This is a genomic window from Pontibacter ummariensis (assembly GCF_900188175.1).
GTDB classification, from domain to species: Bacteria; Bacteroidota; Bacteroidia; order Cytophagales; family Hymenobacteraceae; genus Pontibacter; species Pontibacter ummariensis.
Map to the genome: position 1 here is coordinate 114030 of NZ_FZOQ01000001.1, position 56596 is coordinate 170625.

Here is a 56596-nt window from a genome sequence, read left to right on the forward strand (position 1 = left end):
GGCAGGTGAGTTCAGATAACGGTACTTCGTGGAGCAGTTTGCCTGCTTCGGCTACTTATACCGTTTCAACTACAAGCCTTCCGGTAAGTTCAGGGGCTACAACCCTGAACATCAACAACGTCACGGGTTTGAATGGGTATAAGTACCGTGTTCAGGTAGTCAGTACCTCTACAAGTGACTTGCAGTGTAGCATCATTAGCAGTGCTGCTACCTTAACTGTAAATCCAACTAAGCCGGCAAGCGTCAGCATTTCTTCCAATGCAACGAACAACACCATTTGTGCTGGCACCAGTGTTACTTTTACTGCTACGCCAACTAACGGGGGAAGTGCGCCGTCCTACCAGTGGAAACTGAATGGAAGCAACGTTGGATCTAACAGTGCTGCTTATACTAGTTCGACTCTGACAAGCGGGGATAAAGTGTCTGTCGTGATGACTTCCAACGCCTCACCTTGTCTTACTGGTTCGCCGGCTACATCTAACGAGGTCACCATGGTAGTCAATGCTAAGCCTGCCGGATCGAACAGTACAGCCGTAATTTGCAGCGGGCAAGAAACAGATATTCCCTTAAGTTCTTCTGTGGCGGGAGCCGCCTATACCTGGACGGCAACTTTGCTGGCTTCGCCGTCTGGAGGAGAAGTGACAGGGTTTAGTAGCTGTAACTCATCTTGCGGAGCCTCCATTAAGCAAAGGCTTATTAACAGCGGAACCACAGAAAGAGTAGTGCGTTATACGATAACACCTTTGGCGAACGACTGTGAGGGCAATCCTTTTACTGTAGACGTCACTGTAAAACCGCTAGCGGCAGCTCCTATCCTGCATGTCGAAAACGACTGCAACGGCACATCAACGGTAACAGCCAGGGATGCATCGGGTAACCTGATTGCTTCGGGTGAGTTGGCCTGGAGCGACAATGGAAACGGTAACCCACGAACAGTTAATTCTGCTGTGACCCTAACAGCAACGCGAACAATTAGCGGAGGGTGTACCAGTGCCGTTAGCAGTTCGGTAGTCACTGCACCAAAGGCAGCACCAGCGGCACCAACAGTATGTATCGTGCAACCTTCGCTTTGTGGCCCAGCAAAAGGTTCAGTTACCATCGTCAGTCCAACAGGCGAAGGTTTCCTGTACACCGTAAATAATGGCGCTACCTGGCAGAGCAGCCCTGTCTTTGCAGAGTTGGAAGCCGGTTCTGTAACTGGCATAAAAGTGAAGAACCCTGAAGGGTGTATTTCGGCAGCTGCAGACTGTAGTGTTAGCAGTTGTGAGAGCCCTGAGGTTCTGCCAACTACATCTGTTATAAGTTCCCTTCAAGTCAAAGAGCACCCGAAGGCCCAGGACCAGTTAACCGCCTACCCGGTTCCGTTCTCTGAAAGCACTACGCTTGAGTTTAAAGCAGAGCAGGATGGCAAGTACGAGATCAACCTTTATGACATGAAGGGGGCTTTGGTTCGACAACTGAAGGCCGGTACTGCTAAAGCAGGCGAAGTAACACGTATAGAGGTAAATGGCAGTAGTATGAGGGAGGGGATGTACCTGGCCCGGATGATGAGTGCCACCGGGGTAAAAACAGTTAAATTACTAAAGAAGGAGAGATAAGTTGCTGGGATAATTCGCATGACAATGATAAGGGGCATTTCTTCTGGTGCCCCTTATTATTAGCCTTCTGTTAAGTTATTGCTACCTTCACTTGTGTTTCTGGTTCATTCACGGGAGTTAATGGTATTTATACTATTCTGTGTTAGTTTAATTATAAAAATAAGAAAAAACGTTATATATTTACTCAGGCTTCAGACCAGCAGTTGCCCAACAGACAGACATAGAACAAGGCTAAATACCTTTCTATACGCTTGTGCACCCTCCGGAACTGGTTCGGTTTGAGGCTTCCCGTCAAAAGCACTCCTGAAGGAGTATCAAATCGTTGGATTCAGGTACATGAGGATACCTGAACCCAACGATTTTTGCTTTTAGGCCGTCTTTGCTCTTTTCTGACGCTTTTTCGCGACCTTTGCCGCATGCTGAAAGTCGCGATTACCGGGCCGGAATCTACGGGCAAATCTACGCTGTCGGTGCAGTTGGCCCGGCACTACCAGACTGTCTGGGTGCCGGAATATGCCCGCTCGTATGTCGGCAATTTAGATAAGCCCTATACATTAGCGGACATTAAGGCCATTGCGCGAGGGCAATTAGCCCTGGAGCAGGAGGCACAGCAAGGGGCAAAGAAACTTCTTTTCGCGGATACCGACATGTTGGTGCTCAAGATATGGAGCGAACACGCCTTTGGCCAGTGCCCAGCCTGGATACAGGAAAAACTAGCGCAGCAGGAGTACAACCTTTACCTGCTGATGGGCGTTGATTTGCCCTGGGAGCCGGACCCGCAGCGCGAGCACCCGCACCTGCGGCAATTCTTCTACGACTGGTATAAACGGGAGCTGGAGGCGCTGGGCGTACCCTTTGTGGAAGTGCAAGGCCAGCAACAAGACCGCTTTAACGTGGCCCGGCAGCATGTAGATGCGTTGCTCCAGCAACATGACCCCTTATCATAAAACTATGCTATATTTTTTAGAGAACGACCGGTATAAGGTTGGCATCGACAGCCAGGGTGCCGAACTGCAGCACTTTGTAAAAAAAGACGAGAACCTGGAGTTGATCTGGGTGGCAGACCCGAAGGTGTGGAGCGGCCATGCGCCAAACCTTTTCCCGATTGTAGGAGAGTTGCCCAATCAGCAGTATACCTATCACGGGAAAGCCTATCATCTTCCCCGGCATGGCTTTGCCCGGCGAAAGGAGTTTGAATTGGTAGAGGAACACCACGATAAGCTGGTGTTTGAGTTGGAGCATGACGAGAGCACCCTGGCGGTGTACCCTTTCCGCTTCAGGCTCCTGATTGCCTATAAACTTGTGGATAACCAATTAGCCGTTACCTACCTGGTACGCAATGAGGAAGAGGAGGCCATGTGGTTCTCCATTGGAGCCCATCCGGGCTTTAACGTGCCTTTGTATCAGAACGAGGACTATACCGACTATTACCTGGAGTTCGAGAAGGAAGAGACGCTCAGCCGCTATTTGCTGAATGAACAAGGCTTGCTAAACGGGGACACTGAGAGAGTTTTGCAGCAGGAACGGGTATTGCCGCTAAGCCACCAGTATTTCGAGAAAGACGCTATTGTGTTAAAGGAGTTAAACTCAAAGAAGGTTACGCTGGCCAGTAAGACCAACCCACGCCGTATTGAAGTAGCTTTTGAAGGCTTTCCTTACCTGGGCATCTGGGCCAAGCCGGGGCCTTCGCCGTATGTGTGCATCGAACCCTGGTGCGGCATTGCCAGTAAGGCAGGGGCGTCCGGCGAACTGCAGGAGAAGGAGGGGATCAATCAGCTCGGGCCCAAGCAGTCTTTTGAGCGTACCTTCATAATCACTGTTTTGTAATTTAAAGTGATAGCTGTTAAAAGCAGGAGCCCCGGCTGATTTAGTTCAGCCGGGGCTCCTGCTTTTAACAGCTATCACTATCAGTGTAGCGAGGGTTCCGGAAACTTAGGAACCTTTATCTTTCTAAAATCATACTTCGGCTCAAAGTCGTTTATAGGGCGGGAGATCCCTGGTGGGAGGTCTATATCTGGCAGGTCATCGCCAAGCGGTTCGCCTCCATCATCATCGTTATCCGTGGACGGAGGCCTATTAAATTTCTTCCTAGGGGCGAAGGCGTAGTATGCCAGTATGGTCAATAATGCTAACGTGTAAAGTATGCTGATCATCATCACAATTTCTTCTTTTACTATTAAACTTCAGTAGGCATATCTCCAGGATTTTATAAAAAAAGCAGGTGCAGGGAAATGTGCCTGTTTATGTTTTACAACGTACTTTTTGGGCATCTGGTTATTGCATTTTATGAAAAACAAAATGCTGTTAACTAGTATATAATATACGTTAACCAGTCACTTTCCGGCTATCATTTGATTTAACTAAAAACCCACGTACCTTTGCGGTAGTTTAGGGGTGCCTTACAACAACGGGCTGAGATCATACCCATTGAACCTGATCCGGGTAATGCCGGCGAAGGGAAAACGGAGGAAACTATAATTATCGGGATGCTAACCCCTGGCATGCCTGTATGTTTCACTTATTTCTTTTACAACTTACCATGCGTAAATTTTTATGGACAATGGCGGCCTTGCTGCTGCCGTTTCAACTGCTGGCGCAGTACACGCTAAGCGGGCGGGTCAGCAATGCTGTTACAGAAGACGGGCTGGCTGGCGCTACCGTAGCCCTGGAGCGGGTAGGCATCGGGGCAGCCTCAGGTCCTGCAGGGGCTTTTACCTTCCACAACCTGCCAACCGGTACTTACAAGCTAAAAGTAAGCTTTCTGGGTTTTGAGGAGCAAACAGTACCCGTAAATCTGAAAGAGGACCTGTTTCTGAACATCGCCCTGCGCCCCACGGCCATGCAGGCCAGCGAGGTAGTCGTGCAGGCGACCCGGGCAGACGAGAAAACGGGTACTACCTTCACTAACGTATCGCGCGAGGAAATTGAGGAGCGCAATTTCGGGCAGGACCTGCCGTACTTGCTGGAGCAGACACCCTCAGTGGTGGTGAACTCAGACGCCGGTGCCGGGGTAGGCTACACGGGCATCCGCATCCGCGGCTCCGATATTACCCGCATCAACGTAACCGTAAACGGTATTCCGGTAAACGACTCGGAGAGCCATGGCGTCTTTTTTGTGAATATGCCGGACTTTGCCTCCTCTGTGCAGGACATACAGGTGCAGCGTGGGGTAGGTACGTCTACCAACGGTGCCGGTGCCTTTGGGGCCAGTATCAACGTGCAGACAGAGCGTCTGCGCCGGGAGCCCTATGCTGAGACGGACAACAGCTACGGCTCTTTTAATACCTGGAAGAATAACGTGCGCTTTGGGACGGGGCTGATCAACGGCAAGTTTGCTTTTGATGGCCGCCTGTCCCGCATTAAGTCCGATGGCTACGTAGACCGGGGTTGGTCTGATCTGAAGTCGCTTTACTTCTCAGGCGGTTACTATGGCGATAAAACTACGCTCAAGTTCATTACTTTCTCCGGAAAAGAGCAAACCTACCAGGCCTGGTACGGCACGCCGGAAGCGCTGGTATATGGGAGTGCCGCAGACCTGCAGGCCTACATCGCCCGCAATTACATCGAGGGGCCGGACCGGGAGAACCTGCTTACTGCCGGCCGACGGTATAACTACTATACCTATGACAATGAAACGGACAACTACCAGCAGGACCACTACCAGTTGCATTTGTCGCATGACTTTTTGCCGGGGCTTAGCTTCTCTGGTGCCCTGCACTATACCTATGGGCGAGGTTACTATGAGCAGTTTAAGCCAGAGGATGACTTGGCGGATTACGGGTTGCCGAACGTGGAGATTGGCGGGGAGGTCATCGCTACTTCTGATATCATCCGCCGCCGATGGCTGGACAATGACTTTTATGGCGCCACCTATGCCTTGCAATACAATCAGAGCAGAAAACTTAATGCCACACTGGGCGGAGCCTGGAACAGGTACGAAGGACGCCATTTCGGGGAGCTTATTTGGGCCCGCTATGCTTTAACCTCTAACATTCGGGATACTTACTACGACAACGACGCCGAGAAGACGGACTTTAACGTCTTTGCCAAGGCCAGTTATAACCTGACGGACGCGCTAAGCGTGTTTGGAGACCTGCAGTTGCGTACAGTCACGTACGAGTTCCTGGGCTTCGACAATGATGGAGAGAACATCACACAAGACGCAGCTTACACTTTCTGGAATCCGAAGGCGGGTATAACGTATAGCCTGCAGCCAGAGCATCAGCTTTACGCTTCCTTTGCTGTTGGTAACCGCGAGCCAGTGCGCGACGATTTTACAGAGTCTACCCCAAGCAGCCGTCCAAAGCACGAGACGTTGCGCAACGTGGAGGCCGGCTACCGTGGTGTGTTTGGGCTGACAGAGCTGTTTGGCCAGAAGTTAACCGCGGATGTGGAGGCGAACTACTTCTACATGAACTATAAGAACCAGCTGGTCCTCACGGGGCAGATCAACGATGTGGGAGCTTATACGCGCACAAACATTGATAAGAGCTATCGGCAGGGAGTGGAGTTTGCCGGCGCCTTAACTTTAGGAAACAGCGCCAGCCTGCGCAGCAACGTTACCTACAGCCAGAACATGATCGAGAACTTCAGTGAGTTTGTGGATGATTACGGTACAGGAGACCAGGTGCGCCATGATTTTAATGAGACAGCCATCGCCTTCTCTCCGGAGTGGATATCGACCAGCCAGTTAGAGGTGAGGGTACTGCGTGGCTTAAAAGCTGCTTTTATTTATAAAACAGTCAGCAAGCAGTACCTCGACAATACCCAGAATGAGAACCGGATTATACCGGCTTATCAGGTAGGCGACCTGCGCCTACGCTACAACATTGCCGTTAATAAAGCTTTGAAAGAGCTGGAATTCGGACTGTTGGTGAACAACGTGTTCAATGAGAAGTACGCCGCGAATGGCTACACTTTCAGTTACATTTATGGAGAGCCCGTGACAGAGAACTTCTACTACCCGCAGGCAACCCGCAACTACTTACTGTCTGTCGGCCTGAAGTTCTAGAGAAGATCAATAGTAGTTTTACTCAGTGGATGCACGAAAAGCCCTGCCAACCGGTAGGGCTTTTCGTTTTGTCCCCGTACAGGTTTTGCTGAAAATTCTATATTTGCGTATTACCCTATCACACACCTAAAGATAAAACTATGGCTTACGAACCTGCCGGAGCACCTGATTACTTTGATATAGATGAGCTGCTAACCGAAGAGCACAAGCTTATCCGCCAGACCATGCGTGATTTTGTGAAGCGCGAGATCTCTCCCTACATAGAACAGTGGGCACAGGAGGCGCGCTTCCCAACCGAAATCGTGAAGAAGTTTGGGGAGGTCGGAGCTTTTGGTCCCACCATTCCCGCAGAGTACGGTGGGGGAGGCCTCGACTACATCAGCTATGGGATTATCATGCAGGAGATTGAGCGGGGTGATTCTGGGATGCGTTCCACAGCTTCTGTGCAGGGATCCTTGGTTATGTATCCTATCTATAAGTATGGGTCAGAGGAGCAGCGCAGGAAGTACCTCCCCAAGTTGGCAAGTGGGGAATGGCTAGGCTGTTTCGGGCTGACGGAGCCTGATTTTGGCTCTAATCCGGGCGGCATGATGACCAACATCAAAGACATGGGAGACCATTACCTGCTGAATGGCGCCAAAATGTGGATTTCGAACTCGCCGGAGTGCCAGGTGGCGGTAGTGTGGGCAAAAAACGAGGAAGGGCGCATCAAAGGGCTGATCGTGGAGCGTGGTATGGAAGGCTTCACCACGCCGGAGATCCACAACAAGTGGAGCCTGCGTGCCAGTACCACCGGTGAGCTGGTGTTTGATAACGTGAAGGTGCCCAAAGAAAACCTCTTGCCAAACGCAGACGGCCTGAAGGGACCGCTTGGCTGCCTCGACTCTGCCCGCTACGGTATTTCCTGGGGAGCAATTGGGGCGGCTATCGACTGCTACGAGTCTGCCAGAAAGTACAGCCTGGAGCGTGTTCAGTTCGATAAGCCTATCGGTGCCTTCCAGCTTACTCAGAAGAAACTGGCGGAAATGCTGACTGAGATTACAAAAGCACAGTTGCTGGCCTGGCGCCTGGGTACCCTGATGAACGAAGGCAAAGCCTCTACGCAGCAGATCTCCATGGCCAAGCGTAACAACGTGGACATGGCCCTGCACATCGCCCGGGAGGCGCGCCAGATCCATGGCGGTATGGGCATCACCGGGGAATACCCCATCATGCGCCACATGATGAACCTGGAGTCGGTGATCACCTACGAAGGCACGCACGATATTCACCTGCTAATTACAGGTGCTGATATCACGGGTATACCGGCTTTCAAATAAGCGCTGTAGTTTATTTAACTATAAGAGAAGCAGTTCCTGTTAGCAGGGCTGCTTCTTTTTTTTCGGCTAGTCCTGGCCGGGCTCGCTAAGGGGAGTCTTATGCTTGCGGCGGAAAGCGTATCTGGTCATCTGTTTCCAGAGGCGGTCAAATTCCCGGCTGTAATCCTGCACAATCTGCCGGTTGTCGGTAATGAGCACGTTTTCGTGGTTGTACAAAGCTGCGCTGCGGGTCCAGTTATAACTGCCTGTCAGTACACGGGCCTCATCAAAAATCGCAAACTTATGGTGCATATGGCTGCGGGTTTTGTCTACCCGTATTTCCAGGCCTTTTGCAGCCAACTCTCTTATGTCTGAGCCTGTGTCGTGGAGCTTGTCGTTGTCTGTAATGATTTTGACGCTGATCCCGTTTCGGTGTGCCCGGACAATGGCATCGGAGATCCGATCGTCGCTGATGGTGAACACGCAAATCTTCATAGATTGTACTGCTTCCTCTATGCTGCTGACGATCGCATGCAGGCAATCGTCGCCCGGGCTAAAGAAGGCGCGGCTGGTAATTATAGGTTGGCTGGCTTGCATCGTATCAAGGGTGTGGCGAAAGGTACTATGGGAAAGCGTGTTTAGGGAGTAAATTTAGTTATTGCTAATAATATTAGATTTGTGATCGTTATCTATAAAATAATTAGCAATTTTAAGTAAATTCGTATGCTCAAATGGAGCAAAAGAAAGGCTAAAACTGTTACCTTTAAGAGCAGCGAAAGCTCATCTGTGAAGAAGAACTATACTTATGAGAGAAGATTATCTCACTGGCGAAAAAGAGTACATGACGCCAGCCGAGCGCGATATAGATAAGGCGCTCCGCCCACTAAGCTTTAGTGACTTTACCGGTCAGGCGAAGGTGGTGGAGAACCTGAAAGTGTTTGTGCTGGCAGCGAAGCGAAGAGGCGAGGCGCTGGACCACGTGCTGCTGCACGGCCCTCCGGGCTTGGGTAAGACCACGCTGTCGCACATTATTGCCTCAGAGCTGGGTGCCGGTATCAAGATGACCTCTGGTCCCGTACTGGACAAGCCAAGCGATCTGGCGGGCTTGCTGACGAACCTGGAGGCGAACGATGTGCTGTTTATTGATGAGATACACCGCCTGAACCCGATTGTGGAGGAGTACCTGTACTCGGCTATGGAGGATTACAAGATCGACATCATGCTGGACTCAGGTCCGAATGCACGCTCTGTGCAAATCAGCCTGAACCCCTTTACTTTAATTGGTGCGACTACCCGCTCCGGCTTGCTGACGGCCCCACTGCGCGCGCGCTTCAGCATCAACAGCCGCCTGGAGTACTATGACTCGGAGTTACTGACCTCCATCGTGAAGCGTTCCTCTATGTTGCTTGGTGCTCCTATACATGAGGATGCTGCCTTTGAGATCGCCCGTCGTAGCCGTGGTACACCCCGCATTGCCAATAACCTCTTGCGCCGTACCCGTGACTTTGCCCAGGTAAAAGGAGACGGTACGATTACAGTGGATATAGCGAAGTTTGCCCTGAACGCGCTGGATGTGGACCATAACGGCCTGGACGACATGGATAAGCGCATTCTGCTAACCATCGTTGACAAATACAAAGGCGGCCCGGTAGGTATATCTACTATTGCCACCGCTTGTGGCGAGGAGGCCGAGACCATTGAAGAAGTGTATGAGCCGTTCCTGATTCAGGAGGGCTACATTAAGCGTACTGCCCGCGGCCGTGAGGCTACCGAAGCTGCTTACCGCCACCTGGGCAAGATACCGCCACAGCAGGTAACAGCGGGCGGCCTGTTTGATCAGGCAGAAGAATAAGTTGTTTGTGATTACGTTTTTCAGAAAAGCAGGCCCTGTGCCTGCTTTTTTGTTGTGGAAGCGTCGCTATAGCCATAGGAAAGCCTCTTACGGATTTATTTTGACTTAATTTTGTTCATCAGAGTAGCGTTAGCTGATTTTATCCTGTTCGTTTTGAGTAAAGAGAAATACACACACCTGGTTAAACAGAAGGCAAAGGAGTTGGGCTTCATGTACTGCGGCGTTTCACAGGCGGAGTTTCTGGAGGAGGAGGCCCCCCGGCTGGAACGCTGGCTAAACCAGCACATGCATGGGCAGATGCATTACATGGAGAACCACTTCGACAAACGTCTGGACCCGCGCCTGCTGGTGGATGGGGCGAAGTCAGTGGTGTCTTTGCTCTTGAACTACTACCCGGAGGAGAAGCAGGAAGAGGACGATACCTATCGGATCTCGAAGTATGCCTACGGTACCGACTACCACTTTGTGATAAAGGACAAACTGAAAACATTGCTGGCCTATATCAACGAGGTAATAGGAGAGGTAGGAGGCCGTTGTTTTGTGGACTCTGCCCCGGTGCTGGACAAGGCCTGGGCCAAAAAGAGCGGCTTGGGTTGGGTTGGCAAGAACTCAAACCTCATCACCCCGCAGGTAGGCAGCTTTTACTTTATAGCCGAACTGATCATCGACCTGGAGCTAGAGCCGGACGGACCATTAAAGGATTACTGTGGTTCCTGTACACGCTGCCTCGATGCCTGCCCGACGGGGGCTATTGTGGAGCCTTATGTGGTGGACGGTAGCAAATGCATCTCCTACTTTACAATAGAGCTGAAGGACCAGCTCCCGCAGGAGATGCAGGGCAAGTTCGGCAATTGGGTATTCGGTTGCGATGTCTGCCAGGATGTGTGCCCCTGGAACCGGTTCAGTAAGCCTCATAAAGAGCCCGCCTTTGCGCCGCACCCGCAGCTAAAGGAGATGAAAACCGCCGATTGGCAGGAGCTGACGCATGAGGTGTTCTCACAGCTGTTTAAAAAGTCAGCTGTAAAACGGACAGGCTATAACGGCCTGATGCGTAACATCCGCTTTGTGCAGGAAAACCCGGAAAAGGATTAGCTTGCGTTGAGACTTTGATTTTTTGCGAACACCTTGTTTAAGATGAGGAGGTACATGCCTGAGAACTGCTCGTAGCACCACTGCTTTAAGTGGTCTAACTCTTCGGTTACTAAAACCTTTAAAGCTTTTCGAAGCTCCTTTTCAAACAGCATTTTATCGAAGCTTACTTTCAACAAAATGGTTTTAACGTATTCTAACATGTAAGTAAATAGTGAGTGGTAACTTGCTAACTAGTACGATTGAAGATAAAAAAAGGTGATAACTACCTTGATTTAATTCAATTTAAATGCATAAATAATCTAAATAATATTGTAAAAGTTAAAAGCCTGGTTGGCTACCTCTCTTTAAGTTTGTTTTAGCAAAAATAGTAAGTGCTTACTCAATAGTCAACTGTTTGATTATATATATTAATTTATTTTTATAAGCTACTGCTGGCCAAGCCTATAAGGGGAAGCCTCTCTGCTCCTCCTGCATGCTCTTACTTAAGTGCACAGAATACTTAAGTGGCAGAAATTGTTAAATTTGTGTGTTGTACTTTGTAATCCATAGCCGTCTTTTACCGGTGCTGAATATGCGCGCGTTTGTTCTTTTTCTTCTACTCTGCTTTGCCCTCGCATTGCCTTCCTGGGCACAGCCGGTAAGCGTTGAGCTAGGGAAGAGTCCTTTGCCCATTAATCAGTACTTTACTGTTTCTATAAAGCTGCAGGACCAACAGCTGAAAGACTACACCCCTTTCCCGGAAATTGAGGGCTTTAAGAAGAGCAATAAGTACTCTTCCACGAAGACCATTATCACCGGGGGCAACACTACAACGATCCTAACCATCACGCAGAACTATGCCGCCCTGGATGAGGGTACCTATGAACTGGAGCCTTTTTCGATGAAGGTGAACGGGCAGACAGTACAGTCGTCGGGGATGGAGATAACAGTGCTGCCGATGCAAGCTGATGCCCCACTCCATTCAGCTGTGCCGGACTTAATTGGGGCGGAAACCGAGCCAGCCACTCCGGAAGAGGAGCCGGAGTTTATTGATAAGGACGATAATGCCTTCCTGACCGTGTATACGAACAAGAAAGAGGTGTTTGTGGGAGAGGGGGTTAAGGTAGCGCTGTATTTTTATTTGGCCGAAGAGGACCAACGGTTGCTGGATTTTTACGATTTTGCAAATCAGATAACAGGAATCCTGCGCCAGCTGAAACAACCGAATGCTTGGGAGGAGGCCTTTGACTTTACAGAGATCGTCCCGGAGAACGTAGTTGTGCAGGGGGAACCGTACCTGCGCTTTAAATTGTACGAGGCCGTACTGTACCCGATCAACCAGGAGCCGCTCCATTTTCCGGCGCTGCAACTAAAGATGATCAAGTACAAGGTGGCAAAGAACCCGAGCCTGTTGGCGGAGGACAGGCAGGAGGGCTACAAAACGTTTTTCTCGAGAGAACGGACAGTGGAGGTGAAGCCGCTACCACCGCACCCGCTGCGCGACGTGGTGGCTGTGGGCAACTACAGGCTGCACGAAAGCCTCTCCAAAAAGAGGGTGCCGGTAAATAAAAGCTTCTCTTACCTTTTCCAGGTAGAAGGAGAGGGCAACTTGGCAGCAATTATGACGCCAAGCCCTAACGTTTCACCAGGCTTGGAGTTCTATCCGCCAGACGTGCGGCAGGATGTAACCAGGCGGGCAGGGCGCGTGGTGGGCTCCAAAAGCTTTTCTTACACGGTGTTGCCACGGGAGCCAGGCAAGTACGACTTGGGAGAGTCGCTGCAGTGGATTTACTTTAACCCGGCAACAGCGGCCTATGATACCCTTCGCCCCAAATTGCAGGTGCAGGTCACTGGTGTCCGCGACAGCGATGCACTGGTGTTGTCAAGAGACTTAGGATCATTTTATAATATCATCGAGAACGAGAGCAATAATTTGGTAGAGCTGGATTTATTTGACGAGATCAAGCGCTATGCAAACATTATTCTGCTGGTGCTGCTGTTGGTTTCCGGCTTCGTTTTCTTAAAGAAATAGAACATGAGTAATTCTTACGGAAAGCTTTTCCGCATAACCACTTTTGGCGAGTCGCATGGCGCGGCAGTGGGCGTAATTGTTGATGGCTGCCCTGCCGGGCTGGAGATCACGACAGAAGAAATTCAAGAGGCACTGGACCGCCGCCGCCCCGGGCAGAGTAAGATTACCACGCCCCGAAAAGAGGAAGACAGGGTAACGATACTGTCAGGGGTGTTTGAAGGTAAAACCCTGGGCACGCCTATTGCCATGGTTGTTAACAATAAGGACCAAGCCAGCAAGGATTACAGCCATATCGAGCATGCTTTCCGTCCGTCTCACGCCGATTATACTTATACCGCAAAGTACGGCCTGCGCGATTACCGGGGTGGGGGGCGTAGCTCTGCCCGCGAAACCGTAGCCCGTGTGGCCGCAGGTGCCCTGGCGGCTAAAATGCTGCAGCAGCAGGGAATTAGCATACAAGCCTATGTGTCGCAGGTAGGAAAGATAAAGCTGCAGAAGCCTTATACCGAGCTGGACCTGAGCCAGATTGACTCGAACATCGTGCGCTGCCCGGATGGGGCGACAGCCTCCCGGATGATCGGCCTGATCGAAGAGGTGCGCGACAGCCTGGATACCATAGGAGGTGTGGTGAGCTGCGTGATTAAAGGTGTACCGGTAGGCTTGGGAGAGCCGGTTTTCGACAAGCTGCATGCCGAAATGGGAAAGGCGATGCTAAGTATTAACGCTGTGAAGGGCTTTGAGTGCGGCAGTGGCTTTGAGGGTGTGAAGATGAGAGGATCGGAGCACAACGACCAGTTTTATACCGATGAGGAAGGTAATGTCCATACCCGTACAAACAACTCAGGCGGTGTACAGGGTGGCATCAGCAACGGGCAGGACATTTACTTTAACGTTGCCTTTAAGCCGGTCGCCACTATCCTGCAACCGCAGCAGACGATAAATGATGCCGGCGAGGATATTGAATTGAAAGGTAAAGGCCGCCACGACCCTTGCGTGTTGCCACGTGCCGTCCCAATCGTGGACGCGATGGCTGCCCTGGTACTGGCTGATCTGATGCTACGGCAGAAAGCAAACAAACTGTAGTACTAAAGCGAAAGTTGAAATGGAAAGGCACCAGCAGGTATCTAATGCCTGCTGGTGCCTTTTTATTTTTATTGCTGCCCTACTACTGGACAGAAGTGCCCAAAAGTTAATGTCTGTCGGTGCCACATGTCTGCTTCGCTGCTGCCGTAATTGCTGTTGCGAACCATGTCTGACCTTAGCGCCCGCACCCATAGAGAGGCCATCCAGGACAGATTTATGAGCCAGAGGGCCAAGGCTTACCTTTAGCCCAGGCTCCTTTGGTAGCCTCACCTTAGTCACGGCCGCAAGTCCCGCTTGGTAGTCCAAGGCCTCAAAAGAGGCAATTGCGGTAAGAGAGGGAAGCCCAGCCGTTGTCTCTTTTAGCTACACTTACAGTTTGCCGTAGGGTACATAGCCCCAATCTGCTAGTTCTTCTGCATGACTAATGGGTTTGCAACTACCCTCATGTAACAGTATGAGGCGGTCACTTATTTTTAATACAGTATGATAGTCATGGTCTGTGATGATGAAACCCTTCGTTGCCGCGTATTGCATCAGCAATTCCTGTATCACTTCCACGTGCAGCGGCGCGACACCGGAGAAAGGTTCGTCGAGCAGAAGGAATTTAGCATCTGACAGTAGTAACAGGAGTAGCTCGAAGTAACGCCTTTCCCCTTTCGAGAGCTCCTCCGCGTACTTCCGTAAGTGCGGTTGTATCCGCTCGTCCTCTTTCAGCGTTTTCCGCTTTTGCGCTTCGCGGTAATACAGGTCAATAACAGAGTTCAGCGGGATATCTTTAGGTAAAAAGCCTTGCTGCGGAAGGTAGGTTAGCAGGTCTGGTTGCTGATAGGGAGCCTGGTACACCTGGTCATTAATCTTAATGTGCTTGCTAACAGTAGGCCTGGTGCCGAAGATAATCTGCAGCAGGGTGGTTTTACCAGAACCGTTTCTGCCTAACAAGCCAACAGTCTCACCTGTTTCGCAAGAAAGGTAAACATCTGTGAGCAATTGCCTCTCACCAATGCGATATCGCACGCTGTCCACTTGCAGCCTGTGCTTAGACATAACGGTACAGGAATAACTTTAACAGGAAGAGTAAAATAACGAGCACCACGTTGAGCCCATAGGACGCTACCATCAGCGATACTTTACTCAGGCCCCTGTTGTAGTAGAAGTAGTACTGCCCGGCGTGGCGCTGCTCGTACAGGTAGAGCGCCAGCAGAAAGCCTCCGGTTAGTAAGCACAGGCTAAAGGCATCGATAGCCCCGACAACAAAATGGGGGTTGAATATAATGCCCGTAAGACCGGCTATCAGTGAGATGGGCAGGTTGAAGCGCTGTGTACTTTTATAATAGTGCCAGGTGAGCCTTAACTTAACCATCTGTAGGTGTCTCTTTCTCTGAATATAAGCATAAAAAGTACAACCTCCTAAAACAGAACAGCAGCCCTAGTTACCCAAGGCTGCTGTTATAATGGTTAATACTGTTACTTAAAACAATTGCAGGTATACCGACAGGTACCACACTAACAGCAGGGCTGGCAGCAGGAACGGGATAGAGAAGCGTACGATGTAGGCGAAGAAAGTCGGCATTTTGATACCGGCACTTTCCGCGATCGCTTTCACCATAAAGTTAGGGCCATTGCCAATGTAGGTAAAGGCTCCGAAAAGTACGGCCGCCAGTGAAATAGCCTCTAATAAGACCATCGTAGCCGGCTCTACGCCTGTCCCCGTTGCAAACTGTCGTACCTCTACTACACTGTTCTGGGCCATATCGTACTTAGCCATAGCCAGTGATAGGAAGTTGGCATACGTAGGGGCGTTATCCAGGAAACCAGATAGAGAACCAGTTGCCCAGTACAGGAAGTTCGGTGTAATATACTGCGCATATTGTGGCGCCGAAGCAATGGCGGCTGACAGTTGCAGGGCTGGCATCATCGTAAAGAAGATACCGAAGAACAGGAACACTACCTCCAAAATCGGGTGGAAGTTAAACTGGTTACCGGCCAATGCCGTCTTACTGGAGAAGCGGTAGCAGGCAAAAGCAGCACTCAATTGAATGATCTCACGAATAAAAGAGAACTTGTTCCCGTCGTAAGGGATATATGGCAGGCCTTCTACCACGTTCGGGTCCAGGAAAATAGCACCGATGATGATGGCCAACCAGAACAAGTTGCGTTTTCCGGTAACGTAAAACTCAGTTTTCTCCTCGTTTTTGGCCACTACCTCCGGCTTTGCATGAAAGCCTTCCTTGTTGCGGCTATCCAGCAGGAAGAAGATAAGGCAAAGTACGGCTATGGCTATCACCCATGATACAAACAGGTGCTGCAGTGTCCAGAAGAAAGGAACACCTTTCAGGAAACCGATAAACAGGGGAGGGTCGCCCAGTGGTGTAAGCAAGCCCCCGGCATTACTCACAATAAAGATAAAGAAGACGATCTGGTAAGGCTTGATGCGGTGCACGTTCAGGCGGATAAACGGCCGAATCAGCAGCAGCGAAGCTCCTGTGGTACCCACAAAGTTTGCCAGTACGGCTCCGATAGCCACCAAAGCCACATTCATAGCCGGGGTAGCATTAGCGTTGATGTTTATGTAAATACCCCCTGCCGCTATGTACAGTGAACTGAGCAGGATGGCAAAAGAGGCATATTCGGCCAGCGTGTGTGCAGGCATGTGGTAATCCTGAAGCACGAACAGGTAGTACGCCAGCACAGTAAGCCCCAGTGTAACAGCCACCGTTTTGTAGTTTTGTTCCCAAAAGTGGCCAAAGAAGATGGGGCCAGCGGCAATCATTCCGATCAAAACAAGAAAGGGGATGATCAGGAAAATGGGTAGCGCGTGGTGGGGTTGCGCCAGTAGAATAAAGTTGTTTAGCATGTTTAGAAAGATGCGGTGAAAATCAGGTCAAAAAATGCTTGCGGCACAAAGATACAGCTTCTGTGCTAAATAGCTATTCTCTACACCGGATTGGGCCGTGTGGGGTGGCTTTAAGGGCAGGCAGAAAGGGGGAGGGGCTTAATCTCAGAAATATTACCTAATTTTGGAAACTTTCAGATATAGGCTAAGGTTTTAATCTAAAACAGAGAATTCTTATGATCAATAATACAGCAAAAACAGTTTCTGTGTACGCAGAGGCTAACCCGAACCCGGAGTCAATGAAGTTTGTGATGAACGTGCAGCTGCTGCCGGAAGGCCAAAGCGTGGACTATCCAAACCTGGAGAGCGCGCTGGAGTCACCATTGGCGCAGGAGCTTTTTAACTTTGACTACGTGTCGCGTGTGTTTATTGCAAGCAACTTTGTAACCGTTACCAAAACAGCTGACCTGGAGTGGGTAAAGCTGATTCCGGAGCTGCGTACTTTCCTGAAGTCTTATGTAGAGGCAGGAGGCCCTATCTTCAACGAAGGCTTTGAGGTGAAAAAAGCAGAAGCTCCAGTAGCAGGTGCTGAAACATCTGGCGAGGACGCCGATATCTCTAAGAAGATCATCGACCTGCTGGATAACTATGTGCGCCCGGCTGTAGAGCAGGATGGTGGTAACATTACGTTCAAGTCTTATAATGATGGTGTCGTAACTGTGTTCCTGCAGGGCTCTTGCAGCGGCTGCCCATCCGCTACTGTTACACTGAAGGCTGGTATCGAGAACCTGTTAAAGCGTATGGTGCCGGAAGTAAAAGAGGTAGTAGCAGACGGAGTTACCGTTTAAGCAGGCAGAAAACTATCATTTTCGATAAAACAAGAGCGGCAGCCCATTTCGGGCTGCCGCTCTTGTTTTATCGAAAAGAGTAACTGACGTTGCGCAAGTTAAAAGCGCTGCCTTTTGAGACTTTCTGTCCTCTTTAGCCCTAACAGAAAGAACTGTCTGTAAAGAACTCCTCATGCCGTTTTTTATCCTGCTATTAGTTACACCCTGTTGAGCATGCTCACAAGCTGCAAGCTCTTGTTCGTGCTTGTCCTTAGGAGAGCAGCTTGCTTTTAACTGTGCGAAAAATGGTAATTCCCCGGCAATGCTTTAGTTCAACGACTAGAGTGTACTTTTAGGAAGGGCAAAAAGACCCTCTGCTGATAGGCATTCTGTGAACAAGACCTTTACCGGATGACGAAATGGAAGAATGATACGGCCCTTAGTGGAGGAAGGGACAGCAGGGAAGGGGACACGTTTCAATCAGTATTTGGTGGTATGAGCGACTGGCTTTAAGCCCTCAATGCTGAAGCAATCGGGTTAAAAAGTGGAGCCTTGTTGGGGCTTGATTAGCAGAAGGCTTTTGTGCCCTTATTCGCACAAGCAGGACAGCTTGAAAGGGCAGGGAGCTATAAACAAAAAAGCCCGGAACCTGAGCTCCGGGCTTTTCTTATGTCAAGCTTTATCTGCTGCTTAGTGCGTCTGCTGTACTTTTGCAGTTGAGGCTATCGGCTCTTTCTTGTCCTTTACCGTATCCACCACAATTGGTGTAGCGATGAACAATGAAGAGTAAGTACCGGCGATCACACCAATGATCATGGCTAATGAGAAGCCTCGCAGTACCTCTCCACCGAAGAAGAACAGAATCACCACCACCAGGAACAGGGTCAGGGACGTAATAACCGTACGGCTGAACGTGCTGATCAGGGCTGGGTTTACAATATCTCTGATGTGTGAACGAGGGTTATCGTTCATGTACTCACGCACCCGGTCAAAGATTACCACGGTATCGTTAATAGAGAAACCGATGATGGTAAGTACCGCGGCAATGAACACCTGATCCATCTCGTAAGAGATACCGAACAGGTTCAGGATAGAGAACACGGCGATGATCATCAGGGCATCGTGCAGCAAGGCCACTACGCCACCCAGTGAGAACTGCCACTTACGGAAGCGCAGCATCACGTACAGGAAGATACCCACCAGCGACAGCAGGATCGCGATCAAGGCTGTGTTCTGGATATCATCTGCCACGGTAGCGCCTACTTTAGAAGAGCTTAGTATTTCTGGGTTCAGATCACCGTACTCTTCCAATCCGCTTAGCAAAGCAGCTTTTACCTGCTCATCTGCCTCAATGGCCTCGTTGTCGGCTAACCAGCTGGTTGTGATCTTCAGGCGGTTAGAGGCACCAAACGTTTTTACTTCGGTACCAGCCTCCTGGAAATCATCTGTCAGGGCAGCACGCACCTCAGATGCCGGCACAGCCTGATCGAACTCTACTACGTATGAGCGACCACCTTTAAAGTCAACACCCAGGTTAGGGCCTTTGATGAACATAGCGGCAAAACCGAATGCCAGTATGGCCAGAGACAGCGCATAAGCTGGCTTTCTGTACTTCATCACGTCAAACTTCACGTTTCTGAACATCTTGCCAGACAGCAAGGTCGAGAACGACAGCTTTCCACCTCTCTTAAAGGCATTCTCTACAAACAGTCTTGAAATAAACACCGATGTAAAGAAAGACGTCACAATACCGATCATCAGCGTGATCGCGAAACCTTTTACAGGACCTGATCCAAAGAAGTACAGGATAAAGCCTACCAGGAAGGTTGTTACGTTCGCGTCCAAGATCGTGCTGAAAGCCTTGTCATAACCTGCGTTGATTACTTCACGCATGCTCAGTCCTTTCAGGGATTCCTCGCGCATACGCTCGAAGATGAGTACGTTCGCATCCACGGCCATACCGAGTGTGAGTACAATACCCGCGATACCAGGTAGGGTAAGCGCTGCGCCAAACTGTGCCAGCACGCCCAGGATAAAGAACACGTTGAAAAGCAGGGCAAGGTCAGCAATGAAACCACCACGGCTGTAGTACGCGATCATGAAGATAACCACAATCGCGAAGCCTGCCAGTGTAGAGATCAGACCCTGGTTAATAGCCTCCTGGCCAAGAGAAGGACCCACAATAGCTTCTTCCACGATGCGTGTCGGCGCTGGCATTTTACCGGCCTTCAGGATGTTTGCCAGGTCTTGTGCCTCTTCGATGGTGAAGTTACCAGAGATAGAGGAATTACCACCTGTGATTTCTCCCTGTACAACAGGGGCAGAGTATACATAGTCATCCAGTACGATGGCTACCTGACGGCCTACGTTGTTGCCTGTCAGACGGGCCCACTGCTTGGCACCCGTTGGGTTCATGGTCATGGTGATCTCCGGACGGCCTGTCTGGTCGAAGTCCTGACGGGCATCATTGATTACATCACCGGTTAAAGGAGCTCTTCCGTCGCGGCCTTTCTTGATCGCGTAGAACTCTACGTATTCCTGTCCTGCATCGCCCTGAATTGGCTTTACAGCCCACAGGAACTTCATGTTAGAAGGGAACATGGCACGTACTTCCGGACGGCTGAAGATATCGTTGATTTTAGCCGTGTCGCGTACGTTTGCACCGATACCACCAGGCATTTGTGTAAACAGGCTTGCCAGTACACCGCCTTGGGTGTTGTTAGCCAGCGAGTCAAGTGCGGTAGCTGCTGTGTCTACAGTTGCGGCTGCGATGGCCGCAGAGTCAGAAACAATGGTGTCATTAGCGGCTGCCTGTGCCAGCACGTCCTGCTCAGCTTCTTCTACGATAGACACATCACCTGTCGCGTCTGTTGTGGTAGGTGCGCCAGTAGCGATGTTCAGCTTGCCGGCTTTCTGCTGCTCGTCCAGGTACTGGCCTAACTGCACAAAGTAAGGGCCGAATTCCTGTGGAGACCACACTTCCCAGAACTCCAGGTTCGCCATGCCCTGCAAGAGGTTGCGCACGCGGTCCGGGTTATCAACACCAGGTAACTCGATCTGGATACGGCCAGCCCCTTGGCGCTGGATGTTTGGCTGTGTTACACCGAAACGGTCGATACGGGTACGCAGGATGTTGAAAGAGCGGTCAACGGCGTCATCCACTTCCTGGTTGATCACCTCAATCACCTCCTCGTTTGTAGACTCGTAGCTGATTCTGCCACGGTTGGCTGTGTTAGAGAAGATGCGGCTCAGGCGGCCATCTGGCTCAACCTCGTTGTAAGCCTCCAGGAAAAGCGTTGTAAAGCGCTCCTGGCTGTTCGCCTGCATTTCCTGCGCGCGCTCCAGGGCTCTGAGGAAGTTAGGGTCTTTGCTGTTGCCAGACAGGGCTTTGATGATCTCCACAGGAGACACCTCGAGCACCACGTGCATACCGCCCTTTAGGTCAAGGCCAAGGCCTAACTCGTTTTCCTTTACTTCCTGGTAGGTAAGGCCTAAAAACACGGGCTCTTTCCATACAGAGTCCAGGTAAGCTTGCTTTCTAATTAGATCTACATTGCCTTGTGCATCCGTAGCATATAGCTCGGCTCTGTTTTGCACACTGCGGGCAATAAAAGAGAACGACAAGTAGTACAGGCAGAGCGCCGATACTATAATTGTCATAACGATTATTAACGTTTTGTTCCGCATTGTTTAGTTAATAAATAGAATAGGAGTTGGTATTGATAAATTTAGTTTACTCTGATAAAGCTCCCGTCGCTTGCCTAGGCAACTATAATACCAAGTGCATGCGTTCCATCAGGCGTAAGATATTAGCCTGTTCAAGAACAAAATAAGCGAAAGGAGAGAAAAAAGGAGGTAATGTGCTGCCTAGGGGGCGTTGGGTTGGATGGTAACCGGAAAAATTTGTGCAACAAAGCCTGCCCCCGGAGGAACAGCGGTATAAGCCGGCAGCAGCTCATCGGTTGGGTTGGCAAAGCTTGGTTGCTGTGGCAGTGGCTCCACGGCCTGTTCCAGGCTCAGGACCACAAAAGAAGTGGTCGCTTCTAAGGAAATCTTCTGCTTTACAACTGTTTTGCTTTCCGCCTCTGGGGCTAGCTGAGAGCTGTTTTGCTGTGTAGCACCTGGTACCGAAGAATAGGCTACCACCTCCTGGCCGTTGAGCATCAGCGCCCACAGCAGGGTAACAGACATCAAAAGATGCTTTAGGTGGCAGGATATGGTTTTAGTCTTCGGCATTTACAAGGTGTAATTGCAAATGTAATGCCTTTTATTTAAAAAGAAGGAAATCTTAGCGGTTTATATCCAGAAATCGCTTCACGTCCTGCTTTTTGCCGATAAGGATCAGGATATCTGAGGGATAGATAATGGTGTCTGCCTTCGGAACACCGATAATGTGCTCCACATTGGTAGGTTTGCCGTCCTGCATCTCCTCAAAAAAGCGCTTAATCGTGATCAGGTTGAGGTTGTATTTCTCACGGAGCGAAATCTTGGCCAGGCTGCGGTTGGCAATGTTGGGCGGTGTGCTGATCTCCACGATCTCGTAGTTATCCGGCAGGGGGAGGAAAGTACGGATGCTAGGTTGCAGCAAGCGTTCGGCTACAGTTTTGCCTACCTCACCCTCCGGCGAAAGAATCTCCTGCACACCCATCTTCTCTAAAATACGACGCTGCTGCTTGTTCGAAGCCCGGGTGATCACGCGCTTGATATTTAACTCCTGCAGGTTTGCTGTCGTGATCAGCAGAGCCTCAAAGTCCTCGCCAATAGCCACGATCACAGCATCCATGTCCTGTATGTTCTGTGCTTCCAGGGCACGGATATCGGTCGCATCCAGGGCTACAGCGTAGGCAACATCGTCTTTGATAGCTTCCACATGGTCCTCATCGTTGTCGATGGCGACCACTTCTGCGCCACGCTCTGCCAGCGTACGGGCAATGGAGTTCCCGAAGATGCCCAGGCCGATAACAGCAAACTTGTGTTTCATCCTTTTATTTTAGCGTTTAGGAATGTTATGATTACCTCCAGCCCCTTCTCGAAGTGATTGTTGTTGGGGATAATGATGTCTGCGTCGTTTTTGTACGGTTTGATGTACTTTTCGTACGTAGGGGCCACGTGGTTGGTGTAGCGGTACAGCACATCGTCCAGGTCGTATCCTCGCTCAATCCGGTCTCGCACGATGCGGCGCTGCAGCTTGATGTACTCTTTGGCGTCGATGTATACTTTCAGGTCCAGCAGCTTGGCGATCTCCTCAAAGTAGAAGACAAAGATACCCTCCACCACCACAATAGGAGCCGGCCGGAACTCCAGCTGCTTGGGTACTACGTTGGGATTATTGAAGGTGTACTCGGTGCGGTAAACCGTCTCGCCCTGGCTTACCTTCAAAATGTCGTGTGCGTACGCTTCGTCGTCGATACAGGAAGGGAGATCGAAGTTAACGATGCCGTTCCTGTCGCGGGTCTGTAGCTCGCGCGGCTTGTAATAGTTGTCCTGAGAGATGAGACAAACGTTTTCAGGTGCAAACGATGTCAGTAGCTTGTTCAAAAAAGTCGTTTTTCCTGAAGCACTACCTCCTGTAATCCCGACGATAAATGGCTTTTGCATAGGAAGCTATGGTTTCAGACCACAAAATTAAGACTTTAGCTACAAGAAGGCCAAGGTAGCCCGCAATTAATTTGTGTTTTATGGCTGTGCCTTCAGGAAGTCTACCAGCTTGCGGATAGCGCGTCCGCGGTGGCTGATGGCGTTCTTTTCCTCGGCGCTCATCTCCGCAAAGGTCCTGTCGTAACCCTCTGGCACAAACACAGGGTCGTAGCCAAAGCCTTTATTCCCTTTCCACTCCTTCGTGATATGGCCCTCCACAATGCCTTCGAACTGGTGCTCCTTACCATCCAAAATCAGGGTAACAGAAGTACGGAAGCGGGCTTTGCGGTTCTCGTGTGCTGCCAGGTTCTGTAGCAGGAGCTGGATATTATCGTTATCAGAGCGCTGCGGACCGGCATAGCGGGCCGAGTAAACGCCGGGAGCGCCGTTTAGTGCTTCCACTTCCAGACCAGTGTCATCGGCGAAGCAGCTCACCCGGTAATTTTCCCACACATAGGCTGCCTTCTGGCGCGAGTTACCCTCCAATGTGTCCTGGTCCTCTGCCAGTTCTTCGTGGCAACCGATGTCCTGGAGGCTAAGTAAATTGTACTTGCCCGCCAGCATCTGGCTTACTTCGGCTAACTTGTGTCTGTTATTAGTGGCAAAGCAAAGCTGCTTCATGTTTAATGCTTTAAGGATTTAGTGACTGTGCAGTTTTAACGGCTGTCTTCATAACAGTATTGGAATTCAGGACCATCCCTTCAGTAACCTAGCTATGTAACAGAATTAATGCAGGTAAGCTCCGTATAGATCCTCGTTTAGGCGCACCAGTACGTGCTCGTTTAGAGTAGTGGCCAAAGAATAGCCGGTATAGGTAGCAGCTACCGGAAACAGCGGGTGATGGCGATCTACCAGGGTAGCAATCTCCACCTTCCTAGGGTTTCGTGGCAGAAATGTATGCAGGGTATAGGCCAGTGTTTTGCCGGTGTTCAGCACGTCATCCACAATCACAACAGCTTTATCCTGGAGGGACACCTCTTTCGGGGAGAGCTCTACGGGCTGCTCCAGGGGAGCGGTTTTATCGAGGGTAACACGTAGGAGCTGTACCTTGAGCGTGGACACCTGCTGTAGGCGCTTCATAAGCATTTCGGCCAGCGTGTACCCGTTTGGGTGAATGCCGGCCAGTACAAGCTCTTCAGCCTCAAAGTTCTGCTCGTATATCTCGTAAGCAATGCGCGTAATCTTTTGCTCTATCTGCTGCCTGTCTAGTATCAGGTTCTGTTGCTGTTCTTGTGGTGCCATGCTTCTGTAGGGGGTGTAAACTGTTTAAGGCAAATTTAACAAGATTTCGGAACGGCGTAATAAGTAAAAAGATCTCCAAAATAATTTGGCCCTTAGGATTTTACTTTCAAAAAAACTTGCTAAATTTGCAGTCCGATTGCGAATTAAGGTTAATTAACGTTTATAATAATGAAAAAAGGCATTCATCCAGAATACAGGGAGGTGGTTTTCCAGGACATGACGAGCGATTTCAAATTCATCACTCGTTCTACTATGACCTCTGATGAGACCATCACAATGGAAGATGGCAAAGAGTATCCTGTGATCAAGGTGGAAGTTTCTTCTGCTTCTCACCCTTTCTACACAGGTAAAAACATCTTCGTGGATACCGCTGGTCGCGTGGAGAAATTCAACAAGCGTTACAAAAAATAAGCGGTTTATTCCGGTTAAAACGTTTCAAAGAGAGGTCTTCCTGATAATTCGGGAAGACTTTTTTATTTTGCGCTTCCTTAAGAGGAAGGTAGTTGGCCCGGTTTGTGTTTTCAGCTAATCTATATATAGTATTATACACTTACAGTAAGAAGCTATGCAATCGAAACTTACCCGGGCATGCACGGCGGCAGTGTTAGCTGTTCTAATCTCCTGCGATAAAGACAAGGACAACGTCGCGCCTGCACCTGTGGGTGTAGATAAAGTTGTGAGGTTTGAGATCTTCGCGACTAAGGATTACACAACGCACTATTACGCCGATTATGATGCTAAGGTCAGCCTTTGGATAGTGCGGACGGATAAGGCCACCATGAAAGAAATTGTCGTGCTGGATACAACCTTTACCAGGCCCCTGAAAGCGTTTCCGCTTGAGGCAGACAAGTTGGTTATAAGCAAAAAGATAACAGGCGTGGCAGACCAAAATGAATGGATAGGAGTAGGTAGCGGGACTAGAATGGGGGCAGAAGCCTATAGCAGCTACGAGTCGTTCCCTGCAGATGTAAGAGAGAAAAGAGTAGAAGTAAAACTGTAAAATTGATGCTTTCGTTAATAAAGCGGGTCTTCTCACATTAATCGGGAAGACTTTTTTATTTTTGTGTCTATGAATATTATTCTTTTTGATGATCCAACTATCCGGCAGGATTTATTGCCGCTGACCTTTACCCGGCCTGTGGCTGAGATCCGCGTCGGCATTCTGACGATAGCGGATAAGTGGCGCCAATACATGGGCGAGGCTGTTTCTTACCTCACACAGCCTTACCTGAATCAGAAGTTTACGCTGTGCCATGGTACCCATAACCTTTACATTAACGGTGCCGTGTGCCCCGACGAGCACATTGTAGCGTCGATTCGATCTCTGAAGATGGGGGAGGCGCTGTACCACAAGGGACTTTTGGTGGCCATTAACGGAGACAACGTGGAGTTGCAAGATGTGGAGGAAGTAGCGAATTATGCCTCGTCGAAGAGCCAGGAGTGTAGCAACTGTACCATTATACGGGACGTGTGGGATATTTTCCTGTACAACGGTGAGCAGATACGGAGCGACTTTAAGTTGCTGACGGCGGGGCGGCAGAGCCAGCCGGTAAATGATAAGTACACGGCAGTGTACAACGAGGAAAACATCTTTATAGAGGAAGGCGCTAAGATAAGGGCTGCCATCCTGAATGCAGAGAACGGGCCGATTTACATTGGCAAGAATGCGCAGGTGCATGAGGGAGCCGTGATCAAAGGGCCGTTTGCACTTGGCGAGGAAAGCAATGTGAACGTGGGCGGCAAGATGCGCGGCGATGTGAGCATCGGACCTTTCTGCAAGGTAGGTGGCGAAGTGGCTGCCTCTGTTATCTTTGGCTATACCAACAAAGGGCATGAGGGCTACCTGGGCAACTCGGTGCTAGGCGAGTGGTGCAATTTAGGGGCCGATACCAACACCTCGAACCTGAAGAACAACTATGCCGAGGTAAAGATTTGGAACTATGCCAAAGGGGGGTTCAAAAAAACCGGGCAGCAGTTCTGCGGACTTATCATGGGCGACCACAGTAAGTGTGGCATCAACACGATGTTTAACACGGGTACAGTCGTGGGCGTGAGCGCGAATATCTTTGGGGCCGGTTTTCCGCGCAATTTTATCCCGTCTTTTAGCTGGGGCGGGGCGGCTGGTTTTGAGACTTTCCAGTTGCGCAAGGTATACGAAGTAGCTGAAAAGGTGATGGAGCGCCGCCAAGTGGCATTCGACGAGGTGGAGAAGGCCATCATAGATGACGTTTTTGAGCAAACAAAGCAGTACAGAGTGTGGGATAAGAAGGACTAGTTGTCGAGTATCTGCTTTGTAACAGTTTATTTAAATATTACTTCCCAGTTTTAGATAGAGCTGGGAAGCGTTCAGGTATTCAAAAATTCTTTACTTATAATTAGAGAGGTGCAGTTTTCGCAGATTATAGGCCATCAGGAGGCAAAGCAACTACTGCTTAAATCAGTGCAGCAAAACCATGTGGCACACGCGCAGTTGTTTCTGGGGCAGGAGGGAAGCGCTAACCTGGCGTTGGCACTAGCCTATGCCACTTACATTAACTGCGAGAACAAGCAGCCCGATGATTCATGTGGAACATGTGGCAGCTGTGTGAAGATGAACAAGCTGGTACACCCGGACTTTAACTTCGTGATGCCCGTTACCACCACGAAGTCTGTGGGCAAGGATGCCCTGAGCCACAAGTTCATGAATGAGTGGCGCGAGTTTGTGCTGGCCAGCCCTTACCAGGGCCTGAACGAGTGGATGCAGCACATTGGCGCTGAAAACAAGCAGGGGAATATCTCGAAAGAGGAAAGTAGGCACCTGGTTAAGCTGGTGTCGCTGAAAGCTTTTGAGGGATCCTATAAAATAGTGGTGATCTGGTTACCCGAGCTGATGCACCCTTCCGCTGCCAATGCCCTGCTGAAGTTACTGGAAGAACCCCCTGCTCAGACCCTGTTCCTGCTGGTATCGCAGTCTGCCGAAAAGTTGCTGGCTACCATCACCTCTCGGACACAGATCATGCAGGTGCGCAATTTCACGGAGCAGGAAGTGGTGGCTTACCTGCAGCAGCAGTATAATGCGGATGCGACCACAGCCAACCAGGTGGCGCAACTGGCGGAAGGTAGTCTGAATGCAGCCGCAAAGCTGACAAAGGAAATTAGTAGCGACTATTTCGTGTTCTTTACTGAGTGGATGCGCCACTGTTACAGTTATAAGTTCGGGGAGCTGGTGGACATGGGAGATAAGTTCCAGACCCTGGGGCGGGAGAACCAGAAGAATTTCCTGCTTTATGCGCTTAATCTTTTCCGAAAAGTGATGCTGTACGGGGTGGACCAGGGCCTGATCTCGTTTTTGCCGCCCGCCGAGCTGAACTTTGTACAGAAATTTTCTAAAGTAATCACAGGTAATAACGCAGGCCAGTTAGCGGAAGAGCTAAACCAGGCGCATTACCATATCGAGCGGAATGCCAACCCCAAAATGGTGTTTGTAGACAGCTCCCTCCAAATAGCAGGTTACCTGCGCAACAGTTAAAAAAACATGCAGACAGACATAACAAACAGAGTAATACGCATCGGAACCCGCGGTAGCAGACTGGCACTATGGCAGGCAGAGGCTGCTGCTGAAAAGCTACAGGCGGCAGGGCTAAAAACGGAGCTGGTGATCATCAGCACCAAGGGAGACCAGGTACTGGACAAGTCGCTTGCGAAGATCGGTTCTAAAGGCGTATTCACCGAGGAGCTGGAAGTAGCCCTGCGCGAAGGCGATGTAGACATTGCCGTACACAGCGCCAAAGACATCCAATCTTCTATTCCGGACGATCTGGAGTTGGTGGCCTTTATGGAGCGGGAGGAAGTAAACGACGTGTTGCTAAGCTTTGACCCGAACTTTAAGTTAGAGCGTGAGAGCAATGCGGTAATCGGCACCTCTTCTACCCGGCGTAAAGCGCTGCTGAAGCGCTTTTACCCAAACGTAACCACTGCTGAGTCGAGGGGAAACTTACAGACCCGCCTGCGCAAGCTGGAAGAAAAGCAGTTTGACGCCCTGTTGCTGGCCTACGCCGGCGTGTACCGCATGGGTTACGATAACCTGATCGTGCACACCTTTCCGGCAGATGAGTTTATACCAGCCGCCGGACAGGGAAGCGTGGGGATTGAGTGCGCGAAGAACCTGGACCCGGACGTGAAGAAGGCTATCAAGCAGGCATTGAACCATACCAATACGCACATTTGCCTGTTAGCGGAGCGTGGCTTCCTGAGAACCATGGAGGGTGGTTGCAGTATTCCATCTTTTGCCCTGGCGACCCTTACAGGAGAGGGTATTAGCATCACAGGAGGCCTGATCAGCCTAAATGGTGAGCAGTTGCTGAAAGAAACACTCACAGGACCAACAGTGGCAGCAGAAGAGTTGGGCGAGAAACTGGCCACAACTATTCTGGATAAGGGAGGCGAGGAGATCCTGAAAAGCATAAAAGCCGAGCGCGACAAAGAGAATGCTTAAAGAATAAGTCTTTAAAACAAAAAGGAGCTGAGGGCAAACCTCAGCTCCTTTTTGTTTTAGGACAGCAATAAGCTGTCCTGGTTTCCGGTTCCTGCAATTAAGCTTGTGCCGCTTCCACCGCATCCTCTGATAAAGGCTGCTTTCTAGAAGATCGGGCATAGGTCAGGAAAGCCTGCATTTCCTGCTTTACCACTGGCGACAGGATGTAAAGCCCAACCATGTTGGGGATACTCATGGCAAACAGCATCGCATCCGAGAAGGCTACCACGCTGTTCAGCTTCATGGGCGCGCCCAGTACGATAAAGGCACAGAAAATAACTTTAAAGCTAATATCAGCAGCTTTCGTGTTACCGAACAGGTAAGTCCAGGACTTCAGGCCATAGTAAGACCAGGTGATCATGGTAGAGAAGGCAAACAGGATTACTGCTACTGCTAGCACAACAGGAAACCAACTGATCACGGTGGCGAAGGAGGCAGAGGTAAGGGCGATGCCATCCACTGACTCTACATTATAAGCACCTGTTACAACGATTACCAGGGCCGTCATGGTGCAGACAACTACGGTATCAATAAAAGGCTCCAGCGAAGCGACAAATCCCTCTGTAACCGGAACGTTTGTTTTAACGGCGGAGTGCGCGATAGAGGCTGAACCAATGCCTGCCTCGTTGGAGAAAAGGCCACGACGCAGACCCTGTATCATGGTGCCCACAATACCACCAGCGATAGCACTGCCCGAGAAGGCCCCGTCTAGGATCAGCATAAAGGCCTCCGGGATTTGCGTGAAGTTAACGGCCAGTACAATGATTGCCGCCAGGATATAAACGCCGCACATCAGGGGCACCACTTTTTCCGTAACCTGTGCAATGCTTTTCATGCCGCCAAGGATCACCAGGCCGACAAGCACGGAAATGATCAGGCCGAACATCCAGGAGTTACCGCCTCCAAAGAAGGACTCTTCCCCGCCTGTTACCGCAATAAACTGGTGGGTTGCCTGGTTGATCTGGAACATGTTGCCTGCCCCCAGCGAACCACCGATACACATGATCGCAAAGAAGGCAGCCAGAAACTTGCCCGCCTTGCCCATGCCGCGCTCGCGAAGTCCCTTGTTCAGGTAGTGCATGGGCCCACCGGATACGGTGCCATCAGGATGCACGTCGCGGTACTTAACACCTAAGGTACAGGACACGAACTTGGAGGACATCCCCAGTAAACCGGCGACAATCATCCAAAAGGTAGCGCCCGGGCCGCCTAGCGAGATGGCAATGGCCACACCGGCAATATTACCAAGGCCAACCGTACCGGAAACGGCAGCTGTTAGGGCCTGGAAGTGCGATACTTCACCGGGTGCATCTTCCTGGTCGTACTTACCGCGTACCAGGTCCAGGGCATGCTTAAAGCCTCTGAAGTTGATGAACCCCAGATAGAAGGTAAAGAAGATAGCCCCAGCCAAAAGCCAGATCAGGATAAGGGGAATCGCATAACCGCCGAATCCGATCTCAAAAAAGATGATGTCGGAGATGTACTGCGCAGTAGGGGCCACTGCTGCGTCTATTTTTTCGTCGATAGAGGGCTCGGGAGCCTGGGCAAGTAGGTTAGTTAAGGGTGCAATAAAAAGGAATGTAGAAACTAAAATTCTTTTCATTATGGTGGGTTAGATTGATTTGTCAGTATCTTAAATTTAGCCCTTTTTGGCGCTAAAGTAAAATTTACGGGTATATTGCCTCTGTGGGTGCAACTTTTAATAAGTATAGCGCAATAAAAAGGTAAGCAGCGAGTGTAAAGTGGCAAGGTATTTATAGCCTGGTGGCATGCCAGACCCAGCGGCTTATGACAATGAGTGGGAAAAGTATAACGATGGCTTAAAAAGAGTTAAGTTTGAGGAGCTGCCACCTATATTCGGGGGTGGGAAGTATGATTTAAAAGAAGAAAACTGAAGAAATGAAACTGCTAAAAAGTATAGGCTTGTTCATCGCCATGATGGCTATGGTGCCTGCCGTAGTGCTGGCACAAAAACCGAAAGGAAAAGACCAGCTGGTAACGATCGAAACACCACAGGGAGAGATCAAATTGGTCTTGTTCGACGACACCCCAAAACATAAGGAAAATTTCTTGAAGCTTGCCAGGGAGGGCTTTTATGATGGCACTACCTTTCACCGGGTAATCGACGGCTTTATGATTCAGGGAGGGGACCCAAACACCAAGGATGAGGACCCGTACAACGACGGACAGGGAAGCCTGGGGTATACCGTTCCTGCAGAGATAAAGCCAACGCACAAGCACGTGCGCGGTGCCGTGGCCGCCGCCCGCCAGGACGACCGCATCAACCCGGAAAGAGCCAGCAGTGCCTCGCAGTTCTATATTGTGGAGAACCACAACGGCACTCCTATGCTGGATAATGTGTATACTGTTTTCGGACAGGTGGTAGACGGGCTCGATGTGATTGATAAGATAGCAGAGCAACCAACGGGGGGGCGGGACAGGCCGCTTTCCGATATCGAAATGAAAGTGACAGTGGAGGATGTGAAGAAGAAAAAGATCGCCAAGAAGTACGACTACAACTACAACACCCAAACACTGGAGAAAGAATAAGCATGAAGAAAATCCTGATCACAGGCTCAAACGGACTGTTGGGACAAAAGCTGGCTGAACTGTTGCTGCCAAAGCAAGATGTGGAGCTATTGGCCACCAGCCGTGGTGAAAATAAACTGGCGGAGGTGCTGCCTACGCTGCCCTTCAGAAGCATGGATGTGACAGACCCGGCGCAGGTAGACCGGGTAGTCCGTGCGTTCAGGCCTACGCACATCATCCACACAGCGGCCATGACCAACGTGGACCAGTGCGAAACAGACAGGGAAGGGGCCCTGTTGTTGAACCGCGATGCCGTGCAGTACCTGGTAGATGCCTGTGAGAAGTATGAGGTGCATCTGATTCATTTATCCACAGACTTTATTTTTGACGGGGAGAACGGGCCTTATGACGAAGAGGCGGTGGCGAACCCGGTTAACTTCTATGGAGAGACCAAGCTGCAGGCAGAGGAAGTCGTTCTGAAGGCCAAATGCAAATGGGCTATTCTGCGTACTGTGTTGGTTTATGGCATTGCCCATGCGTATGGCCGTTCCAATATCGTGCTGTGGGTGCGCGACAGCCTGCGTGCAGGCAAAGTGATCAAAGTGGTGACAGACCAGTTTCGGACGCCAACCCTGGCCGAGGACCTGGCAAGGGGCTGTTGGCTGGCTGCCGAACATGATGCCGAAGGCATCTACAACATTTCTGGCAGCGAGTTGCTCACTCCGTATGAAATGGCCATGGAGGTAGCGGACTTCTTTGCCCTGGACAAGTCCTTGATCGATAAAGCGGACGCAAGCACCTTCTCACAACCCGCCAAGCGCCCACCTCGCACAGGCTTCAGCATCCGCAAAGCGGAAACACAGCTTGGCTACCGCCCTCACTCCTTTCGGGAGGGGATCCGGATGGTAGCAGAGCAGGCTGAAAAGTAATTCCTGCTTCTTTTCTCTAAACATTTAGGATATAAGCCTTGCATCTGGCTGAACATTAAAAATATTAGATTTTTAATGGTGCAGTCAGATGCATTGTCTATATTGTATGCTTTAATTTCCGTTTTTACGATCTAAACCTAAACTAAACCAACCAATCTTATTACTTCTACCCTTTTATGAGTACTAACAAAGAATCCTGGGGTTCTCGCGTCGGCCTGATCCTGGCCATGGCAGGTAACGCGGTGGGTCTCGGAAACTTCCTGCGCTTCCCGGTGCAGGCTGTACAAAACGGCGGAGGCGCCTTCATCATTCCCTATCTGGTGTGCTTCCTGGTGATGGGCATCCCGCTGCTGTGGATCGAATGGTCTATGGGGCGCTTCGGGGGCAGGTTTGGCCACCATTCCACACCGTTTATTGTAGATACCATGGGCAAGAATCGCCTGTGGAAGTACATTGGCGTGTTTGGTATCTGGACAAACATTGCGGTTGCCGCTTACTACTGCTACATCGAGTCCTGGACATTGTCCTATACTTTTCACTCTATTATCGGTACCTTCAGTGGCCTGGATCAGGAAGGGGTGGCCAATTTTTTCGGCCAATACGTTAGCCTGGGCACCTCTACGTTAGGGATACCCTATGAGCCCATCGTTTTTTATATCCTTTGCCTATTGCTGAACACCTGGATCCTGTCGCAGGGACTGGCGTCAGGTGTAGAGCGTGTAGCCAAAGTCGGCATGCCGATGCTGATCCTGTTTGGCCTTTTCCTGGCTTTTAGAGGCGTTACGCTCACAGCTGGTGAGAATGGTGCCATTAACGACAGCTCAGTTGGTCTTAACTTCCTCTGGACACCAAATTTTGATCAACTGTGGTCTCCAACCGTATGGTTGGCTGCTGCCGGACAGATCTTCTTTACCCTCTCTGTAGGTATGGGTACTGTGCATTGCTATGCTTCTTATGTGCGTCCGAAAGATGACATTGCCCTGAACGCGATGTCTGCCGGATGGATGAACGAATTTGTAGAGGTGGTGTTAGGTGCGGCTATCTTGATCCCGATCTCCATCGGTTACCTGGGTGTAGAACGAGTGTCCGAAATGGTGCAGTCTGGTGGCTTGGGGCTTGCCTTCCAAACACTTCCGTATCTGTTTTACCAGTGGGGTGACCTGCTCGGCGCTTTATCGGGTATGATGTGGTTCGGTCTGTTGTTCTTTGCAGGGATCACCTCGTCGCTGGCCATGGGTACGCCCTGGATCGGTTTCATGCAGGATGAGTTTAACTGGGGACGCAAATCGGCAGCCTGGTCATTCGGTCTGTTCGTTTTCCTGCTCGGTATGCCAACCGTGCTGTTCTTTAAGTATGGTGTGTTTGACGAATATGATTATTGGGCCGGTACCGTATCGCTGGTAGTTTTTGCCTTGTTGGAGACCATCCTGTTTTCCTGGGTGTTCGGGATTAACAGAGGCTGGAGAGAAATTATCTCCGGTGCCGACATACAGGTGCCAGCCTTCTATAAGTTTATCATCAAGTTTGTCACGCCGCTGCTGTTGTTATGGGTGTTCCTTGGTTCCCTGTTCACACCGAAAGGGGGCGACTGGGGGGCGGCCATCGCCGGAAACTGGGTGCTAGACAACAGCTCCATCATCAATAAGCTAAAGAACGTGGACCTGGAGCAGAAACTGGCTGCCGCCACAGACCCTGAAGCCATACAGGTACTGGAGAACCAGATATTTTTTGTGAATGCTACGCGTATCCTGTTGCTGGCAGTTTGGGTTGCCCTGGCCCTGTTGGTGTACACGGCGTATAAAAAAAGAGTTAGAGAAGGAAGAGTCTAAGACATTATTATGAATACATCCGCACTTATTGTCATGCTTACCACCATCCTGTTGGTAACATCACTGATGCTGTACTTCTTTTTAAAGGTAATCACGACGCCACCCAAGCCAGAACCAGACTCTTATACAGAGAATGACGATGAGCCGGACCGTCAGTCCCCTAGCCGTTAAAAACTTAAATGAGAAAAATAAAGCACTGGATCCGTCGGTATTTTGGCTTCTCACAAAGAGAGGTAAACGGCTTTCTGCTGCTTATAAGCTTAATGGTGCTGCTCACGGCAGCACCATTTCTTTTTGATGCTTTTTATAGCCCTTCGCTTACAGACAGCACTGCCCGGGACAGGCAATTGCTGGATAGCCTGGTGGCCCAGTTGGAGGCAAAGCAACCGGAACGTGCCAGGGCTGGACGTGTAGCAGCAACTATAGCGCTCAAGCCTTTCGATCCAAACCAGCTTTCTTTAGAGGAGTGGCAGGCCTATGGCTTGCCCAAGTACCTGGCCCAGCGCATCCTGAACTACCGCCATAAAGTAGGGGACTTTACTTACAAAGCAGAACTAGGCAAGATCTATGGCTTGCCGGACTCTCTCTTCCAACAGTTGCTGCCTTACATTCAACTGCCGGAGGAGCGGCCAGACAAACACAAGCAAAGGCAGGCAATAGCCGGCGCAGCACGCCCTACACCAGATACGGGTTGGGACCGTAACCCCCGTAAGGAAAAGCCTGTGCTGGTGCCTTTCAACATCAATACGGCCGATACGGTGGAACTGAAGCAGATCAGGGGGATCGGTAGTAAATTGTCTGCAAGAATCGTAAAGTACCGGAGCAGTCTGGGAGGCTTTTATAGCACAGCACAGTTGCAGGAGGTATATGGCTTGCAACCTGAGGTGGTAGACAGCCTGCAGAAGTACAGCTACGTAGCTAAAACCTATACCCCGCAGGGTTTACACATAAACACTGCCACAGCTGACGAGCTGAAAACCCATCCTTACGTTACACCCAACATAGCCCGGGCAATTGTCGCTTACCGGGAACAGCATGGTCCTTACAAGCAGCTGGATGACATACAGCAAATCAGACTCGTAACGCCCGAGCTGTTTGAGAAACTAAGGCCTTATCTGGCTTTATAGTCTTAGAGACTAGGAGGTATAGGCTGTGGCCTGCATAAATGTATAGAAAAAGACGGCATTCGGGTTCTTTGCTACGATGTGCATCTCTTCCTTCACTTTCTCGGCCAGGTCCTCACCCACGTAACCCGCCTCTAACAACTGTGGTAGGCCGCTTAGCAGCAGCTCCGTCCAGAAACCAATCATCTCTGCTCGCTTGGCTGGGTTCCGGTTGTCGAGGTGGTAGGTTTTAGGCTTCGTCTCGATGCGCTGGTAGCCGACTGACTGTAGCAGGTTACCCAGCTTGGCGCCCACAAAAGGATCGCCTTTCATGTCGTACTGCAGGTCGTTAAAGCGCATCCAGTACTGTAACACGTTGGGGGAGTAGGGTTCTACAAAAAAGCTGGAGTTGAGTACTTCCGTCACCACGATAGGGCTACCAGGGCGCAATACACGCCGCACTTCCGACAGCACCCTAGAGGGCTCCGGGATATGCTCCAGTACCCAACAGAGAAAGGCACCGTCGAACTTCGACTGGGAGGGAAAATCCATGTCCATGGCATTGCCCTGCTGCAGTTCATACCGGTCGGTAGCGCAGAGCACAGTAGAGAGGAACTTCCGGGCTTTGCTGATTTGCTTATCGGAATAGTCGATGCCCGTCAGGAACAGTTGCGGGTAGCGGCGCAGCAGAATTTCGGACTGAGCCCCAACCCCACAGCCCACCTCCAACAAGTTTGTGACCATGGAAAGGTCGATGTCTGCGTAGATCTTGTTCTCCATAAACCGCGCCTGCTTGTAAAGGCGGTTCTGCTCCTCCTCAGAATAGCCATGCAGGTACTTGTCTTCCGAAGGTTCTTGCAATGCTGTGGTCATAGCTGTTTGGGTTGGGATGATAGATTATTTTGCCTGGTCAGGTAACAGGGCGCGGTAAATAGCCGACATATCTTCTTCGCCTAAGCCCTGCTGCTTTGCGAGAGCATACAGTTCTTTGGTCGTCTGGAGCGAAGGAAGCGCAACATTTTGCTCGTAGGCGGTAATGCTTGCCAGGTGCAGGTCCTTGTGCAGCCACTCGAGCGGAAACTCGGGGGAGAAGTTGCGGCTCAGGAGCTTGGGTTGTTTCAGTTTCAGGAAGGGAGCCGCCGCAGGGCCGCTTAGTAGGGTGTCGCAGAGCATTTCCTCACTGATTCCAAGCGATGTACCCAAGCGGAGTGCCTCAGCGAAGGCAGCCATCGCTTGGCCCAGGATCATGTTGTTCACCATCTTCATGCCAGCCCCCTGGCCATGATCACCCACATGCACCACGGCTTTGCCCATCACGTCCATTAGTTCTCTAACCTGTTCCAGGTCAGCCCCATCACCGCCAACCAGAAAGATTAGCTGTCCCTTCTCAGCAGGCATGAGCGACCCTGACACGGGAGCATCTAAAAAGCGCTGCCCCATTTTCTTGGCATGCCAGGCCATTTTCTTTGAAAAGGAGGGGTTGACCGTGCTACAATCGACCCAGAGGGAGTTACCCGGCAGGGCACGCAAAAAGCCGTCCTGCCCCAAGGCCACTTCCTCTACCGCTTCTGGCGTTGATAGCATGGTGAATACCAGCCGGCACTGCCCCGCTACTTCCTCCGGTGTTGCTGCCCGAGTAGCCCCATTTTCTACCAGTGCGTCTGCTTTTCCCTGTGTGCGGTTATACACCACCAGCTCATGGCCAGCGCCTTGCAGGTTGGCCGCCATGCGGCTACCCATAATGCCTAATCCTATAAATCCTATTTTCATTTGTTTCCTGTTAAACCAAGTGGACTAATTTTACCTAAAGGTAATGATCCTTTTAGCGGGAAACAGGACTTATTTGTTTGAGGCTTTTTGCCGGTAAAGGCTTCGATACTCAGTTGGCAGGAGAAGGGGGCAGTAGGAAGGCTTGACGGGAAGAAGGGTTTATGAGGTGTGAGCGGTGCTAGGCCTTTGCCGGCAGGCTGTTGATCAGTTGTTCTGCTTTTTCCACTGCCAGGCGCTCGCCTTTAAAAGACAAGTTGTCTTTGGCCAACCCGATCTCTACCCACTTGGCCTCATTCACTTCCCAGTTGTGCTGGCCTATTTGCCCTGCCTCGTACCGCAGGAGGTAAAAGTGGACGAATTTGTGGAACCGGACGCGACGGCGGCCCTTGTTCCCAACATACCAGTACTCAATCGTATCAAGCTTGTCCAGTAGTTCGGCATCTATGCCTGTTTCTTCGCGCACTTCGCGCACTGCTGCCTGTTCTGGCGTTTCTCCCGGGTCAACCAAGCCTTTGGGGAGTTGCCACCGTTCCTTGGGGCCAACGGAAATTAGTGCCACCTCTATACCCGAGGAGCTGCGGCGGAAAGCAACCCCGCCTGACGATACCTGGTCTAAGGTAGGCACCTTCGCTTTTACCTGGGCGGGATTTATGGGCTCTTCTGACATAGTTAACAGGTATTGTCGGTTAAAAATTTTGGGATAAGTGTATTTTATTGTTTTACAGTGTTTTACCTGTTAAGGTTACTGCTGCCCCTGCTTTTGCTTCCTGCGGGGCCATGGCAGACCCGGATGATAGGGCTTGTACTCCTTTAAGAGAACCAGCCGTCAGTCTAGGCTTGGCGTTAAAGAAAAATCTTCCGTACATATTTTTTTGTCCCTGTATGTGCCAAGTGGGTACGGCGCGTTATTCAGTAGAAAGCAAGTAAAAAAAGGTAAACCTACCCGTGTACGGGGTGAAGGAGCAGGTGGACCTTGTATCAGCTGCTGCTGAACACGGTTGATCGTGCTGGTGCTGCTGCCAAGGATCTTGGCACCTCTTCCAACTCTATTCGTTTCCTAGTAACTTGCTGTTTATCTGACTGGCACAGCTGCTCTGTGCTCGGGCTTCTATCTTAGAATGAAAAGCATACTCCAAAATTACCGACGAAGGCTACTGAACTTGGGCACAGGCAACAGGGCTTTACTGCTTTTGCGCTTGTCGCGGGAGTGGCACCAAGACGTGGAGGAACTTGACTTCCTGAATGGGGAGCCTGCTTTTAGTGTTTTAGAGAAGCTGATTTCCGGCAAGCAGAGCATTTCGCTTTGCCCTTATGCCGACAGCCGCTATGCGCCGACAGCGCCTGTCAGCCGTCGCCTGCGTTATATAAAGCGTAAGGCAGACATGATATTTGAAGAACGCGGCAGTAGAGAACTGTATGTGGGCTGGCCTTTTGTACGGGGTAAGTTCTCTGACGGAACAGCCGTTAGGAGCCCCTTGCTGTTCTTTCCGGTGAAGCTGCAGGTGAATGGGGTACAGGAGTGGGAGCTTGTGCCGGATGCCGCGCAGCCGGCACAGTTTAACCAAAGCTTTTTGCTGGCCTACGCCCACTACATGGGCACACCCTTAGCCGAAGACCTGCTGGAGCTGGATTTAAGTACATTGCCAAAGCATCCTTTGGAGTTTCGGACCCAGGTTTACCACTTGCTGAAGGAGCATCAGTTGGCCGTGCAGGTAGGGCGCGAGTTCTTTGCCGACAAGCTAAAGCCTTTCCGGGACTATAAAAAAGCTGTGTATGAGGCAGAGCTGAAGCCGGGGCAGTTGTACCTGGAGCAGGAAGCTGTACTAGGGGTATACCCACAGGCCGCCTCTTACCTGCTTTCCGACTATGATACCTTGCTAGAGCAAAATAAACTACAGGAGATGGAAGAGCTGTTCCTGGTGCCACAGCAGGAGAAGCCTCCTGCAAGTGTACCGGCCCAGCACACCTTTGCCGCTTTTGATCTGGATGCCCCACAGGAGGTTGCCTTGCAGGCTGTGAAGCAGGGGCAGTCCTTGGTGGTGCAGGGGCCTCCCGGCACAGGCAAATCGCAACTGATTTGTAATCTGGTGTCGGACTTTACGGCCCGGGGCAAGAAAGTACTGGTTGTAAGTCAGAAGCGGGCGGCTTTAGATGTGGTGCACCAGCGCTTGCAGCAGAAAGGGATAGGGGCTTTCGCCTCGCTGATACATGATATCAATGCCGACCGGAAAAGCGTTTTTGCGCAGCTGCAACAGCAGATAGAGGAGTTGGGCGAATATAAAAAGCAGAACCTTGCCCTGAACAGCATTTATACCGATCGTGCTTTTCTGGAGGTTAGCCGGGGGATCAACCGGTGCACCGGGAAACTGGAGGCCTTCAAGCAGGCGCTCTTCGACACAGGCCGCTGCGGTTGGTCGGCAAAAGAGCTGTACCTGCGCAGTAATCTGAAGAAGCCCCACTTCCAGCTCGCGAGAAGTTACAAGCATTTTACACAAGCTACTGTAGCTGATTTCCTACCGCGCCTGCGTGAGTACCTGCAGCATGCTTTACCCCTGGAGCAAAAAGATTTTATCTGGAAAGAGCGGCGTAGCATGCAAGGCTACGGGTGGCAAGAGCGGCGGCAGTTGGAGCAGGTTATCCGGGAGGTGCCCGTGCAATACCAGCAGATGCAGGAAGAATTGGAGTCTATGAGTGGGTATGCTTTTACCTTAGAGGCGCTGCCTGTGCTTACGAAAGCATTGCCTACAGTGGAAGAGCTTCGGGCACTGTTACAACAGGAGGAAGTTGGCAAAGTGGTACAGCGACTGCTTCAGAAAAAAGTAAAGCCAGGGGACTTAAAGCAACAGGTGGTGGCGTTAAGGAAGCTGTATGAAGCGCCCCCCCATCCAGATACCTACCTCCCCGCTGCTGAAATAGCAACTGTGCAGAAGGCCATAAGCGCCTACAGGCAGGGCCGGGAACAGTTGTTCCGGCAGTTAAGCTGGGTTTTCTCGCAGGAAAGAAGAGTACTGCAGCAGGTCCTGGCAAAGTACGAGTGGGAGCTGAACGAAGAGACGGTAGCCCAGTTACAAGAGCGGCTGACACTTCGAAAGCAGGCAGAGGGATTGATGCAGGAAATCAGGAAGAGTACCGGTGATTCCCTTTCCATAAGTGATTCCCCGGCTCAGGTCCTGCAAAAGCTAAAGGTGCTGGAACAGGCGCTACATACACAAAAGTTGCTGCATACCCTGCACAAGGAGAACGTGCTGCACGAGAAGCTACCGCATGAAGTAAACCTCTCGGAGCACTTTAAAAAGTTCCAAGACTGTGTTAGGGAGGCTAATGCCAGGCAAAAAGCTTGGCTGCAGTGGCTGAAAGAAAAACAGGTGAGGCAGCTGTTAGCGCATAAGGCGTACAGAGAGGAGCTGCTGGAAGCCCTGCCTCAGTTCTTTGAGCGAATGGTAGCGCAAGATACGCTGTATGCTTCGCTATCAGAGGCAGAGCGGGAAGTTATGCGCCTGCTCTTAGAGCAAGAGGTGAAGAGTGAGGTTGAAGCAGAAGACCTGTTTCTGAACAGCCTGTGCCTGGCCTGGCTGTATGAGCTGGAGACGCAACACCCGGAGCTGCGCATGCCCTCCAATGGCGAACTGGACAGGCTGGAGACAGAGTTGCAGGGGCTGTTGCAGGAAAAGCAGCAGCTAAGCCAGGAAATCGTACTGTCAAAGCTACGGGAGCAGACTTACAGTAACATGGAATACAACCGCTTGGGGAATCCTGTCACTTATCGCCGCTTGCAGGCACAGGTAAGCAAAAAGCGCAGTCTGTACCCTATCCGGAAACTGTTCGGGCTGTTCGCCCGGGAGGTCCTTGACCTGGTGCCCTGCTGGCTGGCCTCGCCGGAGACGGTTTCTGCTGTGCTGCCACTGGAGAGGTGCTTCGACCTGGTGATTTTTGACGAGGCCTCGCAGTGCTTTGCGGAGATGGGGATACCTGCCATGCTGCGCGGTAAGCAGGTAGTGGTTGCCGGCGACCCGCAGCAATTAAAGCCCTCTGACCTGTACCGGTCACGGTGGGTTGCCCCGGAGGAGCAGGAAGTAGAGGAGCTGGCAGCGGAGTCGTTGCTGGAGCTGTGCAGCCTTTACCTGCCACAAGTTATGCTCACTCAGCATTACCGCAGCCGCTATCCGGAGTTGATCGAGTTCTCGAACCGCTTCTTTTATCGGCAAAAGCTGGAGTTGGTACCGGACCTGCAGAATGCCAATTCCCGAAAGCCGGCTATTCAGTTCGTAAAAGTCCATGGCCTGTGGCAGGACAATATCAACCTGCCGGAGGCAGAGAAAGTGGTGGACCTGGTAATGCAGTTACTGGAAGAAGGAGAGCGGGAGATAGGCGTAATTACGTTCAACTACAATCAGCAAATGTTGATACAGGACCTGCTGGAGGAGGCTGCCCAGGCAAAGGAAACCATGTTGCCGCCCTCCGTGCTGGTGAAGAACATTGAGAACATGCAGGGGGATGAGAAGGCTGTTATTATCCTTTCTGTGGGCTATGCACCGGATGCACAGGGGCGGCTTTCGATGCAGTTTGGTAGCCTAAACAGGGCTGGAGGGGAGAACCGCCTGAACGTGGCGATTACGCGTGCAAAAGATAAGATAATGGTGGTTAGTAGCGTACGGGCAGAGCAATTACAGGTAGATGAGACTTTACACACCGGCCCTAAGCTGCTAAAGGCTTACCTGCAGTATGCACAGCAGGTAAGCAGGCGCTATTTTGAGTACCAGCCTAAAAAAGAAGCCTTGCCCAGCCAGGCACCGCTTCTGAAAGAGAGGCTGCAGCAGGATGTAAAAGGCCTACGACAGGAAGTGCCTTTTGCCGACCTTACCTTTATACAGAATGGCGTGTACAAAGGGGTGCTCTTAACAGACGACGATTTGTACTACAGCCATCTTTCCGTGCGCCACTCCCATGCCGACCTGCCGCACTTGCTACAGCAGAACCATTGGCAATACCGGAAAGTGTACAGCAGGCAATACTGGGAGGATAAGGATGCTCTCAGGCGAAGCCTAGCATCAAGCTTGCCACCAGCTGAAAGTCCGGATAAAAGAGCCCCAGCCACGTAGCCTTAGGGATATCCGTAAAAGCCGAGAACCAACGATAAAAGTTCATGCTGACGAAGTTGTTTACCCTATATGTCTATTTCCAGGCACTGTTTTGCGGCTGTGCCTCCGATAGGAAAGAAGCTGGTTTCGAGAAGCCTCCCTTTAAGTACAAATTGGAGCGCATTGGCCGGCTAAATGAGGTGATACGGGAGAGCTCCGGCCTCGCAACAGCAAACGACAGCACCTACTGGACCCATGGAGATAGCGGTACTCCGGCTGAGTTATACCGCTTTAACCGAGGGGGGGAGGTGTTGGAGCGCCTGCCGCTGGCTTTACAAAACCAGGACTGGGAAGAACTGGCAGAGGACAAAGAGCACCTGTACATCGGGGATTTTGGCAATAACCAGAACAGCCGCCAGAACCTTCGCATTTACAGGGTCAACAGGCAAGACTACTCCCTGAGTGGAACAATTGACTTTGCTTTTGAAGATCAAACGGATTTTCCTTCAGAGAAAGACAATCTACATTACGACCTGGAAGCCTTCTTTCATCACCAGGGTTCCCTGTACCTCTTTACAAAGAGCCGCGGCAAGGGAAAACAGCTCAGGCAATATGTGCTGCCCGCTATGCCTGGCACTTATAAGGCAAAGCTGCGCCAGCAACTCTCTGTCAACTCCATGGTTACAGCGGCCGATCTTGCACCGGGTGGGAGGCAGTTTGCCGTGCTCGCCTATGGCAGGCTGTACCTGTTTGAGGCACAGAACGGTGAAGTTAACTTAAGCGGGAAACACTATTGTCTTCCGCTTAGCAGAACAGGGCAAGCCGAAGCTCTACTTTTCACCTCCCCAAATCAACTGCTCCTCACCAACGAAGGAGGTAAGGTGTATCAGTTAACCTTATTCAAGTAAAAGGCTCTATTCGACCTGCTGTACAGCCTTTCAAAAATCAAGGTGTGCTGAAAAACCGTACTTAGAGAATACACATCTAAAGAACAGAACTATGCATAAAACAATATTAGTAACGGGAGCCACAGGAACGGTCGGAAAAGAAGTCGTACAGCATCTTTCGATGGTTGAAGACGACGTTCGGGTTCGGGCGGGCGTGCATTCCGTGATAAAGGGCGAGAACCTAAAGCGTTTGCCTGGCGTGGAGATCGTAGAGATGGACTTCAACGATCAGGAGTCTATGGAGGCGGCCTTTACGCATGTGGAGAAAGTATTCCTGATTACACCTTTTACAGCGGGACAGGTAGACATGGCCAAGAGGCTGGTAGACGAAGCCAGGAAGAAAGGCGTACAACACATCGTGAAGTTGTCCGCACTGGGGGCTGATGCATCTCCCGGCATACAGCTGGGCCGCTGGCACCGGGAGATAGAGCAGTACATAGAAGACAGCGGCATTGCTTATACCTTCCTGCGGCCCTCTTCTTTCATGCAAAACTTCATTAACTATCACGCCGAGAGCATTAAGCAGGAGGGCAAGTTTTACCAGCCGACCGGAGATGGCAAGGTCGGGTACATAGATGTGGAAGACATTGCAGCTGTTGCCACTGAAGTGCTGCTAGGCACCGGCCACGAAGGGAAGGCCTATGACCTGACAGGCCCGGAAGCCCTCTCTAGCAGGAAAATAGCGCAGATCCTGAGCGAAGTAACAGGTAAGCAGGTTGAGTTTGTGGACGTGCCGGAAGCAGCTGCTTTTGACGCCATGGTATCGCACGGGGCCCAGGATTGGATGGCGAATGCTTTACTAGAGCTTTATAGGGTGCAGCGAGCCGGGCACTCCAGCATCACGAACGATACAGTAGAGCGGCTTACAGGACGACCGCCCCGAACCTTCAGGCAGTTTGCAGAGGACTGTAAGAGTGCCTTTGTGTAACAGATCGCAAAGAGCAAGTACATTTCAGGTTGTGCTTTAGCTGCTAGCAAAACAGAAAGGCGGATACCACTGGTATCCGCCTTTCTGTTCATCAATAAGTGTTCTTTGGTTTACATCGCTTAGTCTCTGCCCATGTTACGGTAACGGTCGCTGCGACGGCTTTCGTAGCGGTCACTATCGCGGTCTGAGCCATAGCTGCTGCGGCCTTGGTTCTGGTCGCCGTATCCGCCGCGGTAGTTGTCACGGGAGTTGGAGCCTCTGTTATCGCTGTAATAAGAGGTGCTGCTGTCCATGGATCCGTAACGGCTTTGGTCTCCGCCGTATCCGCCCTGGTTATAGCCACCTTCTCCGTAACCACTATGTCCATAACGGCTGGAGAAATCGTCTCCTCCACGGTTCGAGCTACCGGAGCCATAGCCGTAGCCACCACTCATACCCCGTCCGCGGTTGCTGTCTCCATAACCGCCGCCGCCTCTGCTGGAAGAACCATAGTTTGAGCCGCCGCCATATCCCTGGCCATAATCGCTACCTTGCGAGCCGTATCTGGCTGAGCGGTCATCGTCATAAGACCCTCCCCTAGAACCGTAGCTGCTCTGGCTGCCATAGCCTCCTTGCATAGAGCTCTGCGAGTCATATCCTCTGGAGCCACGGTCGTCGCGGTCGTATCCGCTCATGCCTCTGGAAGAGCCATAGCCCATGGAGCCAAAACGATCGTTATCGCCATAGCCGCCCTGCATATTGGACCTGGATGATCCTGAGCCGCTCATGCTGGCGCCGTATCCTTGCTGGCCACTCATACCGGAGCCATATCCTCCCTGGCCTTGGTTCCCATAGTTAGAGCCATAGTTGCCCTGGCCATAGCCCCCTTGGTTGCTAGAGCCGTAGCCTCCCTGGCCGTAACCACCCTGCGACCCAAAGCTTTGAGAGGCAGAGCCATAGTTGCCGCCTCTGTTGCCTTCGCCCTGGTTGCTGTAGCGTCCCATGCCGCCCTGGCCAGACATTCTGCCATAGTCGTAGTTGCTGTTGCCTTGGTTACTGTTGCCATAGCTGCCATAAGAGGAACCGGTGGTGCCTCTGGACCCCTGGTTGCTACTGCTACCGTAGCCTCCCTGGCCGGCCATTCCGCCGCCGTAGGTGCCGTAGTTTCCGGTGTCACCATAATTGCCTTGCGATGAGCCCCCCAGCATCCCGAAGCCGCCGGATGCACCGCCAGAGATGTTGCCTCCGGTTACATCGCCGGCTCTGTTCTGCCAGCCGCCCTGCATGCCGCTTCCTTGTGTGCCATAGTCCTGGCCCATGTATCGGGCGCGGTTGCCTTCCATGCCGCCCTGGTTACCGAAGTTATAGCCGCCGCGGGAGCCGAATTGCTCCTGATCGCCGAAGTTGTTGCCGGTGTTGCTTCCTCCAAAGCTGCCATAAGAAGAGCCACTGTTAGATCGGCCACCGCCACTTTGTTGGCCGCTGTTCATGCCAGATCCGTAGCCTCCCTGGTTGCCATAGTTGCCCTGCATGCCACTAGTACCTTGGTTGTAACCGCCTTGCATGCCGTAGCCCCGGTTCATACCACCTCCCTGGTTAGAGGATCCGTAGTCGCCCTGATAGCCGTAACCGCTCTGGCCGCCGTAGTTGCTGTTCTGAGAACCGTATCCGTAACCTCCCTGGCTACCGTACCCGCTTTGGTTGCCATAGCTGCCCCCTTGGTTAGAGCCCTGGTAGTTCTGAGAGTTGCCGCTTGTCATAGAGCCATAGTTTCCGTAGTCAGAAAGCTGGTCTCTGTTAGATCTGCTTGAATCTGAATCGGAACTGTTGTCGTCTTTGCTAGCTGATGTTGACGAACCTGAGCTTGCAGTTGTCGTTGTGCCTGTCGTCTTGCCCTCTTTTTTAGAAGAGCTGTCTGACTTTGCTTTTGTTGTTGTCGATTTTGATGTAGAGGCAGAGGTCTTGTTGTCCTTGTCATCTTTAGACGATGAGCCCGTAGATGAAGATGAGCCCGTAGATGAAGCGGTTGGCATACTTGAGCTACTGCTACTGTTGGTTGTGTCCTTAGACGATGCGCTAGACGAGCTGCCCGAATTATTGGATGATTGGTTCGAGCCTTGATCTTTCTCTGTGTCTTTCATAGTTCGATCTCCTTGAGTATATAGTTTAAAATTAAGTTTGTTGCAGACCCCACACATGAGCAGCCACAGGGGTAGCAGTGTGGCTTTTGATTTTGTTTCTTTTATACCAAAAACATAGTAACAGAGCTGTTTTTTTGGTGTAACAGAACGCTTTAGCTATACGAACCCTGTGGCTCAGGGTTATTTGCGGGTGGTAGTCTTGGGGTAAACTTTTGTATTTACAGGGAGAGCAACAAACTTGCTGTAAAGCTGGCCGCAAGACCTTGTTTACAGAGGATAACCTACCCTTTAAAGGAGGGAGGAGAAGTGGCTAAGTGCCTGATGATGTTTTTGTTAATTATTTTAGTTGACATTGCAACTATATTAAAAGTATTGTTTACCTTTGGCGCATTATTATTTAAATTCATTATAATGAAAACAGGTAAAGTAAAGTTCTTCAACGTTTCTAAGGGTTTCGGTTTCATTGTTGCCGATGATACTAACCAAGATATCTTCGTACACCAGACCGGCCTTGTACACGAAATTCGTGAGAATGACCGTGTATCTTTCGAAGTGAAGGACGGCAAAAAAGGATTGAATGCAATTAACGTAGAGAAAATCTAAGTTAAAGATATATAAGGCCTTAGGGCACATTCATCTATTTTAACCCGCTCAGTTCTCTGGGCGGGTTTTTTATTGCCCTTTCCTTGAGTACGCCTTGCCCGGAGAGAGCCGCGTAGGAGGCACTACCCTTCCAGTTCCTGCTTTTTGCTGTTCCGTTCTTCTCCCTTTTCCAGGCCTTCCTGTATCAGCTCATCTGCTTCCTTCAGGTCTTCGATGTCAGCTACCGGGTGTTCTTGTTCGTGTTCGTGCTGTGGCTCATAGTTTAGACTGATGGAGATAGGGAAGTGGTCGGAGCCAAACTTAGAGAGGCGCCTTAAACTAAGTAACCTAAAGTCGGGGGCATAGAAAACGTGGTCTAGCGGGTAACGGAAAAGCGGAATGAGAGCGCTGTACGTGTTAAAGAACCCCCTGCCCACGCGAGGGTCTATCATACAGCTTATTTCCTTAAACAGCTTTGTCGTTCTTGACCAGGCAACATCATTTAAGTCGCCGGCCACCACACAGGAGTAGGGGACTTTCTTTACTTCTTTGGCGATCAGCAGCAGCTCGGCTTCACGTGTATCTGTATCCAGCATCACGCGTGGTGGTTGCGGGTGAACTGTAAAGAGACCAAATTTCTTTCCGCTCGGTAACTCTACCACTGTGAAGAAAGAGGGAATATCATCTTCTACCAGAAACCTGATTTCGCTTTGGTGTAGTTTAAACTTGCTCCACAGCAGCATGCCATAAGTGTTCTCCAGAGGTTTTTTGATAGCATAAGGATAGCGCTTATCTAACTCAGTGCGGACGCTCTCATGCCATGCCTCGTTTGGCTCGTTCATCAGCAACAAATCGGGATCCTCCTGCAGTGCCAGCTCCAGAAACTTCTGGTGCTTTTTGTTCGACATCCGCACATTGGCAATCATTAAAGTAAAAGCGTTTTGGGGTTGCTTCTGCTCGGAACGAAGCGCCTCCGGTTTAACCAGGGGCGTGAAGTGGAAAATATACCTGACCTCGTTAAGTACAGCCAGGCCCCAAATGATTATCATAGTTGCCTCAGAGATGCCTTTTATACCATATAAGGCAATATAAACCGCAAGGGTAACGGTGAGCAGGATGGCGACGTGCAGACGCGGGAAATCCAGCACCCTGACCCACCACTGTGTGGTGGGAATAAGTGGAAGGAATGAGAAAAGGGTGAGAATGAACCCCAATATGACAAGGGCTGTTTCCATGGCTTGTTGGGTGCAGTTTTGAAAGTTTACTTGTGCTATTGAATACTAGAGCAAGGGCCCTTTTGTTGCCGCTTTTGTAGAACCTGAACATAGAAGAGGGCAGGTATCTACCGCTTTATAAAATACAAATCCCCTGCCACCTAGTTGTAGGCAGCAGGGGATTTGTATGCTTTAAGTGCTTCTTATTGCTTACCGGACTCTTTCGCAACCCGGGCGCCAACAGCCAGCACATTCGGTAGTGGATCACGGCGCATGTACTGCGTGAGCATCAGCTTGTATTGACCTGCTTTTTTAAACGTTACATCATTTAAGGCTAATACCTGCAGGTCATAGATGTCACTTGAGCCATCCCCCAGGGGCTTCCCTGTTTTAGAGTCCATCAACAGCAACTCGTGCAACTGTGACGACAGCAAGATGCTGTCCGGCCCCAATAGTTGGTGGCGCACGTACAGGTTGTAGTAATCGTACTGCAGGTTATAGCGCACATTAAAATAGACATCATATACCTGCGTGGTGTCCTGTATTTCAAACTCAAAAGCGGGCACATTATCAATTGCCCAGTTGCCTTCCGGCAAGTCCACGTTCTGTTCATAAACGCGGGCGGGGTCGCAGCTTGCGAGCAGCAGTAAAAAGGCTGCTGCCCACATGCCTAAAAACTTATGCATCAGTGCGTGGTGGTTTAGGTTGATCGGTTTTCTTGCCTTTAAAGGGTTTGCGTGAACGGTGCTTTTTAGGCTGTTGCCCTTGCGCCCCGTCCTGGCTTACGGCCTGTGCCTCTGCTTTGGCTGGGCGGTTATCTCTCCCTTGCCTGCGTTCGCGCGGTTCTTTGCCTTCACGGGCCTCTTTTCCTTCGCCTCCACGGTTTTTGTTCCTTGGTGGCCGCTGCTTAGGAGGCCTTTGCTCCCGCTGTTCGCCCTGTGGCTCCTGTTTCTCTCTTTTGTCCTGAGCTACCTCGGCTTTTGCCTGCGCAGGTTGTGCGCCAGGTGCGGCCGGCTTTTTCTTTTTCTTCTTTTTCTTCTTTTTGCTCTTGAACTTATCGTCCAGTCGCTCCAGGCTGCCTTCTACCTGCGCTACAAACTCGTTCTGCTTTGGCTCTTCCTGTGGCTCCAGTAATAGCGCCTCTACCGTTACGCCCTTGGCGTTCTGGTCCAGGATCTCCTGCACGCGCTCTACCGGCACCGGGTACCAGTTATTGTCGCCCTTGTAGCCAAACCACATCATGCGCTTAAAGATGTCTGTTTTCTGCAGAATGGCATCTCCCTGCGCTGTTTGCAGCGGGCGGTTCACCGTCGGGATATCCTTCAGGGCCACCATGTACGTTTCCAGTTCGTAGTTGAGGCAGCACTTCAGGCGCCCGCACTGGCCGGAGAGCTTACTTGGGTTAAGCGACAGGTTCTGGTAACGCGCCGCAGTGGTGGACACGCTTTTAAAATCGGTGAGCCAGGTAGAACAGCAAAGTTCCCGGCCACAGGAGCCAATGCCACCTAAACGGCCGGCCTCGTGGCGCAGGCTGATCTGGCGCATCTCGATCCGCACCTTAAACTCCTCTGCCAGTTTTTTGATCAGGTCCCGGAAGTCTACCCGGTCATCGGCTGAATAATAAAACGTAGCCTTCGACTTGTCTGCCTGATACTCTACGTCCGACAGTTTCATCTTCAGGCGCAGCATCTGGATAATCTCCCTGCTGCGGTACATGGTGCTGGCCTCCAGGTCGCGTACCTCCTGGAACTTCTCCATGTCGCGCTCATTGGCTATGCGGTAGATACTGCGGATCTCCTCGTTGTTGTCTACCTTCTTTTTGAGCATCTGCAGGCGCACTAGCTCACCCTTTAACGACACAAACCCGATGTGGTGCCCGTTCGGCACGTCTACCACCACGGCATCGCCAGTGGTCAGGTCTAACCTGTTTGCATTGCGGAAGAAGTCCTTGCGGCCTCCTTTAAATCTAACCTCTACTATATCGAACTCCTCAAACGACGTTGGCAACTCCATGTCGCTGAGCCAGTCAAACACGTTTAAGCGGTTGCAGCCTCCTGTGCTGCATCCGCCGTTGCTTTTGCAGCCGCTTACTCCCGTGCTGCATCCGCCACTAGAACATGAATTACATCCCACTATTATATCTCCTTATTTAGCTAAGCTAATTCTTGTTTTCTTATTTAGATAATTAACAAATATACTAATTTTTTGGGCTTTTGCTTGGCCCTCTAAAAGTACTATGCAGCTAACACGGAAAGGGGGCGTTTGGTGCAGCCCCTCCTTTAAAATTGTTTTGGGACAGGCGCTGCGAAAAAGAACGAACAGGGGGGCAGGGTAGAAATTTAAACTTAATTTAGGGAATGCTACGAAAGTTACTGTCTCATGCGGCTATTTACGGGCTGGCGGCGCAGGTGCCGCGTTTGGCAGGCATTCTCACGTTGCCCATCATCACCAGGTACTTAACGACAGTAGATTACGGGGTAGCAGGCGTGGTGTCAGCCTACATTGTTGCCCTTAGCCTGATCCAGTCGTTGGGGCTCTCTGTGGTGATGGTCAACAGCTTTGCACGCTTCCCCTCCCGCTTTAAGTGGATCTGGAGGCAGCTTCATGGTTTTATCCTGTTGTGGTCGGTCCTGTACACTCCGGTTCTGGTTGGCGTCCTGTATTTTGGCATACCCGCCGAAGCTTACCCGCACCGCTGGGAGATTATCGCGCTTACTGTAATCCCGGCTGTATTGTTCGCAAATACAGAGCTGTTGGGGAATGTCTTTTGTCAGATGTCGCAGCGTCCTCTGCCGGTGGCCCTGCGCTCTTTTGTGGTTGGGGGGCTGGTTGTGGTGTTAAATATTTATACCATTGCCTATCTGCGGCTGGGGTACATGGGGTGGTTTTACGCTAACTTCTTCGGGAGCGTCGTGGGGTTTTTCCTCAATGGTTATACGATTTACCTGCAGGAGCACTTGTGGCCTATCTTCCGTTTCAACTGGCACCGGATCAAGGCTTCTTTGCGCGTTTCGCTGCCCGTTGTGCCGCATAACTTGTCTTTCTTTTTCCTGGATGCCTCAGACCGGCTGGTCATGGATGTGCTGCGTGTCCCTTTGCCTCAGATAGGCTTGTATAACATCGCCTCCAGCTTTGGCTTGTACTTTCAGGCGGCCTCTAATGCCATTGTGCAAGCCGCTTCGCCTCATTACATACAGCTCTATGCCAAACCTGCAGACAGAGAGGCAGCGCTGCAGGCCCGGAACATGACCTTTGCGCTTCAGGTTCTTTTCCTGCTAGGCACCTTCCTGCTAAGCCTGTGGCTGAAAGAGATTTTCGTGCTCCTGATCAAAAACAAAGCCTTACAGGCTGCCTATCCTTTGGGTGTCATTATCCTGATGGGCTATAACTATAAACCCATGTACCTGGCAGTGATGCATCAGCTGGTATACCTGGAGAAAACGAAGCTGCTGTGGCGGGTATCTACTGTGGCAGGGGTGGGTAACATGCTGCTGAACCTGATCTTTGTTCCCCTGTTCGGTATCGAAGCAGCTGCCTACACCACCTTTGCCTCCCTCATGTACATGGGGTACTCCGGATACCTGCTAAAGGATTTCAGGCAAGTAACAAGCAACAACTATCATCCCTGGCTCTGGTTTTCAGTCACGGTGCTGGCTCTCTTAACGGTCTACGGGTTAGCCGATGCAGATCTTGATACCAAAGTAGCTGTAACGCTGGTGCTTGGTATCGTAAGTGGATTGCTGTTTTTTAGAACCCGAAAAGTGCTGTTTGCCTGAGGTGCGCATAAAGACTTGGCCTAAGGAGCAGAACTTTTTTGACTTAGGGCGTAGACCTGTATAAACAAACTTAAAGCAACCTTGACCTATGCCGCACTTTCAATTCGCTTTCTTAACAGAAAAAGACCTGCCTGAACTCCACAGCACCTTTGTAGAGGCCTTTGCCGACTACCTGGTTCCGATACAACTCGACTATGCGCAGTTTCAGGCAAAGTTAAAGCGGGAGGGGGTAACACCTTCTTTCTGCGTGGCGGCATATGAGGGAAAGCAAATGGCTGGCTTTATTCTGACCGGCTTAGGCGAGTGGGAGGGAAAGCCCACAGCCTATAATGCAGGTACGGGGGTAAAACCGCAGTTTAGGGGCAACAGGCTTACAGAGCAACTATACGGCTTCCTGTTTCCAAAATTGTTAGAGAGCGGAGTAGAGCAGTGCCTGTTGGAGGTGATTCAGGAAAATGCACCGGCACTGAAAGCCTATAAAGCCATCGGGTTTCAGACAAGCAGGGCCTTGGACTGCTTCCGAGCGATGAAAACGGAGCTGCTGCTACAGGTAAAGGCCCCGGAGAACGTAACAATTGGGGTAACACAGAACCCTGACTGGAAAAACTATCACCACTTTTGGGATATGGAGCCTACGTGGCAAAACAGCACAGAGGCACTAAAGCAAAGCCCTGACGCGAAGGCCGTACTGGAAGCGCGGGACCAGGAAGCGGAGTTGCTGGGATACCTGGTCTTGTTCCTGAAGTCTGGAGCTGTGGCCCAGTTTGCTGTGGATAAGAAAGAACGGGGCAGGGGCATCGGCACAGCGCTGTTGCGGGAAGCGGTAAATTTGGCGGAGGCACCTGCGCTCATGTTTATCAATGTAGACACTACTGCTTCAGGCTTTATCTACTACCTGGAGCGGCGCCACTTTAAACGGATGCTGGGGCAGTACGAGATGAAAATGCCTTTGGCTTAACACCTGTGCCTGTCCCTTTCTTATAGTGTGTGTGGAACCCGGAAAGATCTCTGCCCGGAATCCGTACCTTTGTGCGCTAACTTATCTTTTAATACATGAATACAGCTTGGATTTACCTTTTGCTGGCGGGCCTTTGTGAAATAGGGTGGGCTTTTGGGCTGAAGTACAGCGAGGGTTTTACGAAAGTAGGTGTCAGCGTAGTAACTGTCATCGTCATGATCCTGAGCTTTGTCCTACTCTCACAAGCGATGAAGCACTTGCCACTGGGAACGGCCTATGCTACCTGGACAGGCATTGGCGCGGCAGGAACGGCCATTCTGGGAATTGTTATCCTGAACGAGCCCCGCGATCTAATCCGCATTGGCTGCATTGTTTTGATTATTGTGGGGGTGTTAGGGCTTAAGTTCCTCTCTAGTGCAGAGTAAGGTCTACAGTTCCCACTTGTAAACATCCATTGCCTTTGGTGCAAACAAGTAGAGCTGGGTAGGGTTTGCCAAGACCGTAAGGTAACTTTTCTGATCGGGTAGCACGATGCTTCGCTCTTCCTGGGTATACAGGTCATAAAGCTTCAACTGGCCGTCCTGTACAAAGTAGAGCGCATTGCCCTGGAAGCCCATGTAAGATACCCCCTTAAAAGGCAGTTTCTTTTTATAGTTGCCCAGGTTATCAAACACATACACCCCACTGTTATAGTCTAAGAGGTACACGTTGTTCTGGTACTCTCGTAGCTGCCGCACATCGAACTGCTCGTTGCCCAACACCAGGTTCAGCGGGGTCTCGACAGTTAACTGACGTAGGCGCAGGTCCAGTTTGCTCAGCGTTTGGTTTGTCTCGTCAAAAAGCCAGTAGCCCTCGTTGCCGGCAGGGGACACAACTTTTGCTGTTCCGCTGTAATTTAAGTCAAACAGGTTGGTGCTGCTGATCGGCCGAAGAAAGCGGTCTAGCAAAAGTAGTTCTTGGCGGCCTTCATAAAAAAGCAGGACTTTCATAGGGTCCCAGGCCTCCACAGAACCGATACGTCCACGGGTAGGAGGAGAGAAGGTGCCTGTTGGGCGGCCCAGCGAGTCTATGCGGACCAGGTTCTGCCTGGCATCCAAAACATACACATTGCCATTTCGGTCCTGCGAAATAACAGTAGGGGAACTGACGGGAGTGCTGCGCACCAGAGAAAGTTGCCGTGGCATCTCCTGAGCGAACGCCTGTGCGGATGTGATTAACAACAGCACCAGCCACAGCAACGATATGTTTCTTCTAGCCTTCAAAGGTCTTTAATTCCAGCTTTTCTCCGTCGTACACACCGTACGTACAAAAATTGACCCACTCTCCTAAGTTCAGGTACCTGCTGCTGTTTCCGATGGACAAGTCCAGGGGCAAATGACGATGGCCGAAAACATAGTAATCATGGTGCTGCTTGGCCTCTACCTCCTGGCAGTACTGCACCAGCCACTCGTCCTCTCCCAGAAAAGCTTCGTCTTTTTTGATATTGCTGATGCGGCTTTTACGCGACCAGATATTTGCAACGCCGATTCCCAGATTGGGGTGAACGCGAGCGAACAGCCACTGGCAAGCCTTGTTGTTAAACACCCGTTTCAGTACTTTATAAGTATGGTCGCCGGGGCCAAGCCCGTCGCCGTGCCCTATATAAAAGCTCTTGTTGCCGATGTTCGTAGAAATGGGGTGCCGCAGCACGGGTATGTTCAGCTCTTTTGGGAAATAATCGAACATCCACATATCATGGTTCCCCGTGAAAAAAAGCACAGGTATGCCAGCATCTGTTAGCTCTGCCAACTTACCTTGCAGGCGGATAAAGCCTTTCGGAATGGCATGCTTGTACTCAAACCAAAAGTCAAAAATGTCGCCGACCAGCAGTATCGCTGCGGCATCCTGCTGCGCCATGTGCAGCCAGCGCACGATCTTCTGCTCTCTGGCCTTACTACTGGCGGCATCAGGTACTCCCAAATGGAAATCAGAGGCAAAGTATACTTTTTTACCCGGCGCTAGCTCGTTAATGCGGAAGGTCATCTATCAGGAAAAGTACTAGAGCTTTGGGGCCATGGGCGCCCATCACCAAGGTTTTTTCAATATCGGCAGTACGGCTGGGGCCACTTACCAGCGAGACCATGGAAGGGAAGTTCTCTTTATACCTATTACGTACTAACTGTAGTCCGTCTTTAATATCGGGTACCAACTGGCTGGCCTTGGCAACCACCATATGGGTAGGGGGGTAGATGGTAAGCCTGCGCCCTCCGGCATTGGCAGAGCTAAGCAGAACACTGCCGGTGCGGGTAATCAGGGCCTCACAGGTTGTAAGGCTTGCCTCTGCATCCCGAACAAAGTCCTCTTCGTCAGCTTTAAAGTTAATGCCTGCCTGGTACAGCACGTTCTGAATATTCCGTTCCCAGACGTAGAGGTGCTCCAGGTTCTGCTCCTTTTTATAAATGTAGAGCTGGTCAAAGAAATCCTCCTCGTTCTCACAGTAAATAAACACCCCACTGTTGCGGATAAAGTTCTCTGCAAAAATGATGGACATGTCCTCATTAGGGACAGCCTGATGTAAGGGCGAGGTGAAGTCAGGGGTAGGAGGAAGAAAAGGCGCTGACTTAGCCAGCGCCTCTCTTACTCTTCGTAATACTATTTCTTTAGATTTTGCTTCGTACATGCCTGGTTAGTGTCAAGCTGATTTCGAATTAACCGAGCTATCCTGTTCTGCTGGCTCATTGCGCTCCGGAACATCGCTGTTCTCGGGCTGCGCTTTTTTATTGCCATGCTCCAGCGGGTGATCGCCTTCCAGTTCTGTCTTGGTCTTACTGCGGTCTGTACCGCTGGTATGCGCCTGATAAGCTGTTAAGGTATCAAAAGGACGCGGTCCAACCAAGCGCTCCAGGTCGTTCTGGAACAGGATCTCTTTCTCGAGCAGCTCTTGCGCCACTAACTCAAGCTCATTGGCTTTGGACCGGAGCAAGTCTTTGGTGCGCTCATAAGCCGTAGTAATGATGCTACGCACCTCCTCATCAATCGTCTTGGCTGTAGCCTCAGAGTAAGGCTTGCTGAACGAGTAGTCAGAGTTCTGCTTCGAGTCATAGAAAGACACGTTGCCGATCTTCGTGTTCATACCGTACATCGTCACGATGCTATAGGCCATTTTGGTAATACGCTCCAGGTCGCTTAGGGCGCCTGTCGAGATCTTGCCAAACACCAGTTCTTCAGCGGCACGTCCGCCCAGGGCCATGCACATTTCGTCGATCAGCTGTTCGGTGGTGTACAGGAACTGCTCTTTCGGCAGGTACTGCGCGTAACCCAAGGCAGCTACACCGCGTGGTACGATACTTACTTTTACCAATGGGTCGGCATGCTCCAAGAACCAGCCAGCGATGGCATGTCCGGCCTCGTGGTAAGCCACAATCTTCTTCTCTTCAGGAGAGATGATCTTGTTCTTCTTCTCCAAGCCACCGATCACACGGTCGATCGCATCGTTGAAGTCCTGCTGGTCTACTGCTTTCTTGTTACGGCGGGCAGCAATCAGGGCGGCCTCGTTACAAACGTTCGCAATCTCGGCACCGGCAAAGCCAGGTGTCTGGGCAGCTAGCTTTTTCGCGTCCACGTCACCAGCCAGCGTAAGCGGCTTCAGGTGCACGTCAAAAATCTCGGTACGGCCATTGATGTCTGGCTTGTCGATGCTTACCTGGCGGTCAAAACGGCCAGGGCGCAGCAGGGCAGAGTCCAGCGTGTCCGGACGGTTGGTGGCAGCCAGGATAATAACGCCTGTGTCTGTTCCGAAGCCATCCATCTCCACTAATAGGGAGTTCAAAGTATTCTCACGCTCATCGTTACCGCCT

Annotated in this window: 54 protein-coding genes and 1 riboswitch (1 of these 55 running past the window's edge); of the genes, 29 read left to right on the forward strand and 25 right to left on the reverse strand. The window is 51.0% G+C overall.

Annotation, left to right across the window (positions count from 1 at the left end; translation table 11 throughout):
• Positions 1-5 precede the first annotated feature (5 nt).
• The 3 genes from CHB92_RS00620 to CHB92_RS00630 all read left to right on the forward strand — a co-directional run bounded on the left by CHB92_RS00620 (position 6) and on the right by CHB92_RS00630 (position 3425).
• Complete coding sequence (locus CHB92_RS00620) at positions 6-1598, forward strand: PKD-like domain-containing protein (protein ID WP_219899070.1); 1593 nt, start codon at positions 6-8, stop codon at positions 1596-1598.
• 416 nt (positions 1599-2014) lie between these two features.
• On the forward strand, positions 2015-2545 hold the full coding sequence (locus tag CHB92_RS00625) for an AAA family ATPase (RefSeq protein WP_089317223.1): 531 nt from the start codon (positions 2015-2017) through the stop codon (positions 2543-2545).
• Positions 2546-2549: 4 nt separating this feature from the next.
• On the forward strand, positions 2550-3425 hold the full coding sequence (locus CHB92_RS00630) for an aldose 1-epimerase family protein (protein ID WP_089317224.1): 876 nt from the start codon (positions 2550-2552) through the stop codon (positions 3423-3425).
• An 80-nt stretch (positions 3426-3505) separates the two neighbouring features.
• Here CHB92_RS00630 and CHB92_RS00635 read toward each other — a convergent pair whose 3' ends face one another.
• On the reverse strand, positions 3506-3754 hold the full coding sequence (locus tag CHB92_RS00635; protein WP_089317225.1) for a hypothetical protein: 249 nt from the start codon (positions 3752-3754) through the stop codon (positions 3506-3508).
• Between the two features lie 224 nt (positions 3755-3978).
• A riboswitch (TPP riboswitch) is annotated at positions 3979-4075 on the forward strand.
• Between the two features lie 62 nt (positions 4076-4137).
• On the opposite strand from CHB92_RS00635, the gene CHB92_RS00640 reads away from it, so the two are divergent.
• Both CHB92_RS00640 and CHB92_RS00645 read left to right on the forward strand, forming a co-directional pair.
• Positions 4138-6609 carry a TonB-dependent receptor gene (locus tag CHB92_RS00640; RefSeq protein WP_089317479.1) on the forward strand — a complete coding sequence of 824 codons (2472 nt, stop codon included), beginning with the start codon at positions 4138-4140 and terminating at the stop codon, positions 6607-6609.
• A 140-nt stretch (positions 6610-6749) separates the two neighbouring features.
• Positions 6750-7928 carry an acyl-CoA dehydrogenase family protein gene (locus tag CHB92_RS00645; protein ID WP_089317226.1) on the forward strand — a complete coding sequence of 393 codons (1179 nt, stop codon included), beginning with the start codon at positions 6750-6752 and terminating at the stop codon, positions 7926-7928.
• 66 nt (positions 7929-7994) lie between these two features.
• On the opposite strand, the gene CHB92_RS00650 is transcribed toward CHB92_RS00645, so the two are convergent.
• Entirely contained in the window at positions 7995-8504 is a 510-nt protein-coding gene (locus CHB92_RS00650) for a phospholipase D-like domain-containing protein (RefSeq protein ID WP_089317227.1), read from the reverse strand.
• A 208-nt stretch (positions 8505-8712) separates the two neighbouring features.
• Here CHB92_RS00650 and ruvB point away from each other — a divergent pair, with 208 nt between their 5' ends.
• Entirely contained in the window at positions 8713-9759 is a 1047-nt protein-coding gene (ruvB, locus tag CHB92_RS00655; protein WP_089317228.1) for a Holliday junction branch migration DNA helicase RuvB, read from the forward strand.
• 153 nt (positions 9760-9912) lie between these two features.
• Positions 9913-10851: a tRNA epoxyqueuosine(34) reductase QueG gene (gene queG, locus CHB92_RS00660; protein ID WP_089317480.1), complete on the forward strand. Its 939-nt coding sequence runs from the start codon at positions 9913-9915 to the stop codon at positions 10849-10851.
• Here the strand turns inward: queG and CHB92_RS26055 are convergent.
• Positions 10848-11051 (reverse strand): hypothetical protein, encoded by a 204-nt coding sequence (locus CHB92_RS26055; protein ID WP_089317229.1) that lies wholly within the window; start codon positions 11049-11051, stop codon positions 10848-10850. The two genes, queG and CHB92_RS26055, sit on opposite strands and share 4 nt — an antisense overlap.
• 371 nt (positions 11052-11422) lie before the next feature.
• Here CHB92_RS26055 and CHB92_RS00670 point away from each other — a divergent pair, with 371 nt between their 5' ends.
• Positions 11423-12862 (forward strand): BatD family protein, encoded by a 1440-nt coding sequence (locus CHB92_RS00670; protein ID WP_089317230.1) that lies wholly within the window; start codon positions 11423-11425, stop codon positions 12860-12862.
• Positions 12863-12865: 3 nt separating this feature from the next.
• Entirely contained in the window at positions 12866-13945 is a 1080-nt protein-coding gene (aroC, locus tag CHB92_RS00675) for a chorismate synthase (protein ID WP_089317231.1), read from the forward strand.
• A gap of 369 nt (positions 13946-14314) precedes the next feature.
• On the opposite strand, the gene CHB92_RS00680 is transcribed toward aroC, so the two are convergent.
• From CHB92_RS00680 to CHB92_RS00690, 3 genes are all read right to left on the reverse strand, one after another.
• Positions 14315-14989 carry an ATP-binding cassette domain-containing protein gene (locus CHB92_RS00680; protein WP_089317232.1) on the reverse strand — a complete coding sequence of 225 codons (675 nt, stop codon included), beginning with the start codon at positions 14987-14989 and terminating at the stop codon, positions 14315-14317.
• Positions 14982-15305, reverse strand: coding sequence for a hypothetical protein (locus tag CHB92_RS00685; RefSeq protein ID WP_089317233.1), 324 nt, complete (start codon positions 15303-15305; stop codon positions 14982-14984). Before CHB92_RS00685 ends, CHB92_RS00680 begins: the two co-directional genes overlap by 8 nt.
• Positions 15306-15413: 108 nt before the next feature.
• On the reverse strand, positions 15414-16799 hold the full coding sequence (locus tag CHB92_RS00690; RefSeq protein WP_089317234.1) for a sodium:proton antiporter: 1386 nt from the start codon (positions 16797-16799) through the stop codon (positions 15414-15416).
• Positions 16800-17014: 215 nt separating this feature from the next.
• Here CHB92_RS00690 and CHB92_RS00695 point away from each other — a divergent pair, with 215 nt between their 5' ends.
• Positions 17015-17626, forward strand: a complete 612-nt coding sequence (locus CHB92_RS00695) for a NifU family protein (protein ID WP_089317235.1) — start codon at positions 17015-17017, stop codon at positions 17624-17626.
• 669 nt (positions 17627-18295) lie between these two features.
• Here the strand turns inward: CHB92_RS00695 and secDF are convergent.
• The 6 genes from secDF to CHB92_RS00725 form a co-directional block, all read right to left on the reverse strand.
• Entirely contained in the window at positions 18296-21292 is a 2997-nt protein-coding gene (gene secDF / locus CHB92_RS00700) for a protein translocase subunit SecDF (protein ID WP_089317236.1), read from the reverse strand.
• A gap of 180 nt (positions 21293-21472) precedes the next feature.
• Positions 21473-21796: an RNA methyltransferase gene (locus CHB92_RS00705; protein WP_089317237.1), complete on the reverse strand. Its 324-nt coding sequence runs from the start codon at positions 21794-21796 to the stop codon at positions 21473-21475.
• Positions 21797-21893: 97 nt separating this feature from the next.
• Positions 21894-22586, reverse strand: a complete 693-nt coding sequence (locus CHB92_RS00710; protein WP_089317238.1) for a potassium channel family protein — start codon at positions 22584-22586, stop codon at positions 21894-21896.
• Complete coding sequence (locus CHB92_RS00715) at positions 22583-23203, reverse strand: uridine kinase family protein (RefSeq protein ID WP_089317239.1); 621 nt, start codon at positions 23201-23203, stop codon at positions 22583-22585. The genes CHB92_RS00710 and CHB92_RS00715 overlap by 4 nt, the downstream gene beginning before the upstream one ends.
• A 78-nt stretch (positions 23204-23281) precedes the next feature.
• Positions 23282-23863 (reverse strand): non-canonical purine NTP diphosphatase, encoded by a 582-nt coding sequence (locus CHB92_RS00720; protein ID WP_089317240.1) that lies wholly within the window; start codon positions 23861-23863, stop codon positions 23282-23284.
• A 105-nt stretch (positions 23864-23968) separates the two neighbouring features.
• A complete protein-coding gene (locus tag CHB92_RS00725; RefSeq protein ID WP_089317241.1) occupies positions 23969-24484 on the reverse strand; it encodes a phosphoribosyltransferase family protein in 516 nt (171 codons plus the stop codon).
• A gap of 168 nt (positions 24485-24652) precedes the next feature.
• Between CHB92_RS00725 and CHB92_RS00730 the strand changes: the two genes are divergently transcribed.
• From CHB92_RS00730 to hemC, 5 genes are all read left to right on the forward strand, one after another.
• On the forward strand, positions 24653-24895 hold the full coding sequence (locus CHB92_RS00730; RefSeq protein ID WP_089317242.1) for a type B 50S ribosomal protein L31: 243 nt from the start codon (positions 24653-24655) through the stop codon (positions 24893-24895).
• A 154-nt stretch (positions 24896-25049) separates the two neighbouring features.
• The gene (locus tag CHB92_RS00735) at positions 25050-25484 is read left to right on the forward strand and encodes a hypothetical protein (protein ID WP_089317243.1); all 435 of its coding nucleotides are present in this window, start codon (positions 25050-25052) and stop codon (positions 25482-25484) included.
• A gap of 69 nt (positions 25485-25553) precedes the next feature.
• Positions 25554-26759: a GlmU family protein gene (locus tag CHB92_RS00740; protein ID WP_089317244.1), complete on the forward strand. Its 1206-nt coding sequence runs from the start codon at positions 25554-25556 to the stop codon at positions 26757-26759.
• Positions 26760-26867: 108 nt separating this feature from the next.
• Positions 26868-27992, forward strand: a complete 1125-nt coding sequence (locus CHB92_RS00745) for a DNA polymerase III subunit (RefSeq protein WP_089317245.1) — start codon at positions 26868-26870, stop codon at positions 27990-27992.
• Between the two features lie 6 nt (positions 27993-27998).
• Positions 27999-28958 carry a hydroxymethylbilane synthase gene (gene hemC, locus CHB92_RS00750; protein WP_089317246.1) on the forward strand — a complete coding sequence of 320 codons (960 nt, stop codon included), beginning with the start codon at positions 27999-28001 and terminating at the stop codon, positions 28956-28958.
• A 97-nt stretch (positions 28959-29055) separates the two neighbouring features.
• Here hemC and CHB92_RS00755 read toward each other — a convergent pair whose 3' ends face one another.
• Complete coding sequence (locus CHB92_RS00755) at positions 29056-30600, reverse strand: alanine/glycine:cation symporter family protein (protein WP_089317247.1); 1545 nt, start codon at positions 30598-30600, stop codon at positions 29056-29058.
• A gap of 166 nt (positions 30601-30766) precedes the next feature.
• Between CHB92_RS00755 and CHB92_RS26275 the strand changes: the two genes are divergently transcribed.
• The 6 genes from CHB92_RS26275 (at position 30767) to CHB92_RS00775 (ending at position 35411) form a co-directional block, all read left to right on the forward strand.
• Positions 30767-30892 (forward strand): hypothetical protein, encoded by a 126-nt coding sequence (locus CHB92_RS26275; protein WP_258178980.1) that lies wholly within the window; start codon positions 30767-30769, stop codon positions 30890-30892.
• A gap of 4 nt (positions 30893-30896) precedes the next feature.
• Complete coding sequence (locus CHB92_RS00760; protein WP_089317248.1) at positions 30897-31547, forward strand: peptidylprolyl isomerase; 651 nt, start codon at positions 30897-30899, stop codon at positions 31545-31547.
• 2 nt (positions 31548-31549) lie between these two features.
• A complete protein-coding gene (locus CHB92_RS00765) occupies positions 31550-32455 on the forward strand; it encodes an SDR family oxidoreductase (RefSeq protein WP_089317249.1) in 906 nt (301 codons plus the stop codon).
• 176 nt (positions 32456-32631) lie between these two features.
• Positions 32632-34284, forward strand: a complete 1653-nt coding sequence (locus CHB92_RS00770; RefSeq protein ID WP_089317250.1) for a sodium-dependent transporter — start codon at positions 32632-32634, stop codon at positions 34282-34284.
• Positions 34285-34293: 9 nt separating this feature from the next.
• On the forward strand, positions 34294-34455 hold the full coding sequence (locus CHB92_RS25665; RefSeq protein WP_179222910.1) for a hypothetical protein: 162 nt from the start codon (positions 34294-34296) through the stop codon (positions 34453-34455).
• An 8-nt stretch (positions 34456-34463) separates the two neighbouring features.
• Positions 34464-35411, forward strand: a complete 948-nt coding sequence (locus tag CHB92_RS00775) for a ComEA family DNA-binding protein (protein ID WP_089317251.1) — start codon at positions 34464-34466, stop codon at positions 35409-35411.
• 9 nt (positions 35412-35420) lie between these two features.
• On the opposite strand, the gene CHB92_RS00780 is transcribed toward CHB92_RS00775, so the two are convergent.
• The 4 genes from CHB92_RS00780 to CHB92_RS25670 form a co-directional block, all read right to left on the reverse strand.
• Entirely contained in the window at positions 35421-36260 is an 840-nt protein-coding gene (locus tag CHB92_RS00780; protein ID WP_089317252.1) for a class I SAM-dependent methyltransferase, read from the reverse strand.
• 24 nt (positions 36261-36284) lie between these two features.
• Positions 36285-37157, reverse strand: coding sequence for an NAD(P)-dependent oxidoreductase (locus tag CHB92_RS00785; protein ID WP_089317253.1), 873 nt, complete (start codon positions 37155-37157; stop codon positions 36285-36287).
• Positions 37158-37335: 178 nt separating this feature from the next.
• Positions 37336-37824, reverse strand: coding sequence for an NUDIX hydrolase (locus tag CHB92_RS00790; RefSeq protein ID WP_089317254.1), 489 nt, complete (start codon positions 37822-37824; stop codon positions 37336-37338).
• 52 nt (positions 37825-37876) lie between these two features.
• Positions 37877-38023, reverse strand: a complete 147-nt coding sequence (locus CHB92_RS25670; RefSeq protein ID WP_179222911.1) for a hypothetical protein — start codon at positions 38021-38023, stop codon at positions 37877-37879.
• 252 nt (positions 38024-38275) lie between these two features.
• Here CHB92_RS25670 and CHB92_RS00795 point away from each other — a divergent pair, with 252 nt between their 5' ends.
• The 3 genes from CHB92_RS00795 (at position 38276) to CHB92_RS00805 (ending at position 44110) form a co-directional block, all read left to right on the forward strand.
• Positions 38276-42256 carry an AAA domain-containing protein gene (locus CHB92_RS00795; protein ID WP_089317255.1) on the forward strand — a complete coding sequence of 1327 codons (3981 nt, stop codon included), beginning with the start codon at positions 38276-38278 and terminating at the stop codon, positions 42254-42256.
• Between the two features lie 44 nt (positions 42257-42300).
• On the forward strand, positions 42301-43143 hold the full coding sequence (locus CHB92_RS00800; RefSeq protein ID WP_089317256.1) for a hypothetical protein: 843 nt from the start codon (positions 42301-42303) through the stop codon (positions 43141-43143).
• A 91-nt stretch (positions 43144-43234) separates the two neighbouring features.
• Positions 43235-44110 (forward strand): SDR family oxidoreductase, encoded by an 876-nt coding sequence (locus tag CHB92_RS00805; protein ID WP_089317257.1) that lies wholly within the window; start codon positions 43235-43237, stop codon positions 44108-44110.
• Between the two features lie 119 nt (positions 44111-44229).
• On the opposite strand, the gene CHB92_RS00810 is transcribed toward CHB92_RS00805, so the two are convergent.
• Positions 44230-45849 carry a hypothetical protein gene (locus tag CHB92_RS00810; protein WP_179222912.1) on the reverse strand — a complete coding sequence of 540 codons (1620 nt, stop codon included), beginning with the start codon at positions 45847-45849 and terminating at the stop codon, positions 44230-44232.
• Between the two features lie 130 nt (positions 45850-45979).
• Between CHB92_RS00810 and CHB92_RS25675 the strand changes: the two genes are divergently transcribed.
• On the forward strand, positions 45980-46210 hold the full coding sequence (locus CHB92_RS25675) for a hypothetical protein (protein WP_179222913.1): 231 nt from the start codon (positions 45980-45982) through the stop codon (positions 46208-46210).
• Positions 46211-46641: 431 nt separating this feature from the next.
• Positions 46642-46833 (forward strand): cold-shock protein, encoded by a 192-nt coding sequence (locus tag CHB92_RS00815; protein ID WP_089317481.1) that lies wholly within the window; start codon positions 46642-46644, stop codon positions 46831-46833.
• A 122-nt stretch (positions 46834-46955) separates the two neighbouring features.
• Here the strand turns inward: CHB92_RS00815 and CHB92_RS00820 are convergent, their stop codons facing one another.
• From CHB92_RS00820 to CHB92_RS00830, 3 genes are all read right to left on the reverse strand, one after another.
• Positions 46956-48047: an endonuclease/exonuclease/phosphatase family protein gene (locus tag CHB92_RS00820; RefSeq protein WP_089317258.1), complete on the reverse strand. Its 1092-nt coding sequence runs from the start codon at positions 48045-48047 to the stop codon at positions 46956-46958.
• A gap of 182 nt (positions 48048-48229) precedes the next feature.
• On the reverse strand, positions 48230-48712 hold the full coding sequence (locus CHB92_RS00825; protein WP_089317259.1) for a gliding motility lipoprotein GldH: 483 nt from the start codon (positions 48710-48712) through the stop codon (positions 48230-48232).
• Positions 48705-50060 (reverse strand): PSP1 domain-containing protein, encoded by a 1356-nt coding sequence (locus tag CHB92_RS00830; protein WP_089317260.1) that lies wholly within the window; start codon positions 50058-50060, stop codon positions 48705-48707. The genes CHB92_RS00825 and CHB92_RS00830 overlap by 8 nt, the downstream gene beginning before the upstream one ends.
• Before the next feature lie 323 nt (positions 50061-50383).
• On the opposite strand from CHB92_RS00830, the gene CHB92_RS00835 reads away from it, so the two are divergent.
• The 3 genes from CHB92_RS00835 (at position 50384) to CHB92_RS00845 (ending at position 53185) form a co-directional block, all read left to right on the forward strand.
• The gene (locus tag CHB92_RS00835) at positions 50384-51802 is read left to right on the forward strand and encodes a lipopolysaccharide biosynthesis protein (RefSeq protein ID WP_089317261.1); all 1419 of its coding nucleotides are present in this window, start codon (positions 50384-50386) and stop codon (positions 51800-51802) included.
• 88 nt (positions 51803-51890) lie between these two features.
• Positions 51891-52760 carry a GNAT family N-acetyltransferase gene (locus CHB92_RS00840; protein ID WP_089317262.1) on the forward strand — a complete coding sequence of 290 codons (870 nt, stop codon included), beginning with the start codon at positions 51891-51893 and terminating at the stop codon, positions 52758-52760.
• Between the two features lie 95 nt (positions 52761-52855).
• Positions 52856-53185, forward strand: a complete 330-nt coding sequence (locus CHB92_RS00845) for a DMT family transporter (RefSeq protein ID WP_089317263.1) — start codon at positions 52856-52858, stop codon at positions 53183-53185.
• Positions 53186-53188: 3 nt separating this feature from the next.
• Here the strand turns inward: CHB92_RS00845 and CHB92_RS00850 are convergent, their stop codons facing one another.
• The 4 genes in view from CHB92_RS00850 to ftsH are tightly spaced (at most 12 nt apart) and all read right to left on the reverse strand, a layout consistent with a single transcriptional unit that may run on beyond the window.
• Positions 53189-54022, reverse strand: a complete 834-nt coding sequence (locus tag CHB92_RS00850) for a hypothetical protein (RefSeq protein WP_144266247.1) — start codon at positions 54020-54022, stop codon at positions 53189-53191.
• Positions 54012-54782: a UDP-2,3-diacylglucosamine diphosphatase gene (locus CHB92_RS00855; RefSeq protein WP_089317265.1), complete on the reverse strand. Its 771-nt coding sequence runs from the start codon at positions 54780-54782 to the stop codon at positions 54012-54014. The genes CHB92_RS00850 and CHB92_RS00855 overlap by 11 nt, the downstream gene beginning before the upstream one ends.
• Positions 54766-55419, reverse strand: a complete 654-nt coding sequence (locus CHB92_RS00860; RefSeq protein WP_089317266.1) for a LutC/YkgG family protein — start codon at positions 55417-55419, stop codon at positions 54766-54768. Before CHB92_RS00860 ends, CHB92_RS00855 begins: the two co-directional genes overlap by 17 nt.
• A 12-nt stretch (positions 55420-55431) precedes the next feature.
• Positions 55432-56596, reverse strand: the 3' portion of a protein-coding gene (gene ftsH, locus CHB92_RS00865; RefSeq protein WP_089317267.1) for an ATP-dependent zinc metalloprotease FtsH. Its footprint extends 947 nt past the window's final position; the window shows 1165 of its 2112 coding nt (coding positions 948-2112); its start codon lies beyond the right edge, outside the window; the stop codon is at positions 55432-55434.

What these genes read in the sequence shown, in the direction of transcription:
- CHB92_RS00715 (WP_089317239.1), bottom strand. Translation starts at nt 23,203, where the DNA reads ATGCAAAAGCCATTTATCGTCGGGATTACAGGAGGTAGTGCTTCAGGA.
- CHB92_RS26055 (WP_089317229.1), bottom strand. Translation starts at nt 11,051, where the DNA reads ATGTTAGAATACGTTAAAACCATTTTGTTGAAAGTAAGCTTCGATAAA.
- CHB92_RS00720 (WP_089317240.1), bottom strand. Translation starts at nt 23,863, where the DNA reads ATGAAGCAGCTTTGCTTTGCCACTAATAACAGACACAAGTTAGCCGAA.
- CHB92_RS00835 (WP_089317261.1), top strand. Translation starts at nt 50,384, where the DNA reads ATGCTACGAAAGTTACTGTCTCATGCGGCTATTTACGGGCTGGCGGCG.
- CHB92_RS00640 (WP_089317479.1), top strand. Translation starts at nt 4,138, where the DNA reads ATGCGTAAATTTTTATGGACAATGGCGGCCTTGCTGCTGCCGTTTCAA.
- CHB92_RS00725 (WP_089317241.1), bottom strand. Translation starts at nt 24,484, where the DNA reads ATGGCACCACAAGAACAGCAACAGAACCTGATACTAGACAGGCAGCAG.
- CHB92_RS00710 (WP_089317238.1), bottom strand. Translation starts at nt 22,586, where the DNA reads ATGAAACACAAGTTTGCTGTTATCGGCCTGGGCATCTTCGGGAACTCC.
- CHB92_RS00635 (WP_089317225.1), bottom strand. Translation starts at nt 3,754, where the DNA reads ATGATGATCAGCATACTTTACACGTTAGCATTATTGACCATACTGGCA.
- CHB92_RS00680 (WP_089317232.1), bottom strand. Translation starts at nt 14,989, where the DNA reads ATGTCTAAGCACAGGCTGCAAGTGGACAGCGTGCGATATCGCATTGGT.
- CHB92_RS00780 (WP_089317252.1), bottom strand. Translation starts at nt 36,260, where the DNA reads ATGACCACAGCATTGCAAGAACCTTCGGAAGACAAGTACCTGCATGGC.
- secDF (WP_089317236.1), bottom strand. Translation starts at nt 21,292, where the DNA reads ATGCGGAACAAAACGTTAATAATCGTTATGACAATTATAGTATCGGCG.
- ruvB (WP_089317228.1), top strand. Translation starts at nt 8,713, where the DNA reads ATGAGAGAAGATTATCTCACTGGCGAAAAAGAGTACATGACGCCAGCC.
- CHB92_RS00820 (WP_089317258.1), bottom strand. Translation starts at nt 48,047, where the DNA reads ATGGAAACAGCCCTTGTCATATTGGGGTTCATTCTCACCCTTTTCTCA.
- hemC (WP_089317246.1), top strand. Translation starts at nt 27,999, where the DNA reads ATGCAGACAGACATAACAAACAGAGTAATACGCATCGGAACCCGCGGT.
- CHB92_RS00625 (WP_089317223.1), top strand. Translation starts at nt 2,015, where the DNA reads ATGCTGAAAGTCGCGATTACCGGGCCGGAATCTACGGGCAAATCTACG.
- CHB92_RS00805 (WP_089317257.1), top strand. Translation starts at nt 43,235, where the DNA reads ATGCATAAAACAATATTAGTAACGGGAGCCACAGGAACGGTCGGAAAA.
- CHB92_RS00735 (WP_089317243.1), top strand. Translation starts at nt 25,050, where the DNA reads ATGCAATCGAAACTTACCCGGGCATGCACGGCGGCAGTGTTAGCTGTT.
- CHB92_RS00730 (WP_089317242.1), top strand. Translation starts at nt 24,653, where the DNA reads ATGAAAAAAGGCATTCATCCAGAATACAGGGAGGTGGTTTTCCAGGAC.
- CHB92_RS00790 (WP_089317254.1), bottom strand. Translation starts at nt 37,824, where the DNA reads ATGTCAGAAGAGCCCATAAATCCCGCCCAGGTAAAAGCGAAGGTGCCT.
- CHB92_RS25670 (WP_179222911.1), bottom strand. Translation starts at nt 38,023, where the DNA reads ATGTACGGAAGATTTTTCTTTAACGCCAAGCCTAGACTGACGGCTGGT.
- CHB92_RS00630 (WP_089317224.1), top strand. Translation starts at nt 2,550, where the DNA reads ATGCTATATTTTTTAGAGAACGACCGGTATAAGGTTGGCATCGACAGC.
- CHB92_RS25665 (WP_179222910.1), top strand. Translation starts at nt 34,294, where the DNA reads ATGAATACATCCGCACTTATTGTCATGCTTACCACCATCCTGTTGGTA.
- CHB92_RS00770 (WP_089317250.1), top strand. Translation starts at nt 32,632, where the DNA reads ATGAGTACTAACAAAGAATCCTGGGGTTCTCGCGTCGGCCTGATCCTG.
- CHB92_RS00705 (WP_089317237.1), bottom strand. Translation starts at nt 21,796, where the DNA reads ATGTCTGTTACCCTGCTGTGGGCGCTGATGCTCAACGGCCAGGAGGTG.
- CHB92_RS00815 (WP_089317481.1), top strand. Translation starts at nt 46,642, where the DNA reads ATGAAAACAGGTAAAGTAAAGTTCTTCAACGTTTCTAAGGGTTTCGGT.
- CHB92_RS00740 (WP_089317244.1), top strand. Translation starts at nt 25,554, where the DNA reads ATGAATATTATTCTTTTTGATGATCCAACTATCCGGCAGGATTTATTG.
- CHB92_RS00695 (WP_089317235.1), top strand. Translation starts at nt 17,015, where the DNA reads ATGATCAATAATACAGCAAAAACAGTTTCTGTGTACGCAGAGGCTAAC.
- CHB92_RS00685 (WP_089317233.1), bottom strand. Translation starts at nt 15,305, where the DNA reads ATGGTTAAGTTAAGGCTCACCTGGCACTATTATAAAAGTACACAGCGC.
- CHB92_RS00670 (WP_089317230.1), top strand. Translation starts at nt 11,423, where the DNA reads ATGCGCGCGTTTGTTCTTTTTCTTCTACTCTGCTTTGCCCTCGCATTG.
- CHB92_RS00645 (WP_089317226.1), top strand. Translation starts at nt 6,750, where the DNA reads ATGGCTTACGAACCTGCCGGAGCACCTGATTACTTTGATATAGATGAG.
- CHB92_RS00845 (WP_089317263.1), top strand. Translation starts at nt 52,856, where the DNA reads ATGAATACAGCTTGGATTTACCTTTTGCTGGCGGGCCTTTGTGAAATA.
- CHB92_RS00800 (WP_089317256.1), top strand. Translation starts at nt 42,301, where the DNA reads ATGCTGACGAAGTTGTTTACCCTATATGTCTATTTCCAGGCACTGTTT.
- CHB92_RS00840 (WP_089317262.1), top strand. Translation starts at nt 51,891, where the DNA reads ATGCCGCACTTTCAATTCGCTTTCTTAACAGAAAAAGACCTGCCTGAA.
- aroC (WP_089317231.1), top strand. Translation starts at nt 12,866, where the DNA reads ATGAGTAATTCTTACGGAAAGCTTTTCCGCATAACCACTTTTGGCGAG.
- CHB92_RS00650 (WP_089317227.1), bottom strand. Translation starts at nt 8,504, where the DNA reads ATGCAAGCCAGCCAACCTATAATTACCAGCCGCGCCTTCTTTAGCCCG.
- CHB92_RS26275 (WP_258178980.1), top strand. Translation starts at nt 30,767, where the DNA reads ATGCCAGACCCAGCGGCTTATGACAATGAGTGGGAAAAGTATAACGAT.
- CHB92_RS00785 (WP_089317253.1), bottom strand. Translation starts at nt 37,157, where the DNA reads ATGAAAATAGGATTTATAGGATTAGGCATTATGGGTAGCCGCATGGCG.
- CHB92_RS00825 (WP_089317259.1), bottom strand. Translation starts at nt 48,712, where the DNA reads ATGCATAAGTTTTTAGGCATGTGGGCAGCAGCCTTTTTACTGCTGCTC.
- CHB92_RS00775 (WP_089317251.1), top strand. Translation starts at nt 34,464, where the DNA reads ATGAGAAAAATAAAGCACTGGATCCGTCGGTATTTTGGCTTCTCACAA.
- CHB92_RS00855 (WP_089317265.1), bottom strand. Translation starts at nt 54,782, where the DNA reads ATGACCTTCCGCATTAACGAGCTAGCGCCGGGTAAAAAAGTATACTTT.
- CHB92_RS00795 (WP_089317255.1), top strand. Translation starts at nt 38,276, where the DNA reads ATGAAAAGCATACTCCAAAATTACCGACGAAGGCTACTGAACTTGGGC.
- CHB92_RS00690 (WP_089317234.1), bottom strand. Translation starts at nt 16,799, where the DNA reads ATGCTAAACAACTTTATTCTACTGGCGCAACCCCACCACGCGCTACCC.
- CHB92_RS00860 (WP_089317266.1), bottom strand. Translation starts at nt 55,419, where the DNA reads ATGTACGAAGCAAAATCTAAAGAAATAGTATTACGAAGAGTAAGAGAG.
- CHB92_RS00765 (WP_089317249.1), top strand. Translation starts at nt 31,550, where the DNA reads ATGAAGAAAATCCTGATCACAGGCTCAAACGGACTGTTGGGACAAAAG.
- CHB92_RS00755 (WP_089317247.1), bottom strand. Translation starts at nt 30,600, where the DNA reads ATGAAAAGAATTTTAGTTTCTACATTCCTTTTTATTGCACCCTTAACT.
- CHB92_RS00760 (WP_089317248.1), top strand. Translation starts at nt 30,897, where the DNA reads ATGAAACTGCTAAAAAGTATAGGCTTGTTCATCGCCATGATGGCTATG.
- CHB92_RS00810 (WP_179222912.1), bottom strand. Translation starts at nt 45,849, where the DNA reads ATGACAAGCGGCAACTCTCAGAACTACCAGGGCTCTAACCAAGGGGGC.